We start from the raw sequence: 57,228 nt of genomic DNA, 5'->3' as shown, positions 1-57,228 counted from the left end.
ACGCCTACTCCGTGATCTACTCCCGGGCGCTGCCCGATGCGCGAGACGGCCTCAAGCCCGTCCAGCGCCGCATCCTCTACATGATGGCGGAGATGGGCCTGCGCCCCGAGAAGGGGCACGTCAAGAGCCAGCGCGTGGTCGGCGAGGTGATGGGCAAGCTCCACCCCCACGGCGACACCGCGATCTACGACGCGCTGGTGCGCATGGCGCAGGGCTTCAACATGCGCCTGCCGCTGGTGGACGGGCACGGCAACTTCGGCTCCCTGGACAACGGCCCGGCCGCGGCCCGGTACACCGAGGCGCGCCTGGCGAAGGCCGCGCTGCTCATGACGGACTCGCTGGACGAGGACGTCGTGGACATGGTCCCGAATTACGACAACCAGCTCACCCAGCCCGAGGTGCTCCCCGCGCGGTACCCGAACCTCCTGGTCAACGGTGCTTCCGGCATCGCCGTCGGCATGGCCACGAACATGGCGCCGCACAACCTGGTCGAGACGATCGCCGCGGCCCGCCATCTCATCGAGAACCCGGAGGCGGATCTCGAGGAGCTGATGCGCTTCGTGCCCGGCCCGGATCTGCCCACGGGCGGTCGGATCGTGGGGCTGGACGGGATCCGGGACGCCTACCGCACCGGTCGCGGCTCCTTCAAGATGCGAGCCACCACCCGGATCGAGAACGTCACCTCGCGCCGCAAGGGCATCGTCGTGACCGAGCTGCCCTACCAGGTCGGCCCCGAGCGCCTCGCCGAGAAGCTGCGCGATGCGGTGCAGGCCAAGAAGGTCACCGGCATCACCGACTACCAGGACCTCACCGACCGCCACCACGGCATGCGCCTCGTGCTCACGGTGAAGTCCGGCTTCGAGCCCGAGGCGGTGCTCGAGCAGCTCTACCGCTTCACCCCGCTGGAGGAGTCCTTCGGCATCAACAACGTCGCCCTGGTCGACGGGCAGCCCCGCACGATGGGCCTCAAGCAGCTGCTGGAGGTGTTCGTCGCCCACCGCCTGGCCGTGGTGCGGCGCCGCACCGAGCACCGCCTCGGCAAGCGCAGGGCGCGCCTGCACCTGGTCGAGGGCCTGCTGCTGGCGATCCTCGACATCGACGAGGTCATCCAGATCGTGCGCCAGAGCGACGACGCGGAGACCGCCCGCTCCCGCCTGATGCAGGTCTTCGACCTCACCCAGGTGCAGGCCGAGTACATCCTCGAGCTGCGCCTGCGCCGCCTGACGAAGTTCTCGCAGATCGATCTCGAGGCGGAGCGGGACGAGCTGCGGGCCGAGATCGAGCATCTCGAAGAAATTCTGCGATCCGAAGACGTCCTGCGCCGCCTGGTCTCGGACGAGCTGGCCGCCGTCGCGGCCGAGCACGGGGACGCGCGACGCACGGTGCTGCTCGAGTCCGCCTCCGCCCCGGCGCTGAAGGCGGGCGCCTCCCTCGAGGTCGCCGACGAGCCCTGCGGCGTGCACCTGACCGGCACGGGGCTGATCGCCCGGGTCTCCGGGGAGGGGCCGCTGCTGCGGGAGGGCCCGCGGGGCGCGCACGACGTGATCGTCTCCTCGGTGCGCAGCACCACCCGCGCCGAGGTGGGCGTCGTGACCGATCGCGGCCGGGTGCTGCGGCTGTCCGTCGTGGACCTGCCGAACCTCGCCCCGACCGCCTCGGCGCCCTCCCTCGCCGGCGGCACGCGCCTGGTCGACCTGCTGGAGCTCGAACGGGACGAGCGTCCGCTGGGCCTGATCCGCCTGGCCGAGGCGGACATCGCCCGCGGCGGCGCGATCGCGCTGGGCACCCGCCAGGGCGTGGTCAAGCGGGTCCAGCTCGACTTCCCCCGCACCGACGGCTTCGAGATCATCTCGCTGAAGGACGGCGACGCCGTCGTCGGCGTCGTGGACCTCGAGGACGACGCGGACCTCGACCTCGTCTTCGTCACGACCGACGCGCAGCTGCTGCACTTCCCCTCCTCCGGCGTGCGCCCCCAGGGCCGCGGGGCGGGCGGCGTGGCCGGGATCAAGCTCGCGGGTGATGCGCAGGTGCTGTCCTTCGGCGTGATCGACGTGACCGCGCCCGCGGACGTCGTCACCGTCGCGGGCAGCTCGGCGACGCTGCCGCTGCTGCAGACCGGCTCGCTCAAGGTCTCCTCGCTGACGGAGTTCCCGGCGAAGGGCCGCTCCACCGCCGGCATGCGCTGCCATCGCTTCCTGCGCGGCGAGGACTCCCTCATCGGCGCGTGGGTGGTGCCGCATCCGGCCCGCGCCTCCTCCGAGGCGGGCCAGCCGATCGACCTTCCCGAACCCACCGGTCGCCGCGACGGCTCCGGCACCCCCGTCCCGGTGCCGATCGCCGCGGTCGGCTGATCCGTGGCCGCCCCCGCCGCGCACCGGGGAACCGGGGCGACCCGCGCCGAGAACGGGCATGTCGCGATCGGCGTCGCCGGCGCGGTCGTCGGCCTCGTGGTGGGTCTGATCGCGCTGCGGGGCACCGCGGCGCTGTCGGGGACCGGATCGATCGGCCAGGTCGCGGCGCTCTCCGTGGCCGGATGCGGGACCGCGACCTCGGTGCTGGTGCTCGTCGCGGACCGGGTGCGCACGATGCCCTGGTTCGGCTCCCGGCCGCGCTGGCGGCGCGCCCTGGACGTGGTGGGGCTCTCTCTCATCCACGGCCTGCTGGGCCTGTTCCTCACCGGCGCGCTGTTCGCGGTGTTCCAGCAGGCCTTCCAGGGCGTGGCGCTGGACCGCTTCGCCGGCACCTTCTGGGTCGCGGCCGCCAGCGGCGGCGCCGCCTACATCGCCTCCTCCTCGGTGATGGCGCTGACCGGCCGCTCGCTCGCGACGCTGCTGGCCGCCTTCGTCACCGTCGGCGTGCTCGCCAGCGCGCTGAGCGCCCCGGACCCGTACTGGTGGGAGCGCTACTTCTCCGAGCTAGGCGAGGGGACCGGAGCCTCCAGCACGATCTTCAATCTCACCCTCCTGCTGACGGGCATCGCCCTGCTGACGGTGGTGGAGTTCATCGCGCACGACCTCGACCGGTGGGCCCGCGCCACGGGCGAGGACCATCGCGCGGTGACCGCGGTGCGGGTGATGCTCACCCTCGTCGGCGTGCTCGTCGCGCTCGTCGCGCTGGTCTCGCGGAGCGTGAGCGTCCTCTGGCACGACATCGTCGCCCAGTCGCTGGTGGTGGTGTTCGCGCTGACGCTGCTGGTGCTGCCGGTGCTGCTGCGCCGCCTGCCCGGGGCCCTGATCGGCTTCACCGCCGGCGCCTTCGCCCTGCTGATGATGGTGGTCGTGCTCTACGCCGGGGTGGGCTACCTGAACTTCACGGCCTTCGAGATGGGAGCGGCGGTGATCGTGTTCGTCTGGCTGCTGCTTCTCATCCGCACGGTCTCGGCCGCCGCGGAGGGCCTTCCCGAGGACGGCACCGGGGCCGGAGCCGCGGGTCCCCCGCAGGAGGGTCCTGCCGTGACGGCCGGCCCCGAGGACGAGGAGCCCGGCGTCTCCTCCTGAGGGCGTGGGACGATAAGCCCATGAGCACCGATCCCCAGTCCCCCGCCGTCCGGGACCCCGCGGCCGCCGCCGCCCGCGACGCCGCCGTCCCGCTCCCCGACGGCGTCGCCCTCGGCATCGCGCACGGCGTCGACGCCGTCCTGGTCGACACCCCCGCAGCGACCGGCGTGCTCCTGCTCGACGGCGCGCACCTGACCAGCTGGGTCCCCGCCGGCGGGCAGGACCTGCTGTGGATGAGCCCGAGCTCCGAGTTCGGGCCCGGCGTCGCCGTCCGCGGCGGCGTGCCCCTGATCGGCCCCTGGTTCGGGCCCGGCCGCGATCTCGCCCGCCCGGTCAAGCACGGCTGGCTGCGGAACATCCGCTGGGAGCTCGCCTCCGCCCGCCGCGAGGGCGACGACGTCGAGATCATCCTCTCCACCCCCGAGGACGCGGTCGCGCTGCGCGGCGAGGCCGTCTTCCGCCTCGGCGCGCAGCTGGACGTGGACCTCACCCTGACCGCCGGCTCGCGGCCGGTCGAGCTCGAGGCGGCGCTGCACACCTATCTCGCCGTCGGCGACGTGCGCGAGATCGAGATCCTCGGCCTCGAGGGCGCCGCCTACCTCGACAACACGCGGGACCTCGCCGCGGACGTGCTGCCGGAGGAGCCGCTGCGCCTGACCTCCTCCACCGACCGGATCACCGAGGCGACCGGCGAGGTGACGGTCGTGGACCCGGTGCTCGGCCGACGCCTCGTCTCCGCCCCGCGCGGCACCTCCCGCACGGTGGTGTGGAACCCCTGGGACACCCTGGTGACGGGGATGGCGGACATCCCCGATGCGGACTGGCCCCGCTTCGTCTGCCTCGAGCCCGCCGTCGCCAAGGACGGCTTCGTCGCGCTCGAGCCCGGCGCCTCCCACCGCATCGGCGTCACCTACCGCATCGAGGACTGAGCACGGCTCCTTCCCTCGTCGGGAGCCCTTCAGGGCCCGGTCGTCCCCTGCGGGCGGCCGGGCCCTGGCCTGTCCGGAGGACCGCCGCCGTCCCCGCGAACAATTCGCTGGTCCCGTCCGGCGCGGGATGGTGGACTGTGGTCATGGAGATGCACACGACCTCGACCCCGGCCCCGACAAGCCGGCGCGCGTCGACGCTCGGCACCACGGCATCCCTCCTCCGCCCAGGCGGAGCGGTCACGGCGTCCGCCGCGTCCGACGGGGGCCGTGCCCTCGTCGTCCTCGCCGCCGGCGCCTGCTGACGCCGGCCCGCCCCTGACCCGCCCTGCCGCTCGCCGCCGCGCGAGCGCGCCCCGGTGCGCCCTGCCGCGCCGCGTGCCGCACACGGCCTGGCCCGCACCCCCACCCCGCCGCTCGGCGGACAGCATCTGTCCGCCCACGGCGGCAGACTCGACCACGTCCTTGTTCCCAGGAGGAACGCCTTGTCCACTCTCCAGCTCCCCACCACCAGGCCCCCGACCGTCCAGGACCTTCCCGTCCAGGATCTCCCCCAGCTCGTCGACGCCGCCGTCGCCGATCCCGTCCGGGACCGGCAGCTCGACCGGCAGCTGCGCCGCGTGCTCGCCGAGCTCCGCGCCCGGCGGCGGAGGCGCCGGGCGCTCGAGGCCGAGCGCGCCCGTCGCGAGCACGAGCGCACCGCCGAGCACGCGCTGCTCCTGTTCGGCCAGCTCCACGTGCGCTGACCCGCGGCCCCTCCGGGGCCCCGCCGCGCGGCCCGCCCGGCTCCCCTGCCGGGCGGGCCGCTGCGCGTCCCGGGGTCTCGCGATCCAGGACGGGCGCGGCCCCGTGCATCAGCCCTGCGGGGACTCCTGCACGAGATCGACGACGACGAGCTCGCGCGGGTTGTTCACCCGCACGCCGACGACGCTGTTGCCGAGCCCGCGGCTGATCACCATGGCGGTGTCCCCCTGGCGGTGCACGCCCTCGGTGAGCGCCGGGAACCATCCCTGGTGCGGGGCGAAGAGCGGACCGATCAGCGGAAGCCGCACCTGCCCGCCGTGCGCATGCCCCGACAGGACGACGTCCGCGCCGCGATCGGCGTACTGGACGAGGAACTCCGGGCGATGGGCGAGCAGCACCGTCGGGCCCGGTGCGGACTCGAGCGCGAGCCGGTCCAGCACCGCGGCGGGCTGGGCCGGGGTGCGTCCGTCGACCACGGCGACCCGTCGGTCCTCGAGCCCCGCGACCGTCACCTCGGTGCCGCGGATCTCGAGGCTCGTCACCTCGTCGCGCAGGACCGTGACCCCCGCGTCCTCGAGCCCCGCCAGCAGCTCGCCGCGCAGGGCGGAGTCGCCCTCGTGGTTGCCGAGCACGAAGAAGGTGGGAGCGATCCCGCTGAGGTGCTCCGCGAGCTCCAGGACGGGGCCGAGGTCGGTGGTGCGCATGTCGATCATGTCGCCGGTGAGCGCGACGAGATCGACGTCCCGCTGCTCGATCTCGGCGGCGAGTCGGTCCTGGAAGTCACCGTGGTCGGCGGCGTGCAGGTCGGAGACGTGCGCGATGCGCAGCCCGCCCTCCGGGGTCGCGGCGACCTCGACCGCCTGCTCGGTGACCACGAGGCGACGGTTGTCCCAGAGCAGCCAGCCGGCCCCGAGCAGCAGCACGAGCGCCGCGACGAGCGCGCCGACGACCAGGCGCTGACCCCGCGCGCGGCCGGTCCCGGCGCGCCTCGGGGCGACGGACAGCGGGGCGCTCACCGCACGGTGATGCCGTCGGCGGCCATCGCGGCCTTCGCCTCGCCGATCGTCATCTCCTGGAAGTGGAACACGCTCGCGGCGAGCACGGCGTCCGCCCCGGCGCGGACGGCGGGGGCGAAGTGCTCGGGCCGTCCGGCGCCGCCGGAGGCGATCAGCGGCAGGCTCGTCGCCTCGCGGGCGACGGTGATCAGCTCGAGGTCGAAGCCGTCCTTGGTGCCGTCGGCGTCCATCGAGTTCAGCAGGATCTCCCCCGCCCCGCGCTCGGTGACCTCGCGGATCCACTCGATCGCGTCGATGCCGGTGCCGCGACGGCCGCCGTGAGTGGTGACCTCGATGCCGGAGCCGGTGCGGGCGGTGCCCTCGGGGGTCTCGTCGGTGACGCGGCGGGCGTCGATCGAGAGGACCAGCACCTGGTTCCCGAACCGGCGGGAGATCTCGGAGATCACGCCTGGACGGGAGATCGCGGCGGTGTTCACGCCGCACTTGTCGGCGCCGGCGCGCAGCAGCTGGTCCACGTCCTCGGCGGAGCGCACCCCGCCGCCGACGGTCAGCGGGATGAACACCTGCTCTGCGGTGCGGCGCACGACCTCGATCATCGTCTCCCGGCCGCCGGAGGAGGCGGTGACGTCGAGGAAGGTGAGCTCGTCGGCGCCCTCGGCACCGTAGCGCGCCGCGAGCTCGACAGGATCCCCGGCGTCGCGCAGGTCCTTGAAGTTCACGCCCTTGACGACGCGGCCCGCGTCGACGTCCAGGCACGGGATCACACGGACGGCGACACTCATGCGTCGATCCTCTCCAGGTCGAGCTCTTCGGCTCCTTCGATGATGAACTGCTTGCGCGGCGCGACCTCGGAGCCCATCAGCAGCTCGAAGACGGCGCTGGCGGCCTCGGCGTCCTCGATCCGCACCCGCCGCAGCATGCGGTGGCGCGGATCCATGGTGGTGTCCGCGAGCTGATCGGCGTCCATCTCGCCCAGGCCCTTGTAGCGCTGGATCGGCTCCTTGTACTTCTTGCCGCGGCGCTCGAGGTTCTTCAGCAGCTTGTTCAGCTCGGCCTCGGAGTAGGTGTAGACCAGCTCGTTCTTCTTCGAGCCGCCGTGGACGATCTCGACCCGGTGCAGGGGCGGGACCGCCGCGTAGACGCGGCCCGCCTCGACCAGGGGGCGCATGTAGCGGTGGAAGAGGGTCAGCAGCAGGGTGCGGATGTGGGCGCCGTCCACGTCGGCGTCGGTCATCATGATGATCTTGCCGTAGCGGGCGGCCTCGAGGTCGAAGGTGCGCCCGGAACCGGCGCCGATCACCTGGATGATGTTCGCGCACTCGGCGTTCTTGAGCATGTCCGTGATGGACGCCTTCTGCACGTTGAGGATCTTGCCGCGGATGGGCAGCAGCGCCTGGAACTCAGAGGAGCGGGCGTTCTTCGCCGTGCCGAGCGCGCTGTCGCCCTCGACGATGAACAGCTCTGAGCGGTCGACGTCGTGGGTGCGGCAGTCCGCGAGCTTCGTCGGCATCGTGGACGACTCCAGCGCGTTCTTGCGCCGTGAGACCTCCTTGTGCATGCGCGCCGCGATGCGGGCCCGCATCTCGGAGACGACCTTGTCGACGACGAGCGCCGCCTGCTCCTTCTCCCCCTTCTTCGTGGAGGTGAGGAAGTCGGTGAGGCGGTCCTCGACGACCTTCGCGACGATCTGGCGGATCGCGGGGGTGCCGAGGACCTCCTTCGTCTGGCCCTCGAACTGCGGCTCGTCGATGCGGACGCTCACCACGGCGGTGAGGCCGGCGAGGGTGTCGTCCTTCTCGATCTTCTCGTTCTTCGCGTTGAACTTCACGCGGCGGGCCTGGTTCTCGACCTGCTTGCGCATCGTCTTGACCAGCGCCTGCTCGAAGCCGGTGACGTGCGTGCCGCCCTTGGGGGTCGCCACGATGTTCACGAAGGAGCGCAGCGTCGAGTCGAAGTCGGAGCCCCAGCGCAGGGCGATGTCGACCTCGCAGGTGCGCGCGACGTCGGTGGAGACCATGTGCCCGTTCTTGTCGAGGACAGGGATCGTCTCGGTGTAGTCGCCCGAGCCCTGGAGGCGGATCACGTCGGTGATCTTCTGGTCCTGGGCGAGGTACTCGACGAACTCGCTGATGCCGCCGTCGTACTTGTAGGTGCGGGTGGCGGGCTGGTCAGGGTTCGCCTCGGGACGGTGGTCGGTGACCGAGAGCTGCAGGCCCGGGACGAGGAAGGCGGTCTGCCGGGAGCGGCGGGTGAGGTCGTCGAGGGAGAAGTGGGAGCCCTTGACGAAGATCTGCGGATCGGCCCAGTAGCGCACGCGGGTGCCGGTCACGCCGCGCTTGGCCTTGCCGACCACGCGCAGCTCACCGGGACCGTCGACCGGGGTGAACCGGGACTCCGGCGAGGGCTCGCCCTCGTCGGCGAAGACGCCGGGCACGCCGCGCTGGAAGCTCATCGCGTAGGTCTTCCCGCCGCGGTCCACCTCCACGTCGAGGCGGCCCGAGAGCGCGTTGACGACGCTCGCGCCGACGCCGTGCAGGCCGCCGGAGGCGGCGTAGGAGCCGCCGCCGAACTTCCCGCCTGCGTGGAGCTTGGTGTAGACGACCTCGACGCCGGTGAGGCCGGTGCGGGGCTCGACGTCCACCGGGACGCCGCGGCCGGTGTCGCGCACCTCGACGGAGTGGTCGGGGTGGAGGATCACCGCGATCGACTCGCCGTATCCGCCGAGCGCCTCGTCGACGGCGTTGTCGAGGATCTCCCAGAGGCAGTGCATGAGGCCCCGGGAGTCGGTGGAGCCGATGTACATGCCGGGACGCTTGCGCACGGCCTCGAGGCCCTCGAGGACCTGGAGGTTGCGGGCGTCGTAGGCGGACTTCTTCGCGGCGGTGGTGGTGGACACCCTCCGGATCCTACGACGAACGACGCCGCGAACAGCGCATCCGCCGCTCGCGGAACGCGGCGGCGCGGTCCGGCTCACAGGGCTTTGCGCCCCTGGCGAACCAGGGCTGTGGACGCTCCCGTCGGCGCCTGGGTCGGTGCTACAAAGGATCCCATGAACCTCACTCTCGAAGCCCCCCGGCTCACTGCCCACGACCGCTGTGACCGCTGCGGCGCCCAGGCGTACGTCAAGGTGCTGCTCGAGGTGGGCGGCGAGCTCATGTTCTGCGCCCACCACGCCCGCGCCCACGAGGACGCCCTGAAGGGCATCGCGTCCGAGGTCATCGACGAGACCGAGCGGCTCCACCTCAAGCCGGAGCCCGTCGAGGACTGATCGACGTGCTGCGAGGAACGAGCGGCAGGAGATCAGTCGAGACGACGCATGACTGATCGACTTCCCCTCACTGCGTCCAGGAAGGGTGCCCGCCATAGGGCGGGCACCCTTCGTCGTGTCCGGAGGCGGCGGGCCGCGCCTCAGCCGCGCAGCAGCTCCTCCGCGCCGAGCACGTACTCGATCCAGGCACTGTCGCGGCCCTCGCGAGGCTCGCGCTCGCCGGTCGCCCGGAAGCCGAGGCGCTCGTAGACGGCCCGTGCGGAGGCGTTGGTCTCGTCGACGTCGAGGCTCAGCTCGGGCCGGCCGATCGAGATCGCGAGCTCCGCGACGCTGCGCAGAAGCCGCGTGGAGATGCCGCGGCCCCGCGCGGCCGGCCGTACCCAGAGCGAGACGATGTGCGAGCGGTCCTCGGGGATCGGATGCTCCGGCGTGTAGCCCTCGGGCAGCAGGGCGATCCCGCCGAGCACCGTCTCGCCGGCTCGGGCCTGGAGGTGGATCCGGGGCCCGGCGATCTCCTCCCGCCACTGCTCCTCGGTGCGGGAGCGCACCTCGGCGAGGTCGGCCCAGAAGGCGTCCGGGTCGGCCTCGAGCATGTCCAGCCGCAGATCGCGGTGAGCATGCCACTGCTCGGGCAGGACGCGGTGCACCTCGACCGGGAGCGGTGCGGCGTCGTCGAGCGCGACGCGAGCGGGCGCAGCGGTGCGCGGCGTTGCGCCGGGGTGCTGCGACATGGCTCCTCCTGCGTGGTCCGACGGAGGGCGGGCCCGGGATCCGGGGAGGATCCCGGGCCCGCCCGGTGATGAGAGGTGCGCCCTGATCAGTCCAGGTAGTCGCGCAGCACCTGGGAGCGCGAGGGGTGGCGCAGCTTGCTCATGGTCTTGGACTCGATCTGACGGATCCGCTCACGGGTGACCCCGTAGACCTTGCCGATCTCGTCGAGCGTCTTGGGCTGGCCGTCCTCGAGGCCGAAGCGCATGGAGACCACGCCGGCCTCGCGCTCGGAGAGGGTGTCCAGCACCGAGTGGAGCTGCTCCTGCAGGAGGGTGAAGCTCACCGCGTCCGCGGGGACGACGGCCTCGGAGTCCTCGATCAGGTCGCCGAACTCGCTGTCGCCGTCCTCGCCCAGCGGGGTGTGCAGGGAGATCGGCTCGCGGCCGTACTTCTGGACCTCGACGACCTTCTCGGGGGTCATGTCGAGCTCCTTGGCGAGCTCCTCCGGGGTGGGCTCGCGGCCCAGGTCCTGGAGCATCTGGCGCTGCACGCGGGCGAGCTTGTTGATGACCTCGACCATGTGCACCGGGATGCGGATGGTGCGGGCCTGATCCGCCATGGCGCGGGTGATCGCCTGGCGGATCCACCAGGTGGCGTAGGTGGAGAACTTGTAGCCCTTGGCGTAGTCGAACTTCTCGACCGCGCGGATCAGGCCCAGGTTGCCCTCCTGGATGAGGTCCAGGAACAGCATGCCGCGGCCGGTGTAGCGCTTGGCGAGGGAGACGACGAGGCGGAGGTTCGCCTCGAGCAGATGGTCCTTCGCGGCGCGGCCGTCGTCCGCGATCATCGTCAGCTCGCGGCCTGCCTTGGTGAGGCGGCCGTTCTTGTCGCGAGAGGACTCGTCGCCCTTGAGCTTCTGCTCGGCGTAGAGGCCGGCCTCGATGCGCTCGGCGAGCTCGACCTCCTGGGCGGCGTTGAGCAGTGCCACCTTGCCGATCTGCTTGAGGTAGTCCTTGACCGGGTCGGCGGTCGCGCCGGCGGTGACGACCTGCTGGGCAGGGGCGTCGTCCTCGGCGGCGTTGTACACGAAGCCACCGGACTCCTCGACCTTTCGGTCGCCGGGGGAGGCCTTGGGCGCCTCGGCCTCCTCGGCGGAGTCCTCGGCCTCGGGGGCCTCGGCCTGATCGGAGGTCTTCGCAGCGGACTTGGCGCTGGTGCGCTTGGCGGAGGCGCCCCGGCTCGAGGGGGCGCCCTTCTTCGCGGCCGTCTTCTTCGCGGCCGTCTTGGTGGTGGTCTTCGCGGCACCGCCCTCGTCGGTCACGGGGGCACCGCCCTCGACGGCCTCGTCGGTCGTCGAGGCCGCGGCGCTGGTGCTGTTCTTCGCCGCGGTGGCGGTCTCAGCAGTCTTGGAGGAGGTCACAGAGTTCCTTCTTCCGGCGGCGGCCCGGTGCGGGCGGTCCGCCGCACTCGGGCGATCGGTCTTCTCGGCGCGGCTCACGGTGTGCGCCGCGTGTCGCGTTCCCGGTCTGTACCGCGGAAGGGGCGCACGAAGGCACGGTGCCGTCAAGCCTGCTCAGTGTAACGCTCTTCAGGGGCAGGTATTCCCGCCCCAGGGTCTTCGGCCGCACGGCACGCGATCGGCGCCTCCGTGCCGTCGCGTCCCGGACGGCGCCCACTGCGATTCAAGCGGGGTCCTGGTCCTTGACGGTGAGCACAGGGCAGGGCGCGCCGAGCACGACCCTGCGGGCGGAGGCGCCGAGGTTCAGCTTGCCGATCGGCGACTTGCGGCGCAGCCCGATCACCACCAGCTCGGCCTGGACGTCCTCGATCGTCGCGAGCAGGAACTCGCCTATCTCGCGGTCGGGGCCTCGGCGGATCGTGACGCCCTCGAGGTCCGCGCCCTGCTCCTCGAGCTCGGCGCGCACCTCCTCCTCGGTCGCGGCGGTCCCTCCGCTGCCGGGCGCGGCGTGCTGATGGGCGGCGACGAGCAGCGGCGAGCCCGTGCGCTCGGCGTAGCGGATGCCGGCGCGCAGCGCGGCCCTCCCCTGCGTGGACGGGGCGTACCCCACGACGATGGTCACGCGACGTCTCCTCCCTGCGCAGCGGCGCTGCGGCGCGACCAGCTTAGTGGTCCAGCAGGTCGCCGATCCACTTCTCCAGTCCCGGATGGGCCAACAGGAAGGCGTCGTGCCCGATCGGCGAGCTCGCCAGCTGCCAGCGGGCGTCCGGGACGTGCTCGGCGATCTCACGCACGAGCTCCGGCGGGAAGAGGCGATCGGAGTCGATCGCGACGACGAGGGTTCGGGCGCGCACGCGCCGCAGGGCCGCGGCGGTGCCCTCGCGGTCGCGGCCCACGTCATGGGTGCTCATCGACTGGGCGAGGGTGGCATAGGAGTTCGCGTCGAAGCGGCGGGAGAGCTTGACCGCGTGATGGTCGAGATAGCTGGTCACCTGGTGCCGGCCGCTGCCGTCGAGGGGGTTCTCGGGGCCCTGGGAGCGGTTGCCGAAGCGTGCCTCGAGCTCGTCGGCGGTGCGGTAGGTGGTGTGGGCGATGCGGCGGGCGATGCCGAGCCCGGCGTGGGGGCCCTCCTCCGGCGGGAGGTGGTAGTAGTCGCCGCCGTGGAAGGCGGGGTCGACGCGGATCGCCGCGACCTGGGCGCTGTTCCAGGCGATCTGGTCGGCGCTCGCGCGGGCCGACGAGGCGATCACGGCGAGGCGCTCGACCTGCTCGGGGTGGGTGACTCCCCATTCGATCGCCCGCATGCCGCCCATCGAGCCGCCGATCACCAGCGCCCAGCGGGGCAGGCCCAGCTCCTCGGCGAGGCGGTGCTCGGCCGCGACCTGGTCGCGGATCGTCACGTGCGGGAAGCGGGAGCCGTAGGGCCGTCCGTCGGGAGCGGCGGAGCTCGGTCCGGTGCTGCCCTGGCAGCCGCCGAGCACGTTCGGGGCGATGACGAAGTACCGGTCGGTGTCGATCGGCCGCCCGGGGCCGACGATCTCCTCCCACCAGCCGGGCGTGGGGTGGGACGGCCCGGCCGCGCCGCGCACATGGGAGTCGCCGGTCAGGGCGTGGAGGACGAGAACGGCGTTGCCGCGGTCTCGGTCGAGGGTCCCCCAGGTCTCGTAAGCCATCGTGACGTCCGCGAGCACCTCGCCGCTCTCGAGCGGCAGGGCGCCGATCGAGGTGAACCGTCGGTCTCCCGCGCCGCGGTCGGGGTGCCACGCCCCGAGCAGGGCGGGGGTCCCCGTGCGGTGCTCCGCCGCGGCGTGGGCGGCGGTCCCTCCGACGCCCTGCGGGTCGGTCGGGACGTCGGGGCCGCGGTGCTCTCCGAGGAGGGTCATCGACAGCGTTCCTTCCTGCCCGGTGCGGTGCTCCCGGGCTCCCCCTCCCCTCAGGTGCTGGGCCACCAGGCGGGGAATACGGGGGTGTCGGTCATTCTCGACAGCAAGGGTGCCAGAGTGGAGTCCGGTTCCCGATGCCGGAGCTCGTCGACGAGACTCCCCGCGGTCGCGAAGCGGTGGTTCCACCAGGCGAGCAGGACCAGCAGAGCGGTCAGCGCCCGCCACGCAGGGCGCGCCGTGCCGCGCGCGGCGGGACCTGCGGCGTCGAGCGCCGCCGAGGCCACGCAGCGCATCTCCTCGAGCAGCACGTACACCCTCCCACCTGCGCAGACGTCCGGGTGCGGGCGTCTGGTGGGATCGGCGACGAGCTCCTGCAGGAGTGTCTCGCGAGCGATCGGAGGCGCCCCGCCGTGCTCGACCAGCTGGGCGAGGAGCTCCCAGTGGAGGCGGTCCACGGCGAGCGCCGCGAGCAGCTGCGCGATGTGTTCACACTTCGTCATCCCATCGGCGTCGACAGTCCCCGGGCGGCCCCGCCGCAGGGTGCGGAGGGCTGCGCCGGCCTCGGCGAGGAGGAGGCCGGGATCGGCGGCGGAGGCGAGGTCCGGGGGCGGCAGGTGCAGGGCGCGCCCGATCTCCTCGAGCAGCGGCTCGCGGCGGGCCTCCTGGGGGATGGCTCGCCCGGCCAGGACCGCGCGGGCCGCGGCCTGCGTCGAGGCGAAGTCGCGCAGCGGCCCGACCGGCACGGCCAGGAGCTCCTCGTCCCCTTCCTTCGACGCGCTGAGCTGCCAGCGGCGTCCATCGGCGGCGCCGCGGAGGCTGAGCAGCTGCGCCCCGCCCGGGCCGAGCGCGGCGGCGGTGGCGGCCACCAGGCCACCGGCGCGGGCGAGAACCTCGCGCACCAGCGGCTCGAGCACGCTCTGCCGGCCGTCGCCGATCACGATCAGGGCATGCATCCCCTCCGCTCCCCGCTCGGCGACGAGGCGGACATGGCGGCGGAGGTTCTCGCCTCCGCACGGAGCGAGGAGGTCGTGCAACGAGGACCGGGTGATCAGGGACGGACGGCCCGGTGCCGCGGTGCCGGACAGGAGCAGGCAGTCCGCGGGGGCCTCGTGCAGGCTGAGCCGCGCCTCGGCGAGGAGCTCGGCGGGGTCGTCGGCCGCACCCAGGTGGCGGCCGGGATCGGCGGGGGTGATGTGCGTCGTCATGCCTCGACCCTGCGCGATCGGCCGGCCGAGCGGGCGGACAGGGGCCGCTCTGGGGACGGAGCCCCGGTGGGGAGGAACGGTCCCGTCCCGCCCGGGCGTGCGCGGGAGGTCCCACGCGGGAGGTCCCAGGCGTGCATGGGAAGATCAGGGGCACCCGTGCGAAAGGACCCCTCGATGACCGCTGCCTCACCGATTCCCCCCACAGGCCGCCTCTCGGAGCTCGACGCGCTGCTCGTCTCCCGGATCGAGGAGGTCACGGCCGCCGAGCTCTCCGAGCGCAGGACGCAGCTGGGGCGGATCTCGACGGAGAGCGCGGCGCTGGTGGACGACCTCGAGGCCTTCCTCGAGGGCGGGAAGCTGCTCCGCCCCCGGTTCTGCTTCTGGGGCGGGGTCGCGGCGCTCCGCCGGGAGCCGACGGCCGAGGAGGTCGAGGCGCTCGCGAGGCTGGGCGCGGCGATCGAGCTCGTGCAGGCGGCGGCGCTGCTCCACGACGACGTGATCGACCACTCCCCCGTGCGGCGGGGACGCCCGGCGCAGCATGTCCGGGCCCAGCGAGCGCACGAGGACGCGAGGCTCTCCGGCTCCGCCGAGGAGTTCGGCGTCGCGGTCGCGATCGTGCTCGGCGACCTCGCCCTGACCTGGGCGGAGCAGATCGCGGCGGCGATCCCGGGCCCTGCCGCCCGCGTCACGGCGGCCCGCGCCGAGTTCGAGGCCATGCGCACCGAGGTGATGTCCGGGCAGCACCTGGACATCCTCCATCAGGCGGGCGGCTTCGCCTCCGCCCCCGATGCGGAGCAGGCAGCGCTCTCGGTGATCCGCTGGAAGACGGTGCCGTACACCGTGCTGCGGCCCGTGCGGATGGGGGCGGCGCTGATGGGCGCCGAGGAGCCGGAGCTCGACGCGCTCTCGAGCTGGGCGATCGAGGTGGGGACCGCGTTCCAGCTGCGCGACGACCTGCTCAGCGTGGTCGGGGACCAGGACGCCACCGGCAAGCCGATCGGCGGCGACATCGTCGAGGGCAAGCGCACCGTGCTCCTGGCCCGCACCGAGGCCGCGGCCGACGCCGAGGGACGGCGCCTGCTCTCGCGCGTGGTCGGCGACGCCGAGGCGGACGAGGCGGCCGTCGATGCCGTGCACCAGCTGATGGTCGTGACGGGAGCGGTCGCCTCGATCGCCGCCGACGTGCGCGCTCGCGCGACCCGGGGCAGGGAGCTCCTGGAGGCCGCCGAGGGGCTGGGAGAGCTGGGCCGCGCTGGGCTCGAGGCCCTCGCAGGTCGTGCGACGGACGTCGACTCGCTGCAGGCCTGAGACCAGCGCCGACCGGGACGGGACGGCCTGGTCGGCCTGCCCGGCGGCGCCTCAGAGGGCGAGGGCGAGCGCCCGGCGGCGCACCTCGCCGCGCTGGCCCCGGCGGAGGTGGTCGATGGGGCGGCCGGGGAGCGAGTCGTCCTCCTCGAACAGCCAGGCCAGCAGCTCCGCGTCCTCGAAGCCGCCGTCGCGCAGCACGGTGATCGTGCCGGGCAGGTGCGGGGCGATCGCGCCGTCCTTCAGCAGCAGCGCCGGCACCATGCGCACCACGGGATCCCCGCGTCGCACGGCGACCAGCTGGCCCTCCTCGATGAGGCGGCGGACGCGCGAGACCTCGACGTCTAGCTGCTCGGCGACGTCGGGGAGGGTGAGCCATTCGGTGATGAGGGTGTCCAGGTCGTTCACGGGACCAGAGTGCCACGGCTCCGGCGGCCCGCGCATCCCGTCGACCTCGTCACTGTGCCGCGCGCCGCGTGTGTCGTTCCCCGTTCCGAGGCCCCTCGCCCCATAGATTCGGACACGTGAGCTCGGCGACGTCGACTTCCCCCGGCATCAGCCTGCTCCTCGACGACCGCTACCGGGTCGAGGAGCCGATCGCGCGCGGCGGAATGGCGACCGTGCACCGCGGGCACGACCAGCGGCTGGACCGCGTCGTGGCCCTGAAGATCATGCATCCCCATCTCGCGATGGACGAGGACTTCCGCCGTCGCTTCGGACGGGAGGCGCGCTCCGCCGCCCGCCTCGCCCACCGCAACGTCGTCGGCGTCTTCGACCAGGGCGAGGACGAGGACCGCATCTACCTCGCCATGGAGCTCATCGAGGGCGAGACGCTGCGCGCCCGGATCGTGGAGCGCGGACGCCTCACCGTCGGCGAGTCCCTCGAGATCACCGCGCAGGTGCTGGAGGCGCTGGTCGCCGCGCACGGGGCCGGGATCGTCCACCGCGACATCAAGCCCGAGAACATCCTGCTGGACGGGCAGGACACCGTGAAGGTCGCCGACTTCGGGCTCGCCCGCGCGATCGGGGCGAACAACTCCTCCACCGGCGCCGCCCTCCTCGGCACCGTCGCATACATCAGCCCGGAGGTGGTCACCCGCGGCGAGGCCGACGAGCGCAGCGACCTCTACTCCCTCGGCGTGGTCCTGTTCGAGATGCTGACCGGACGGCAGCCCTTCCGCGGCGAGCAGCCGGTGCACATCGCCTTCCAGCACGTCCACGAGGACATCCCCGCGCCCTCGACGCTGGTCTCCGGCATCCCCCGCTCGCTGGACTCCCTGATCACCTGGGCCTGCGCGCGCGGGGTCGAGCAGCGCCCCGCCTCCGCCGCGGATCTGCTGAAGGCGGTGCGGGAGCTCCTCCGCACGCTCCCCGCGGCGGTGCTCGCCGCCCGGCCCGAGGAGATCGAGCCGAGCGACACCGGCGACGTCCCCCGCCCCACCTCCTCGCTGGACGAAGTCGCGGCCGACATCTCCCGCGGCCCGCGCGTCTTCGCGCCCGGCGGCGCCGATGCCGAGACCGCCGCGCCCGCCGCCGCCGACGCCGGTGTGGAGGCGGAGGACGAGGACGGGACGGACGCCGAGGAGCCCGAGGTCGCCGCCGAGGAGGACGAGCGGACGCGCAGCCTCGTCGTGCGTGCTCCCCGGGCCCGGCGCGGACGGCACCTGCCCGTCGGCGCGCGCCGTCGCTCCCGGCCGATGGCCGCGCTCGCCGCGCTGAGCCTCGTGGCCGTGCTGGCGGGCGGGGCGTGGACCGGCGCCGACTGGTATCTCGAGACCGGCCCCGGCGCCGACCGGACCGTCCCGCTCGTCACCGGTACCCCGCTGCAGGACGCGGAGGCGGAGCTGACCGCCTCCGATCTCACCGTGCGAACCCAGGAGCGCTTCGACGACACGGTCCCGGCCGGGCACGTGATCTCCGCGGAGCCCTCGACCGGCACCACCCTGAAGAAGGGCAGCGACGTCCACCTCGTGGTCTCCAAGGGGGTGGAGACCTTCCCCGTCCCCGCGCTCGAGGGCACCGGCCTCGAGGAGGCGCGCGAGCAGGTCGAGGCGCTCGGTCTCGAGCTGGTCGAGGACGAGGCGGAGTACTCCGAGACCGTCCCCCAGGGCGTGGTGATCTCCCAGTCGGCCGACGCCGAGGCGCTCCCCGAGGGCGGCGAGGTGCACGTGGTCGTCTCGCAGGGCCGTCAGCCGCTGGCCGTGCCGGACCAGACCGGCGCCCCCGCGGCCTCGGCGCGCTCCACCCTCGAGGCGGCCGGCTTCCGGGTCACCAGTGCGGAGGCGCACTCCCCGTCGGTCCCGAAGGGCTCGGTGATCTCGCAGTCCCCCGCCTCCGGCACCCTGCACCGCGGGGACACCGTCCACATCGTCACCTCCCTCGGCCCGGAGATGGTCACGGTCCCGGACGTCTTCAAGAAGCCCGAGGCCGAGGCCCGCTCCGCCCTCGAGGCGGCCGGGTTCACGGTCGAGGTCGTCCATGACAAGGGCGAGCCGGTCTTCGGCCAGGTCTACGAGCAGACCGCCGCGGCGGGAAGCCAGCAGGCCAAGGGCTCGACGATCACGATCAAGGTCTTCTGAGCCCGCAGCCCGGGTGCCCGGGGTCCGGCGCTCCCGCCTCCCGCGCACGACGACGGCGCCGCCCCGACCGGGGCGGCGCCGTCGTCGTCGGGCTGCCGGGTGCGCGAAGCCGCTCAGCGGCGGGAGAGCATCTCCGCGACGAGGAAGGCGAGCTCGAGGGACTGCTGATGGTTCAGCCGTGGGTCCACGAGGGTCTCGTAGCGGCGGGTGAGGCCCTCCTCGTCGATCTCCCCGGTGCCGCCCAGCACCTCGGTGACGTCGTCGCCGGTGAGCTCCATGTGCAGGCCCGCCGGGATGGTGCCGAGCTCCTGGTGCACCTCGAAGAAGCCCACGACCTCGTCGAGGATGTCCTCGAAGCGGCGGGTCTTGTAGCCGTTGGAGGAGGTGATGGTGTTGCCGTGCATCGGGTCCGTCACCCAGGCGACCTGGGCGCCGGAGTCCCGCACGCCCTCGACCAGCGCCGGGAGCCGGTCACGGATCTTCCCGGCGCCCATGCGGGTGATGAAGGTGAGACGGCCCGGCTCTCGCTCGGGGTCGAGGCGGTCGATCAGGCGCAGCGCGTCGTCGAGGGAGGCGTCGGGGCCGAGCTTCACACCGATCGGGTTGCGCAGACGGGACATGAACTCCACGTGCGCGCCGTCGAGCTGACGGGTGCGCTCGCCGATCCACAGGAAGTGGCCCGAGCAGCCGTAGATCTCGCCGGTGCGGGAGTCGATGCGGGAGAGCGCCTCCTCGTAGTCCAGCAGCAGTGCCTCGTGGGAGGCGTAGAACTCCACGACCTTCAGCGCGTCGAAGTCCGCGCCGATGGCGTCCATGAAGCGCACGGCCTTGTCGATCTGCCCCGCGAGCTCCTCGTAGCGGTCGTAGCCGACGCCCGAGGAGGTGAAGCCGCGGTTCCAGGAGTGGACCTCGCGGAGGTCCGCGAAGCCGCCGTTCGTGAAGGCGCGCAGGAGGTTCAGCGTGGAGGCGCTGGTGGTGTACGTCTTCCACAGGCGGCGCGGATCCGGGATCCGGGCCTCCTCGGTGAAGGCGTGCTCGTTGACCGCGTCGCCGCGGTAGGTGGGCAGGGTCACGCCGTCGCGGGTCTCCTCGTCGGCGGAGCGGGGCTTGGCGAACTGTCCGGCCATCCGGCCCATCTTCACCACCGGCACGGAGGCGCCGTAGGTGAGCACGGCCGCCATCTGCAGGATGGTGCGGATCTTGTTGCGGATGCGATCCGCGGTGGAGTCCGCGAAGGTCTCGGCACAGTCGCCGCCGGCGAGGAGGAAGGCCTCGCCGCGGGCCGCGGCGGCGACGCGCTCGCGCAGCACGTCGACCTCGCCGGCGAAGACCAGCGGCGGCGCGGCGCGCAGGTCGTCGAAGACCAGGGCGCGGGACCGCTCGTCGGGCCACACGGGCTGCTGCACGCGCGGGAGCTCGCGCCAGGCGCCGAGCGCCGCCAGGCCGTCATCGGCCGAGGACAGCGAGAAGTCGTGGGCGCGGGCGGGGGCGTCGGGGCTGAATGGAGTCACGCCGACAGGGTAGCCAGTTCCGCACGGGTGCGTGCGCAGGGACCGATCGCCGGGCAGTGCGCGGCCCGTCGCGGGCACGGCGCGGGCCGGGCGAGAGCCCCCCACGGGCTCAGCGCCGTCGGCGCCGCGTCCCCGCGGGTTTCGCGGCGGCCTGCTCCGCGCGCAGCCGGCGCTTCACGTCGCTCGCGTACTCCGGGGCCCGCTCCTGCCCGGAGAGCGCGGCGATCCGGTCCATGACCTCGTCGGTCACGGCGCGCAGCCGTGTCGCCTCGTCGGCTCCGGGATGGCGGGCGACCACCTCCGCCGGATCGATCGGCGCCCCGACCTCCACATGGATGCGGGGTCGGCGGCGCGGGAAGTACTTCCGTCCCCGCTGCGCCTCGAAGGCGCCGATCATCGCGACCGGCACGATCGGTGCCTCGGCGGCGAGGGCGAAGCGCGCCACCCCGGTCTTCCCGCGATGCAGCCGGCCGTCGGGACTCCGGGTCCCCTCGGGATAGATGCCGAGCACGTCGCCACGGGAGAGCACCTCGAGCCCCGCCTGGATCGCGGTGCGCGCGGCCCCGCCGCCGCTGCGGTCCACGGGCATCACGTGCAGCCCTCGCATCACCGCGCCGGCCAGCCGCGCGATCGGCGAGCGGCCGGAGAAGATGTCGGACTTGCCCAGGAAGTGCACGCTGCGCCGCACCTGTCCGGGAAGGAACACGGTATCGGCGTAGGTGAGATGGTTCGACGCCAGGATCACCGGTCCCTGCTCGGGGATGTTCTCGTGGCCGCTGAGCGTCGGCGCCCACACGGCCCTCACCACCGCCATGACGAAGGGCTTGGCGATCTCGTACAGCACGTCGGCCCTCCTGCGGGCGCTCGAGGACGGGGCGATGATGCCCCGTGCGGAAGCGGATGCGACGATGTCCCCATGGCGTTCAGCGAACTGTCCCGGCCGTGGCGCGCGCGGGGTCACTCTAACCCGCGCGGCGGGCTCCTCCTGTGCCACGGGTTCACCGGCTCGCCGCAGTCGATGCGTCCCTGGGCGGAGCACCACGCCGCTCTCGGCTGGGAGGTCGAGCTGCCCCTTCTGCCCGGCCATGCGCGCACCGAGCAGGACCTCGCGCGCACCAGCTGGCAGGACTGGTACGAGTGCGTGCGCGAGGCGGCGCTGGAGCTGTCCGGCACGCTCGGGCCGATCGCGGTGGGCGGGCTGTCGATGGGCGGGAACCTCGCCCTCGCGCTCGCCGAGGACGAGGAGCTCGCCGAGGCGATCTCCGCCGTGGTCGCGGTGAACCCGGGGATGACGCTGCCCCGGATCGCGGCCGCGGCCGATCTGATCGCCCCGGTGGTGCGCACCCTGCCCGGGATCGGGTCGGACATCGCGCGCGAGGACGCCTCCGAGGAGGCGTACGAGCGGTTGCCGGTGCGCGCCGTCGGCCAGCTGAGCCGGCTGTTCCGCCGCACCCGCGAGGGCCTCGGCGCCGTCGAGGCGCCGCTGCTGCTGGCGACCTCCCGCGTGGACCACACCGTCCCGCCCTCCGACAGCGATCTCGTCGCCGCACGGGTCCGCGGGCCCGTCGAACGGCTCTCGCTCACCCGGAGCCACCATCTCGCGACGCTCGACTACGACGCCCCGCTGCTGTTCGAGACCTCGGCCCGGTTCCTGGACGCCCATGTCCCGTTCCCCGAGGGGTCCCGATGACCGGGGAGGACGGCCGCTCCCCCGAGCCCCGCGACGTCGACGCGGAGTTCGCCCGGATGCTGCGCGACGAGGGGCTCGCGCTCGGCCCCGGCAGGGCGCCGCGCGAGCCGGCCGCGCCGGAGGACGAGGACGGCCCCGGCCGCTTCGCCGCCGAGGAGGACGAGGACGGGCCGCCGACCGAGGAGGCCCTGCAGGAGTCCCGTCGACGTGCCCGCGAGGCGCACCCCTCGAGGGGGCCGCGGGACGCCCCGCCGCGCGAGCTCGACGACGACGAGGTGCTCTACGGCGACTTCGACCCGCCGGACCCGGACCTCCCCCAGCCCTCCTCCGCGGCGCTGTGGTCGTGGACCGCGATGCTCGGCGGCTTCGTGCTCCTGCTCGCCGTGACGCTCTCCGCCTCGCTGCCTTCCGTGCTCGGATGGGCCGGCGGCGTCGCGGCGCTCGGCGGGATGGTCTCGCTGCTGCTGCGACTGCCGCGCCGCCCCCGCGACGAGGGGGACGACGGCGCCGAGGTCTGAGCCGACGCCCCGCCGGCCCGGCGCAGGCCCCCGCCTGCGCGGCTGCGCTCCCCGCCTGCGCGGCTCAGCGGGCGAGGTCCGCGGCGCCGACGATCCCGGCACGGTTCCCCATGCCGGCGAGCACGAAGGGCGCCAGGGGCCGGTGCGCGCGGGCGGTGAGGCTCGCGGAGTACGCCTGCCGGGCGGGATCCAGCAGCAGGTCCCCGGCGGCCGAGACGCCGCCGCCGACGACGATCACGTCGGGGTCCAGCAGCGCGGAGATCGTCGCCGCGCCGCGTCCGAGCCAGGTCCCGATCTCGGCGATCAGCTCCCGCGCGCCCGGGTCTCCCTGCTGGGCCAGTCGCGTGACGAGCGGGCCGTCGATCGCGCGCCGGTCCCCGCCCGCGGCCTGCACCAGCGGACCCAGCAGCGGGTCGCCGCTCGCGGCCCGGCGCTTCGCGGCGCGCACGAGCGCGGTGCCGGCCGTGTACTGCTCGAGGCAGCCGCGCAGCCCGCACCCGCACCACTGCCCGTCGGGCACCGCGGTCATGTGGGCGACCTCGCCGGCGAAGCCCGCGCTGCCGCGCAGCAGGACCCCCTCCATCACGGCCGCGCCGCCGAGCCCCGTCCCGACGGTGAGCATCAGCATGTGGCGCGCCTCCCGGGCCGCGCCGAAGCGGAACTCCGCCCAGCCGGCGGCGTTCGCGTCGTTCTCGACGACGACCGGGAGCCCGGTGAGGCGCTCGAGCTCGTCGGCGAGGGGGTGATCGCGCCAGGCCAGGTTCGCGGCGAAGGTGACGGTGCGCCGGTCCGCGCCGATGAACCCGGCCGCGCCGACGCCGATCCCGCCGACGGCGTGCTCGCCGCGCAGCTCCGCGACCGCATCGGCGACCGCGACCTCGAGCAGCACCGGGTCCGTCGCCGGCGTGCTGCGCGTGGTCGCGGCGATGATCTCGCCGTCCTCGTCCACGACCCCTGCCGCGATCTTCGTGCCGCCGATGTCGACTCCGATGGAGAGCATCCGTCCCTGCCTCGTTCCCCTGCGCGCCGCGCGCATCCGGTCCTCGCGCAGCTGTCGCGCTCATCGTAGCGGCGCTCTGCCGTAGACTCGTCACGACCCCACCAGCGCTTCCGGCCAGGTCGTCCGGTACGCCGGTCACGTGCACCCCGCCGGATCGAAGGAGATTCGATGAAGCAGTACACCACGCCGCCCCAGCATCACAGCAGCCCCGACGAGAACGCGACGGACCTGCTGCTGGGGCGCCTCAGGGCGGATCCCTCCGTGCCGATCTTCGCGCTCGCCCAGGAGGGCGGCGGCTACCGACCGATGCGGACGGCCGACTTCGTCGAGGACGTCAAGGCGGTCGCGAAGGGGCTGATCGCCTCCGAGGTCGCCCCTGGCGACGTCGTCGCGATCCTCTCCCGCACCCGCTACGAGTGGGCGCTGGCGGACTGGGCGATCTGGTGGGCCGGCGGCGTCAGCGTCCCGATCTACGAGTCCTCCTCCCCGAGCCAGATCCAGTGGATCGCCTCGGACTCCGCGGCGAAGTTCGCCCTCGTCGAGTCCACGCGCCACAAGGAGGACATGGAGTCGGTGCGCGGCGAGCTGCCGGCGCTGCAGCGCATCGGCGTGCTGGAGGACGGGATCCTCGAGGACCTCAGGCAGCGCGGCGCAGGGATCAGCGACGAGGAGCTCGAGTCCCGGCGCACCGCGCGCCGTCTCGAGGACGTCGCCACCATCATCTACACCTCCGGCACGACCGGCCGTCCGAAGGGCGCCGAGCTCACGCACGCGAACTTCGTCGACACCACCCGCAGCGCGGTGACGCTGCTGGGCGAGAAGGTGCTGCCCAGCGGCTCGCGCCTGCTGATGTTCCTGCCCATGGCGCACGTCTTCGCCCGTCTGATCACGGTGCTCGCCGCGGCCTGGCCGGTCACCACGGCCTTCACCCCGGACACCAAGAACCTCCTGCCCGACCTCGCCGCCTTCAAGCCCACGTTCCTGCTCGCCGTGCCGCGCGTGTTCGAGAAGGTCTACAACGGCGCCGAGGCCAAGGCGATCGCCAGCGGCAAGGGCAGGATCTTCGGCGCCGCCGCGAAGACCGCGATCGACTACTCCACCGCGCTGGCCGATGGGAAGGTCCCGCTCACCCTCTCGCTCAAGCACAAGCTCTTCGACCGTCTCGTCTACGGCACCCTGCGCGAGGCGATGGGCGGTCAGGTCAAGTGGGCGGTCTCCGGCGGCGCTCCGCTGGGTGCGCGGCTGTCCCACTTCTTCCGCGGCATCGGCGTGACCGTGCTCGAGGGCTACGGCCTCACCGAGACCACGGCGCCGATCTGCGTGAACCTGCCCTGGGACGTCCGCCCCGGCACCGTGGGCCCGCCCCTGCCCGGCTCCTCCGTCGCGATCGACGACAGCGGGGAGCTGCTGGTCAAGGGCGTGATGGTGTTCAAGGGCTATCACAACAACCCCGAGGCCACCGCCGAGTCCCTGAAGGACGGCTGGTTCCACACCGGTGACCTCGGCTCCCTCGCCGACGACGGATCGATCACGATCACCGGACGCCGCAAGGAGGTCATCGTCACCGCGGGCGGCAAGAACGTCTCCCCGGCGCAGCTCGAGGACCAGCTGCGCTCCCACCCCCTGGTCAGCCAGTGCGTGGTGATCGGCGACCAGAAGCCCTTCGTCGCCGCGATCCTCACGCTGGACGCCGAGATGCTCCCGACCTGGCTGAAGAACAACGGCAAGCCGGAGATGAGCCTCACCCAGGCTGCGGAGGACGCGGAGATCCGCGCCGAGCTGCAGAAGGTGGTGGACCGGGCGAACGAGTCGGTCTCCCGGGCCGAGTCGATCCGCTCCTTCGTGGTCATCGACTCCGACTTCACCGAGGAGAACGGCTATCTCACGCCCTCGCTGAAGCTCAAGCGCAACGTGGTCGTGAAGGACCTCGCCCCGATCATCGAGAAGATCTACTCCGCGCCCAAGCCCCAGGGCTGAGCGCGGCCGCGCCTCGCGGCGGCCGACGGGCCCCGGCACCTCGGAGGTGCCGGGGCCCGTCGCGCGTCGTGGGCCCGTCGCGCATCGCGGGCCCGTCGTGCGTCCGGGCTCGTCGCGGACCGGTGCCCGCGCAGCCTCCCGACGTCCGGCTGTCGGGGCCGCGTCGTAGCCTGTCCCCCATGCCCGCACGCCGTCAGCTCAGCTTCGAGGACCTGGGCACCCCGCTCGCGGAGGCGACGCTGGTGGTGGTCGATCTCGAGACCACCGGGACGGACCCCTCCGCGGACGCGATCACCGAGATCGGCGCGGTGAAGGTGCGCGGCGGCGAGGTGCTCGGCGAGTTCCGCACCTTCGTGGACCCGGAGCGTCCGATCCCGGCCTACATCGCCTCCCTCACCGGCATCTCCGACGCGACCGTGCGCGGCGCCCCCTCGATCCGGACCGTGCTGCCGATGTTCCTGGACTTCGTCGGGCCCGAGGCCGCGCTGGTGGCCCACAACGCCCGCTTCGACATCGGCTTCCTGCGCGCTCGCGCCGCCGAGTGCGCGCTGGAGTGGCCCGCGCCGACCGTGCTGGACACCCTCGCGCTCGCCAGGACGGTCTTCCGCCGCGACGAGGTGCGCGATCACAAGCTCTCGACCCTCGCCGCCCATGTCGGGGCGGCGGTCACCCCGGACCACCGTGCCCTCTCCGATGCCCGCGCGACGGTCGACGTGCTCCACGCGATCATCGCCCGGCTGGGCCCGACCGGCGCCTCGACCCTCGAGGATCTCGGCACGGCCCACCGCCGGGCCAAGCCCGTGCAGCTGCGCAAGAAGCACCTCGCGGCCGACGTTCCCTCGGTCCCCGGCGTCTACCAGTTCCTCGACGCGCACGGTTCGGTGCTGTACGTCGGCACCTCCCGGAACCTGCGCTCCCGGGTGCGCACCTACTTCACCGCGAGCGAGACGCGCCGCGCGATCCTGGACATGCTGCCGCGCGCGGAGTCGCTGCGAGTGATCGAGTGCGCCACCGCCACCGAGGCCGCCGTGCGCGAGCTGCGGCTGATCGCGAAGGAGAAGCCGCCCTCGAACCGGCGCGGGCTGCGCCCGGAGGCGGCGCACTGGCTGCGGCTCGGGCCGACTGGCGAGGGGCTGCGCGGGGCGCGGCTGGCCCGCACGGAGGCCGACGGCTCGGCGCACATCGGTCCGCTCTCCTCCCGGCACGACGCCCAGCCGCTGCGCGGACTGCTCACCGACGCGATCATGGGGCGCGGTGCCGCACTGGAGGCCGAAGCCGCGCACGGCGCCGCCCCGTCGAGCGGGCATCACCAGCGTCTGCGCCGCGCCATGGTCGCCGACCCGCGCGAGGTGCTCGACCATGCCGCTTCCCGGCTGCGCGCCCACGTCGACGCGGGACGCTACGAGGACGCGGAGAAGCTGCGCCGACTGGCTCTCGCCTATCTCGACGCCGCCCGTCGCGCCTCACGCCTGCGCGCCCTCGCGGAGGTGCCGCTGCTCATCGCGGCCCGGCCCAGCACCGAGGCCGTGATCGGCGGACGCGGCTGGGAGCTGCTGGCCGTACGTCATGGACGCTTCTCCGGCACCACGCTGGTTCCGGCGGCGAAGGATCCCCTGCCCTTCGCCCGCTCCCTGGCGATGACGGGGACCGGCGAGGCCGAGCTCGCCGCGCCCCTGTGCCAGGGGTATCACCAGGAGGCCGAGATCCTGCTGGGGTGGCTCGAGGGCGAGGGCGTGCGCACGGTGCTGTGCGAGGGATCATGGCAGGTGCCGGCCCGGGCCCGGTTCGATGCGGAGCACCTCGCCCGGCGCTTCGCCATGACCTCGACCGCCCAGGGGGAATAGGCTCACGGGAGAAGCCGCCCGGCGCCCCCGCGCCCGTCGAAGGAGAATTCATGATCACCGCCATCGTCTCGATCGTCGTCGACCCCCAGCGCATCCAGGAGGTCGCCGAGGCGATCGTCGACATCGACGGGATCGAGCAGGTCTACTCCGTCACCGGCGACGTGGACCTGATCGCGGTCGCCCGTGTGCGGAACCACGAGGACCTCGCCGGCGTGATCGCCGGCTCCCTCAGCCGGGTCGAGGGCGTCCGCGACACCACCACCAACATCGCCTTCAAGACCTACTCCAAGCGTGACCTCGACGCCGCGTTCGACCTGGGTCTCGAGGGCTGAGAGCCCCTGCCGCCCTGGGCGATCGCACCTCGCCCCCGGGCGGAGGCCGTCCCGGGACGGCGTCGGCCGATCGTCCCGGTCCGCTCAGCCGTTCGCGGCGAGCGACTCCTGGGACGCCGCCGCCCAGCGCGCGAGCAGCGTCGCCGGCGCCCCGCTGTCGAGCGTGGAGATCGCCTCTGCGTGGGCGGCGCGGAAGCGGTCCTCGAAGCCGTCGGCGGCCGGCTGCCCGATGCCGTCGTGGGCGAGTATGCCCGCCGCGGCGTTCAGCAGCACCGCATCCCGGATCGGGCCCATCCGCCCGTCCTTCGCCCCCGCATAGAGGTCACGGGCGACCTGTGCGTTCTCCTCGGCCGTGCCGCCGCGGAGCGCGTCGTGGGGGCTGCGGGGGATGCCCATCAGCGCCGTCGGGTCCAGCAGGCGCGAGCGCACCTCCCCGCCCCGGACCTCCCAGACGTCCGAGGCGGCGCTCACCGTCAGCTCGTCCAGGCCGTCCTGACCGCGGAAGACGAGGGCGCTGGTGCCGCGCGAGGCGAACACGCCGGCGACGGTCGGCGCGATGGCAGGATCGGCGACCCCGACCGCGCTCGCGAGCGGCCGCGCGGGGTTCGTGATCGGTCCCAGGATGTTCATCACGGTGGGGATGCCCAGGCCCTTGCGAGCCTCGGCGGCGAAGCGCATGGAGGGATGGAACACCTGCGCGAAGAGGAAGGTCATGCCGACCTCGCCGACCAGGCGCTCGACCTCGGGCACGGGGAGGTCCAGGCGCACGCCGAGCGCCTCGAGCACGTCGGCCGAGCCCGAGCGCGAGGTCGAGGCGCGGTTGCCGTGCTTGACGACGGTGCGGCCGGACGCGGCGATCACGATCGAGGCCATCGTGGAGATGTTCACAGTCTGCGCGAGGTCGCCCCCGGTGCCGACGATGTCGATCGCATGCCGCTCCACCGCGACGGGACAGGCATGGGCGACCATCGAATCGGCCAGAGCCTCGAGCTCCGTGCTGCTGACGCCCTTGGCCTGGAGCGCCACGAGGAAGCCCGCCAGCGGGACGGGACCCGCCTCTCCGGTCATGATCTCGTCCATCGCCCAGCTCGCCTCGGCGTGCTCGAGATGCTCGCCGCGCACCAGGCGCGCGGTGAGCCGGGACCAGGTCGGGGTCTGCTCGCTCATGCCTCGATCATCGCACCTGCGAGCGGGTGCACCGTCGCCCTGGTCACGGATCGGATCACGGAACGGTCACGACGCACGCACATGGTCGATCACCTGGGCGTATCGACGCGTGTCCTGGTTCGTGACAGGCCGTCAGGAGGGCTATGCTGGCACGGTCCGCCCGGGGCGCAGGCCCCGCGATGTGCTCGGTCGTCGTGAACCGACACACCGAATCTGACGACACGACATAATGGTGACGTGACTACTGCGACTCTGCCTGTGCGCTCCTCCCCCGCTGCCGCCCCAGCGGTCGGCCGCCCGAACCCGACGCAGATCGGCACCCTCGTCTGGCTCGCCAGCGAGCTCATGTTCTTCGGCGGCCTGTTCGCGATGTACTTCACGCTGCGGTCGTTGGCACCGGAGACCTTCGCCGAGGGCCAGTCGAACTTCACCCATGGCTTCGCGCTGCTGAACACCTCGATCCTGGTCTTCAGCTCCGTCACCTGCCAGATCGGCGTCTTCGTCGCCGAGGGCCGCTTCCCCTGGGGGCAGTCCTTCTCGCCGCGCAAGCGCCGCGAGGGCTCGATCTTCAACATCGCCGGCTGGGGGATGATCGAGTGGTACACGCTCACCTTCATCCTCGGCGCGATCTTCGTCTCGGGCCAGGCCTACGAGTACGCCGAGCTCATCCACAGTGGCGTCACGATGTCGTCCTCGCCGTTCAGCTCGGTCTTCTACCTCGCCACCGGCTTCCACGGCATCCACGTCGTCGGCGGCCTGATCGCCTTCCTGATGGTGCTGATGCGGGCCTACGTCGCGGAGAAGTTCACAGCGCACGAGCAAATCTCCGCGATCTGCGTCTCCTATTACTGGCACTTCGTCGACGTGGTCTGGATCGTGCTCTTCTTCGTCGTGTACATGCTCGACCCGATCCTGACCGGCACCTCCTCCGGCCACGTGGTCCCGGTCGACTTCGACTGGACGATCTTCTGATCCGCGCAGCGGCCCCCGGGCCCCAACGCACCCCCGAACTCCTGTCCCTCCCCGCCCGCCCCCTCCACGAATCGAGGTCCGAACCGTGAAGGCTCTCGCCGCACGTCGTCATCACCCGATGGCGCTACTCGTGATCCTGCTGCTCGCGCTCGTCGCGACCGGCGGGCTGTACGCGGCCCTGCAGCCGCAGGCGGCCCAGGCCGAGGCCTACACCGACAGCGAAGTCGAGCAAGGTCGTGCCCTCTTCCTCGCCAACTGCGCGACCTGCCATGGACTTGATGCCGCGGGTCTCAGCGACCCCGACGGTCAGACCCTCGGCCCCTCGCTGATCGGCGTGGGCGCCGCCGCCGTCGACTTCCAGGTCGGCACGGGCCGCATGCCCATGCAGGCCTCCGGCGCCCAGGCCCGCCAGAAGCCGCAGCAGATGAACGAGGAGCAGACCCGTCAGCTCGCCGCGTACGTGGCCTCGCTCGGCCCCGGCCCGTCGGTGCCGGACGAGGAGTGGCTGGACACCAGCAAGGGCAACGCCGAGCGCGGCGGCGAGATCTTCCGCATGAACTGCGCCATGTGCCACAACGCCGCCGGTGCCGGCGGTGCGCTGACCCGAGGCAAGTACGCCCCGCCGGTCGTGGGCGTCGAGGGCAAGCACGTCTACGAGGCCATGGACACCGGTCCCCAGAACATGCCGGTCTTCAACGAGACCAACCTCTCGCCCGAGGACAAGCGGGACGTCATCACCTACCTCGAGACCCTCGAGGAGACCGGCTCCCCCGGCGGCATCTCCCTGGGCTCCCTCGGCCCCGTGACCGAGGGCCTGTACGCCTGGACGATCATCCTGTCCCTGCTCCTCGGCGCCGCCGTGTGGCTGGGGGCGAAGGCCAAGTGAATGCGAGCATGAACACCAACACCGACGGCAGCTCCCCCACCCGGGTCAGCACCCTCGCCCCCAAGGAGGGCGGCGGGTTCCCGAACCCGGGTCTGCCTCCCCACTCCCCCCGTCAGACCGACATCTCCAAGCCCGCGGAGAAGCGCGCCGAGCGACTCGTCGCCTTCATGTTCCTCCTCAGCGTGGTCGGGACGGTCATCTTCATCGCGGCGTACTTCCTCGTCACGCCGCTGGACACCAACATCTTCGCGGAGGAGGGCACTCCCCGCGCGCTGTGGTGGTCCAACCTCGTCACGGGCCTCGGTCTCGCGATCGCGGTGTTCTTCATCGGCGCCGCAGCGGTGCACTGGGCCAAGACGCTCATGCCCGACGAGGAGTGGGTCGAGGAGCGCCATGACGTCCGCGGCTCCGACGAGACGCGCAAGGCCGCTGCCGAGATGATCACCAGCGGTCTGGCGGAGACCGGCATCGGCCGTCGTCCCGTCATGGTCACCGCGATGGTGGCGGCTCTCGCGGCCCTGCCCATCGCCGTGCTCGCCCCGCTGTCGACGCTGGGCCCGCTCCCGGGCAACAAGCTCCACCACACCTTCTGGGGCCAGAACCCGGGCCAGCGCCTCGCCCGGGACCACGACGGCACGCCGATCAAGCTCTCCGACGTCGCGATGAACTCGATCTTCCACGTCATGCCCGAGGGCCTCACCGACGAGACCCCGCACCACCTCGAGGAGCGCGCGAAGGCCGCGGCCGTGATCGTGCGCATCGACCCCAAGCTCGCGAAGAACGACGAGTCGATGTCGATGGGCGTGGAGGGCGTGCTCGCGTTCTCGAAGATCTGCACGCACGTCGGCTGCCCGGTCGCGCTGTTCGAGCAGCAGACGCACCACATGCTCTGCCCGTGCCACCAGTCCACCTTCGACGTCACCGACGGCGCCAAGGTGATCTTCGGCCCGGCCCACCGTCCGCTGCCGCAGCTGCCGATCGAGGTCGACGCCGAGGGGTATCTCGTGGCCCCCGGCGACTTCACCGAGCCGATCGGTCCCAGCTTCTGGAACATCCACAAGGACAAGTGATCACATGACGACCACGACTCCCAGCACCCGGAAGCAGTCTTCCGACGGCGACTCCCGCATCCTCAAGCTCGGTGCGGTGGGCGGCGACTTCCTCGACCAGCGCCTCTCCGGCGCCGGCTTCGTGAAGTTCTTCGCGCGCAAGGTCTTCCCGGACCACTGGTCCTTCATGTTCGGCGAGATGGCGCTGTACAGCTTCGTCATCCTCCTGATCTCCGGCGTCTTCCTGACGATGTTCTTCGACCCCTCCATGGAAGAGGTCATCTACAACGGCCCGTACGAGGCGCTCCAGGGCGCCACGGTCTCCCGCGCCTTCGAGTCGACGATGGAGATCGCGTTCGAGGTCAAGGGCGGTCTGCTGTTCCGGCAGATGCACCACTGGGCAGCGCTCGTGTTCATGGTCGCGATCTTCGTGCACATGTTCCGCGTGTTCTTCACCGGCGCGTTCCGCAAGCCCCGCGAGCTCAACTGGCTCATCGGCTTCTCCCTCATGGTGCTCGGCATGGTCGCCGGCTTCTCCGGCTACTCCCTCCCGGACGACGTCCTCTCCGGCAACGGCCTGCGCGTTGTCGACGGCCTGATGAAGGCGATCCCGATCGTCGGCACCTACCTGTCGATGCTGCTCTTCGGCGGAGAGTTCCCGGGCACCGACATCATCCCGCGACTGTTCACGATCCACATCCTGCTCGTGCCCGCGGCGATCCTGGGCCTCATCGCGATCCACCTCGTGCTCGTGGTCGTGCACAAGCACACCCACTACGCGGGCCCGGGCCGCACCAACCGCAACGTCGTGGGACACCCGGTGCTGCCGGTGTTCGGCGCGAAGGCAGGCGGCTTCTTCTTCCTCGTCTTCGGCATCATCACGCTGATCTCGGCGACCACCCAGATCAACGCGGTGTGGGTCTACGGCCCCTACGATCCCTCCCCCGTCTCAGCCGGCACGCAGCCCGACTGGTACATGCTCTGGACCGACGGCGGCCTGCGCCTCATCCCGGGCTGGGAGTTCACGATCTTCGGCTACGTGATCTCGCTGAACATGCTGATCCCGATGGCGGTCTACGGCGCGATGCTGGCGTTCCTCGCCCTGTTCCCCTTCATCGAGGCCTGGGTCACCGGTGACGATCGCGAGCACCACCTCGCGGACAAGCCGTACAACGCGCCGGTGCGCACCGGCATCGGCGTCGCCTGGATCGTCTCGTACCTGATCCTCGCGCTGGCGGCGACCAACGACCTGATCGCGATCGCCCTGCAGCTCTCGATCAACGACCTCACCTGGCTGTTCCGTGTGTCGTTCTTCGTGGCCCCGGTGCTCGCCTTCTACATCACGAAGCGCCTGTGCCTCTCGATCCAGCGTCAGAAGCGCGATCTCGTGCTGCACGGCCGGGAGACCTCCCGCATCGTCCGCACCGGCTCCGGTGACATGATCGAGATCCACGAGCCGCTGGACGAGTACGAGCGCTGGGAGCTCGTCGCCCACGACGACTACCGTCCGCTCAAGGCGGGCAAGGGAGTCTCCTCCCTGCGTGCCAAGGCCACCAGCTTCTTCTTCAAGGACCGCATCGAGCCGGTCACCCCGGCGTCGCTCCGCGAGGCGCTCGAGCATGCCGGCCACGAGAAGCACGTCATCGACGAGGCCACGGGCGGCGACTACCGCACCCCGGCCGAGAAGGTCGTGCACTGACCGTTCACTGACCACCGCAGCGGAGTACGCGAGAAGGGCCCCGAAGATCGATCTTCGGGGCTCTTCCCTGTGTGCTGCGGGAGGAGTCGCTCGGCGGAGCGCGTACGCACGTCGGCGGGCACGGGCTCGGACCGTCCTAATCTGCCGAGCCCCCGTCGGCGGTGGGTGCACCGTCAGTGCATCAGGCGACTGCGCCGCATTCCCCCATCGCCCCGCTCCCCGCGACCTGCGACGGCGTCGACGAGATAGCGGGCGGTGATCAGACCGAGGCGCCGCTCGGCACGGCGGAGGGCGCGCAGCGAGCGCAACGGGCTCCGGGCGGCGTCCAGTCTGTCCTTGGTGAGCACGTCACGAGCCCAGGCGACGGCATGCTCCTCCCCCTCGGCGCTGTGGAAGAGCTGCGCTAGCTGCGCTCATCCCGGTCAAGTCCCGTTGTGTGGTGGCTTTTGGGTCAGGCGGTCATGAGGAGCCGGCTGGTGGTCTCGGGGGTGTCGTTGGTGAGCATGTCGGCGAGTCGGCGTAGGGAGATGTCGCTGATGTAGCGGCGTTCGCCGTATTGCCATTCCTCGTGCTGGTCCTGGAGGACTGCGCCGACGAGTCTGGTCGCAGAGTCCCGGTTCGGGAAGATCTGGACGACGTCTGCTCGGCGCTTGATCTCCCTGTTCACCCGCTCGATGGGGTTGTTCGACCAGATCTTTCGCCAGTGCTCGATGGGGAACGCCGCGAATGCGGTCAGGTCTGCCTCGGCGTCCTTGAGCATGGCCGCGATCTTCGGGAAGGAGGCCTCGAGCGAGGCCGTGACCTGCTGATAGGTCTCGCGGACCGTTTCCGGGCTGGTCTGGGCGAAGATCGTGGAGACCAGGGCGTTGACGGGCTTGGAGCGCGCCGAGCCGAGCGCCTGGGTGATGTTGCGTGCGAAGTGGACCCGGCAGCGCTGCCATGACGCTCCCGGAAGCACTGCCTTGATCGCATGCTTCAGCCCCGCGTGCGCGTCACTGGTCACCAGCAGCACGCCTTCCGGTGCGGCGGGGGTGGAGACCCTCAACCCGCGTTCGCGCAGGCTGCGGAGGAACTCGGTCCAGAAGCCGGTGGTCTCCGCGTCACCGATCGCCATCCCGAGCACTTCTCGGTGACCGGTCGCGGCCACGCCCGTGGCGACGACGACGGCTTGGGAGACGACCCGGCCGCCCTGGCGGATGTCGAGATAGGTCGCGTCCAGGAACAAGTAGGGGAACCAAGTGTGGTCCAGGCGGCGGTGGAGGAACTCCGCGACGACCTCGTCGATCTCGCCGCAGATCCTCGAGACCTGGGACTTGCTGATCCCGGACTCGTTGCCCAGCGCCCGCACGAGGTCCTCGACCTTCCTGGTGGAGACGCCGTCGATCCAGGCCGTGCAGATCACCGCCCAGAGCGCTTTGTCGACCCGGCGACGAGGATGCAGCAGCGCGGGATAAAACGAGCCGGCCCTTAGCTTCGGGATCGCCAGATCCAGCTCTCCCGCCGGGGTAGCCAGGCGCTTTGCCCTGGTGCCATTGCGACGGGTCGAGCGGGACGGGGAACGTTCGTAACGCTCCGCACCGATCTTGACGGACGCTTCGGCATCGATGAGGTCCTGGAGTCCGGCCTGGAGAAGCCGGCGGAACAGCTCCTCATGAGCGAGGTCGGGGTCCTGGAGCAGTTCACTGACGAGGGTCGAGAGTGCAGACTGGTGGTGGGTCATCGCGGGTCCCTATTTCTTGGTCGATTTGGGAGGTCCCGCGATGACCCTTCATCGCCTACCAGCAGCTCCACGCCACCCCGGGATTGCCACCACGCTAAGGGACACACCCATGGAATCCTTCTTCGCACTGCTCCAGAAGAACGTCTTGGATCGAAAGCGCTGGAGGACCAGAGAGGAACTGCGGATCGCGATCATCACCTGGATCGAGCGGACCTACCACCGTCGTCGCCGACAGGCCCGCCTCAGCCGATTGACCCCTATCGAGTACGAGACCATCATGAACCCGACCGTCAGACTGGCGGCCTAACCCCAGCTGACACCTGATCGCGCATCAGTCCCGGTACTCCTGGAGGTGCTCCCTGACGAGCCGAACGCACCTCGCGCGCAGCTGGGGATCGATCTTCCACGGGTGCCTGTCCATCCTTCCGGACTCAAACAGCAGCGGCACCAGACCTGGGCCGATTCACTGTGAGATCCCCTCAGACTGCGGATGGGGCTTGCGGACTACGTCCTAACGCGCCGGGAGCGAGCTCATGCGGACTCATTCTTTCTCGCGCTGTCCATTCCCGGGACGATCCTTCGGGTGAGGTCGAGCGCGATGAAGGCGAGGAGCGTGACTCCGAGGAGGGGGAGGGCGAGGCCGACGACCGCAGCGATCGCGATGAGGATGCCGTAGGCCGCCGCGGTGTCGACGCGACGACCGAGAGGGCGAGGGAGGCCTGTGCGTGGCGGCTTGGGGCGGCGTCGCCACCACATGCGGTACCCGATCACGATGAGCGCGATTACCGCACCGGCGATGGCGATGAGCAGGAGCTGGTTGGGCCAGCCGAAAAGGATGCCCATGTGGAAGGAAATCCCAGCTTCGGCGAGCTTCCCGGCAACGGGCCAGTCGGCGAAGCGCACGCTCCCGACGACAGCTTCGGAGGTGGGGTCGATCGCCATGGAGTCCTGCTTCAGGGGCCATGATCGCTGCACCTGGGAGACGAGCCACGCTCCTCCGTCGGTGCTGGGGGTGATCGCTACCGGGTCGGTCAGGCCCTCTTGGCGGGCCGCCTCGAGCACGCTCTGCGCGGTGGCAGGCACTTCGGTTTCTGCGATCGGGGTGGTGGTTGCCGCCTCGGAGGAGAGGTAGGGCGTTGACCAGCTCAGGCTCTGGCGCAGTGCGCTGACGTTGCCGCCCGCGAATTGGGACCAGGTCAGTCCGGTGGCGGAGAGGAAGAACGTTCCGATAGCGGCCCAGACGCCGATGGTGGCGTGGAGGCTTATGGAGCGTTGGCGCTGCGGTCCCTTACGCTGGGGCAGGAGGTAGGCGCGTGCAGAGCGAGTGCGGACTTTACGTGTGACCCAGAGGGTGAGTCCGCTGAGGGCGAGGACCCACAGCCAGCTGGCCGCGACTTCGCTGTACCAGCGGCCGGCGTCCCCGAGGTGGAGATTGCGGTGGAGATCGTCGAACCAGGTCCGCAGCGGCAGCCACTCCCCGAAGGTGTTCAGCACGCCGGTCACCTCCCCGGTATAGGGGTCGACGAACGCGGTGAGCTGGCGATCCTCGCGAGCCGAGGGGGAATCGAACGTGACGCGCGTGGTGGACTCGGCATCCTTGGGCGGACGGATCTGCGTGATCGTGCCGTCTGTGACCTCGCTCCGCGCCGCCTCGACCTGCTGCGCCAGCGGCACCATCTCCGCGCCGGCCGGGGCACTGGCGTGGAGTTCCTTGTCGTAGACGACCTGTTCGATCTGCGGGGTCAGCGCGTACAGGATCCCGGTCGCCGCGGCGACCAGGAGGAACGGCGCAATGAACAGCCCCACGTAGAAGTGCAGGCGGAGCGTGAGCTCTCGCAGCTCATCGCGCAGTCGGCGCGGGCGAGAGGTGTTGCCACCGGTGGGGCGGGGCGAGGCTCGGGTGGCCATCGGGTCGAGCCTTTCGCTGTGACGGAGAGGTGGCGTGGGCCGGGTTCACATGAGGGCGAGCATGAGCGCCATTCCTGCGGCCATCAGGAGGTGGCAGGCCGAGTGGGCGCGGTGCCCCGGATCGCGGAGCAAGCGCACGAGCCACCACGCGGTGATCACGGCGCTGAGCACGACGGCCCCCCAGTTGACTGCCTCCGCCCAGGCAGGGGCCGGCGCCATCTCCATCGCCATCTCGTCCCCGGTCCCGCCGCCGTGGTGTCCGGCGTGCGCATCGGCGGAGCCGCCCATGGCGTGGCCCATCAGCAGGGGCATCGCCAGCAGCATCCAGATCGTCACGGAGTTGAGCACCACGTGGTTAACCACCCCCACGCGCTCACTCACCCCGTGGACAGTGGGGAGGCCGAGCAGCATCACGACGGTGAAGAGCGCGAAGAGGGCGACCTGGATCCAGGTCCCGGCCGTGCCGACCGGCCGCCACACCATCAGCAGCATCGCCAGGCTCATCACGAGATGGTTGACGTGCACCGCCGTCGCCACCGGCCCATGATGGGAGGAATGCACTGACCCAGTGATCACTGCGGCGGAAGCGCCGCGGCTCTGTGCGAGGTGAACTGCGCAGAACACGGCCGTTGCGAGGAAGATGGCGGTCAGCACGAATGACCAGGGAGACTCGATCACAGCACTGGACTCTACAGGAAGTAGAATTAGAGATGTACGGCGACACCCGTGCGCGGTACGGTACTCGGACTGAGGCGTTACACGGGGAGGGAGTGGTGACGAGATGGCGGGAGTGAGGTCTCGATCCTCCGGCGCACTGGAGGCACTGGTGATGCGAGCTTTATGGACTTCCACCGGCTCCCTTAGCGCGAGAGCGATCCAGGCATCTTTTGAGGATCCCGCGCCAGCGCAGACCACGGTTCTGACAGTGCTCTCCCGGCTCGAGGCGAAGGGGATGGTTTCTCGCCGAGCCCGGTCACCTCGGCGCGTGACCTTCGAAGCGGTCGTGAGCAGTGCGCAGGCGCATGCCGCGGACATGGTTGAGGTCCTCGATGACGCTCACGATCGTGAGGATGCGCTGATGGCGTTCACCGACAACCTCTCTGAGTCCGACCTTGATCTGGTGATGGATGCGATCACGTCACGGCGGTCTCGCCGAGGTCGCTGATGGTCTGGACCGTGGTCGGGCCGTTGCTGGCTGGCCTGATTGCATGCCCGCTCTCCGCGTACCTCGTATCCCGTGGGAGGTGGCAGATCCGCCATCCCCGGCGGGCGCTGATGGTGTGGGCCTCGGTTGGTGTTGTTGGGCTGGTCATCGCGATCGCGTCAATTCTCCTGGCGGCCGCGCTCTCCCTGTCGGCGAGCTCCGCGAGCGCTGCGGCCGAGGGGCTTGCTCTCACGTTCATCGCCTGGGCCGGTCTCGGGGGGCTAGGGATCGTGGGATCGCTCGCCCACCTGGGCAGGGTCGATCCCGGCAAGGATGATGACGAGCGGCCGAGCGTCGCGGAAATGCTCTCGCGCCGCCGAACGGACTCCTGGCAGGTCGGCGCTGTTGCCGTGGTCGAGATCGAGGATTCTCGCTATGTCGCGGTGGCCGTCCCGGGCGCGACGCCGTCGATCTTCGTCTCGCGCGCCGTTCGGCACGCGCTTCCGCCCTCCTACCTGTCCGCGGTTCTCGCCCACGAAGCAGCACATCTCGATCAGCTTCACGCGCTGGTGAGGGGGGTCGGAGCGTGGCACGTAGCGTGCCTGCCCAAGAGGTCCCGGCTGCGACGAGAGCTTGCTTCACGGATCATGCTGCTCACCGAGCTGGCGGCCGACGATGTCGCTGCCGAGAAGGTCGGCCCCGCCCATCTGCACGACGCCCTCGTCGCACTCCATCACCTCGCCCCCTCCCGCGAGCTGGAAGTTCGTGCCGCTCGCGTTCGAGCGCTCCACAGGACTTACCCTCTGCCGCAGGGGAGGGTACTGGTGGCTTCCCTTCCGGGGCAGAGACTGCAGCGAAAGCAGCGTTGAGATGCGTGCGGGAGACGTCAGCAACAGCATGAGCGGCCATCTCGTGCTGCGTACTCGACATCTTGTAGATTCGGTGAGGTGAAGCAGAGAGTAGTACTCCTGGCGGTGGGCTCGCTCCTCCTAGCGGCGCTACCCGCGGTGGCAGCGAACCTGCTCAGCGGCCCGGCCGTCTATGAGGACATACACCGGGAGTTCCCCGGGCTCGGGACAGCCGTGGTAGCTGCAGGTCTGCGTGGCGCCGCCGATCTCGCAGCACTGGTCTCCCTGGGCGCCGTCGTCGCGGTGCTGTTTCTGCATCCGCGCTCTATCCGCTCGGCAAGCAGTGTGCGGTTCGGCCCCGACCTGACCCTCCTTACCTGGGCTTCGGGCGCGTGGGTCGTACTGGCGGCGGCGAACGTGATCGTCTCGGCGCCCGAGTCCAACGGCCTCGGGATGGGCCGTCTCTTGGAGCCGGGATCGTTTGGGCCGCTCTACATGTTCGGCTACATGCCCCGGGCATGGACCGTCACACTGGTCGGGGCCCTGGTCCTGTGGCTGTGCTCCTACTGGGGTACACGCTGGACAACGCTGCTGCCGGGTCTGTGGGCGGGAATCGTCGGCGCATTGGCGCCGGTGGTGGTGGGGCAGATCCTCGTCGGCCCGGACCACGACATCGGTGGAGATGCTGGTGCACTTCAGGTCATCGCGGGTGGGGTGTTGCTGGGCCCGATCCTCGTCACTGCGGCATTGCAGGTCATCCGTCATGACGAGGGTGGACGGCTGCCCCTGTTAGTGGGACGCGTTTCCCGCATGGGCTTGGTGGGGGCGGCTGTCGTGCTTGTGACGGAGCTGGTGGTGACGTGGTTCAAGCTCGCCGGCACCACCCCTTGGGGCTCAGTGACCGGTGTCCTCGCTCTAGTGCGTTTGGCGCTGCTGGTCGCGCTCATAGTGGCGCTCGTGGTCATGCAGCGCCGGAGCGTGCACAGGATGGCGGTCCCGGCCCTGCTGATCATCATGTGGGTGGCGATCGGTGCGGCGATGACTCGCATTCCGCCGCCGCAGTACTTCGTGCCCACGAGCATCCCGCAGGTGTTCATGGGGTTCGAAGTCCCGGATGCGCCAACCCTTGGGACGCTGATGAGCACGTGGCGGCTCAACCTGCTGTTCGCCGTCCTCGCGGTCGCCGGTATCGCGTTCTATCTCGCGATGGTGATCGCCCTGCGCCGGCGCGGCACGAGCTGGCCGATCAGCCGCGTGCTGTTGTGGTGCGGCGGCTGGCTGGTCGTCCTCGCGGCCACGAGCTCCGGGTTCGGGAAGTACTCCGCCCCGGACTTCGGCGTGCACATGGTGGTGCATATGAGCCTGTCCATGCTCGCTCCGATCCTCCTGGTCCAGGGCGGGGTGATCACTCTGGTCCTGCGTACCGCGCGCGTGGATCGACGGCGGGCGGGCGTGCACTCCTGGGTGACGCAGATCCTGCACTGGCGACTGCTGCGCGTCCTGTACCACCCGGCGTTCGTGTTCATTATCTTCATCGGCTCCTACTACGGCCTGTACTTCACCCCCCTGTTCGAGACGATGATGAGTGTTCACTGGGCACACCAGCTGATGAACCTCCACTTCCTGGCCACGGGGTACGCGTACTACAGCCTGATCATCGGCGTGGACCGTCCCCCGCGGCCCCTGCCGCACATCGGGAAGCTCGGCTACACCTTCGCTGCGATGCCCTTCCACGCCTTCTTCGGCGTCGCGATCATCTCGGCCCCTTCGTTGTTCGCAGAGAACTACTACCGATCTCTGGCTCTGCCCTGGGCGGACCTCGAGCGCTCCCAGCAGACAGCAGGCGCGGTGGCCTGGGCAGGCGGGGAGATCCCTCTGATCATCGCAATCGTCGCACTGTGCATCCAATGGGCGCGTCAGGACGACAAGGAGGCCCGCCGACGGGATCGGCACCTCGACCGCGGCCTGGACACCGAGTTCGACGCCTACAACGACATGCTCAAGAAACTCTCGGACAGGGAGCGCACACGATGAACCACACCCCCACCGCCCTGGCCGCCCCGCCAGCCCTCTCCCTGGAGGAGCGGTACACCTTCGACATCTCCGGGATGACCTGCGCGGCGTGCGCGAACCGCATCGAGCGGAAGCTCAACAAGCTCGACGGCGTCAGCGCCACCGTCAACTACGCCACCGAGCGCGCCGTCGTCACGGGCATCGCCTCCCCGGCTCAGGCGGTCGAGGTCATCCGCGGCGCCGGCTACGACGCGGCCGAGCACGACGACCAGGACGACGAGTGGTCGCGCCGCGCCAACGAGAATCGCATCGTGACCCTGCGGCGCAGGCTCATCACCGCAGCTTTGCTCACCGTTCCGCTGATGGACCTCACCATCGCCCTCGCACTCGTGGAGCAGTGGCGGTTCCCCGGCTGGGAGCTGCTGTGCGTCCTCCTCGCGGTCCCCGTGGTCACGTGGGCGGCCTGGCCCTTCCACCGGGCCGCCTGGCGGAACCTGCAGAACCGCTCCGTCAGCATGGACACCCTGGTCTCCCTCGGCATCGTCACCTCGTTCGGCTGGGCCCTCGTCGCGATGATCGCCGGGATCGAGCCCAGCGACGGCGTGTGGCTCGGCATCGGAGAGGTCCCCGACGGCGCCAACGCCCTGTACCTCGACGTCGCCGCGGGACTGACGACCTTCCAGCTCGCAGGCCGCTACTTCGAGACCCGCAGCCGGCGCCGCGCCGGCGACGTGCTCAGCGCGCTGTCCGCCCTCGGGGCACGAGAGGCCCGCCGCCGACGAGACGGGGTCGAGACGATGGTGCCGGTCGAGGAGCTCCGCACCGGCGACATCGTGCTCGTACGCCCCGGCGAGACGATCGCCGCCGACGGCCGGGTCATCGAGGGCACCGCCTCCCTCGACACGGGCGCCATGACCGGAGAATCCCTCCACCGCACGGTCGGTCCGGGCGACGAGGTCATCGGCGGCTCCGTCTCCACGGACGGGATCCTCGCCCTCGAGGCGACTCGAGTGGGTGCCCACACACAGCTCGCGCAGATGGCCGCGATCGCAGAGCAAGCGCAGATCCGCAAGGCCCAGGTCCAGCACCTCGTCGACGCGGTGGTGCGCGTGTTCGTCCCCGTCGTCCTCATCCTCACCGTGCTCGTCGCACTCGCCTGGCTCCTCGCCGGCGCTGACGTGTCCACTGCGGTGACCAACGGGATCAGCGTGCTGATCATCGCCTGTCCCTGCGCCCTCGGCCTCGCCACCCCTACCGCGCTCATGGTCGGCGTCGGGCGCGGCGCGCTGCTTGGGGTCCTGGTCAAGGGACAGGACGCGCTGGAAGCCAGCGGCAAGGTCACCACCGTCGTCCTGGACAAGACCGGAACCCTCACGCTCGGCGCCCCGCGCGTCGTCAGCATCCATGCAGACGGGGTCACCGCAGAGCAGCTCATGCGCCTGGCTGCCGGCGTCGAAGCGGCTTCCGAACATGCCGTCGCCGAAGCACTCCGCACCCGCGCCGCGACCATGGTCGCCGACATCCCGACAGCTACCGATCACATCGTTTCCCCCGGCCACGGGATTAGCGCCACGATCGACGGGGAGAGCATCGCTGTCGGCAGCCGGGCCTTCCTGCGCGAGCTCGGCGCCCACGTCGGCGAAGCGCTGGCGCAGACCGTCGCAGATGCCGAAAGGGCAGGGCACTCCACCGCGCTGGTCGCACGGGGCACGGAGGCGATCGGGGTGATCACGCTCTCCGACGTGATGAAGGAGGACGCCGCGGAGGCCGTCGCCGCGCTGCACGAGCTCGGGCTGCGAACTGTACTGCTGACGGGAGACACTCCGGCAGCCGCCGAGCGGGTCGCCGACTCTCTCGGGATCCCGGAAGTCCGTGCCGGCGTCCTCCCCACGGAGAAGGTCGCCGTGATCGAGCAGCTCCAGGGCGAGGGGCACCGGGTCGCCATGGTCGGCGACGGCATCAACGACGCTCCCGCCCTCGCGGCCGCCGACCTCGGGCTCGGGATCGTCACCGGCACCGACGTCGCCCTGAAGTCGGCCGACATCATCCTCGTCCGGGATGATCTCTACTCGATCGCCGACGCCATCACCCTCGCCCGCGCCACCCACCGCACCATCCGCACCAACCTGATCTGGGCCTTCGCCTACAACATCGCGGCCATCCCGATCGCCGCCGCCGGTCTGCTGAACCCCCTGATCGCTGCCGCTGCAATGTCCCTCTCCTCCGTCTTCGTGGTCCACAACAGCCTCCGACTCCAGAACGTCACCTCACTCCGGCCGACACGAAGGTAAGGAAGGGCACTAGACCACTCCACCAGATCCGATCATTCATGCGAGTAACCCGCCGCGGTGTACCGTGCTCATCCTGAGAATCGCCCGGCCAAGCTAGAGGGCTGCAGCAACACGGCCATCTACATGAGAACTGCGGCGGCGGGGAGAGAGGTCGCCAATACTGGTCATCGCTTGCTGACTGGTCACTGCACACTGTATGGTCACCGCATGCTGACTATAGCTACGCAGCTCGATGTGATGAATCGGCTTGGCCGCGCCATGGCCGACCCCACGAGATCGCGCATCCTGCTCTCTCTTCTCGATCGTCCGAGCTATCCAGCAGCCCTCGCCGATGAGCTGTCGCTGAGCCGCACGAACGTCTCCAATCACCTCTCCTGCCTGCGTGGATGCGGGATCGTGGTGGCGACACCTGAGGGTCGGCGCACCCGCTACGAGATCGCCGATGGGCACCTCTCCCGGGCGCTTTCCGCGCTGGTCGAGACCGTGCTCGCCGTCGACGACGGCGCCCCTTGCACCGACTCGGACTGTGACGTCCCTCTGTGCTGCAACTCCCCTATCCCCGCCGCTGAGGAGATCGCCAGATGAGCGATGAGTGCTGCGGCCCCGCCCGTCCCGGTCAAGTCCCTGGAAGTGGTGTAGCGATCCTTCGCTGATTGGTCAGGCGGTGAGGGCGGGCAGGGAGCTTGTGGTGACCTCCTCGGTGCTGGTGTCGGGGACGAGGCTGAGGCGGCAGCGGGCGAGGACGTCGAGGCCGAGGTAACGGCGTCCCTCAAGCCACTCGTCGGTCTGTTCGGCTAGGACCGCGCCGACGAGGCGGACGATCGCTTCGCGGGTCGGGAAGATCCCCACGGAGTCGGTGCGGCGGCGGATCTCCTTGTTCAGCCGTTCGGTGGGGTTGTTCGACCAGATCTGGACCCACACGTCTTTCGGGAACGCCGTGAACGCGAGGAGATCGGCGCGGGCCGCGTCGAGGTGGTCGGCCACGGCCGGGAGCTTCTCGCTGACGTAGTCCAGCAGCCGCTCGAACTGGCCGTTCACCGCTGCTGCGTCGGGCTGGTCATAGACGCTGTGCAGCATCGCCTTGACCGCCGGCCACATGCTCTTCGGCGTCACGGCCATGAGGTTCGCGGCGTAGTGGGTGCGGCACCGCTGCCAGGCCGCGCCAGGCAGGTGCGCAGCGATCGCCTCGACTAGGCCGGCGTGCGCGTCGCTGGTGACCAGGCGGACTCCGGCGAGGCCGCGAGCGACGAGGTCAGCGAAGAAGCTGTTCCAGGCCGCTCCGGTCTCGCTGGTCGCGACCCTCATTCCCAGGACCTCGCGGTGCCCGTCTCCGTTGACGCCGGTGGCGAGCAGGAGACAGCGTTGGTCACGCGCCCGCCCTCACGCACTTTCATGGTCAGGGCGTCGGCGGAGACGAACGTGAACGGCCCGGCCTCGTCCAGGGGGCGGTGGCGGAACTGCTCGACGTGCTCGTCCAACGACTCCGCCATCCTGCTGACCTGCGACTTCGAGAGCGAGTTGATGCCGAGAGTCTTCACGAGCTTGTCCATGCGGCGGGTGGAGACGCCGGCGAGGTAGCAGTCTGCAACGACCGTGATCAGCGCGGACTCGGCGCGCTTGCGCCGCTCGAGCAGCCACTCGGGGAAGTAGGTGCCGGTGCGGAGCTTGGGGACTGCGACGTCGATCGTGCCAACTCGGGTGTCGAGGTCGCGGTGGCGGTAGCCGTTGCGCTGCGCGACCCGGCCGTTGCTGGGGCGGCCGTACTCCGCGCCGGCAACGGCATCAGCGTCCGCGGAGAGCAGGGTATTGATCACGTCCTGGAGCAGGCTGCGCATCAGATCCGGGGACGCCTCGGCCAGGGCTTCACCAAGCAGGCCGGAAGGGTCGACAATATGGGGTGCGGTCATCGTGATGACTCCGTTCGAGAGTGCTGTGGAAGGTTCACTCGAAGGATCACACGGTGGCCGCGCCCACGTCCGAGACGATCACGGGGCCACCGCGTTACACCACTATGCGGGACTCAACTCCCGTCCCGCTGCTACTACCCGGACTCCGCTTGCTTTCTCACCACCTCCGGCCCCCGATGGGGAACCCTGCTGCGGCCCCGCAACGGCGTCGCAACCAGCGGAGGACGGGGATGCGTGCTGTGGGAGCACTGCCCCGGCACCAATCGGCGAGCCGCTTGAGGTAGAGCGTTCGACGCCTTGGTGGCGCGACCGCTCCCTTCTGCTTCCCGTTACTGCCGGGGTCCTGTGGGTCGCCGGTCTGCTAATCGACTGGGCGAACTTCGAGCTGGCGGCCCTGGTCGTGCATGTCCTGGCCCTCCTTGCCGGGGCCTGGACGTTCGTGCCCGGCACGTTGCGGCGCCTTGTGCAGGGTCGCGGCCGGGGCCGGCTTGGTGTGGGTCTGCTGATGGCGATCGCTGCAAGCGGGGCTGTGCTGCTCGGTCACGTCGGTGAGGCGGCGGCTCTCGCGTTCCTGTTCTCCCTGGCCGAGGCGCTCGAGGACCGTTCGATGGACCGTGCGAAGCAGGGTCTCCGCGCGTTGCTCGCCCTGATGCCGGAGACCGCCCGGGTCCGGCGGCCCGACGGGCCTCGGACCGTTCCCGCCGCAGAGGTCAGCGCCGGGGATGTGCTCCTGCTGGGTGCCGGCGATCGCGTGGCCACTGACGGCGTTGTCGAGACCGGTCGCTCATGGGTGGACACCTCGGCGATCACTGGGGAATCCATCCCCGTCGAGGTGGGGCCCGGGGATGAAGTTCATGCCGGCTCCGTGAACGGCTCCGGCTCGATCTCGCTACGGGCCACGGCAGACGGACGCGACAACTCCCTCACCCAGATCGTGCGCCTGGTCGACCAGGCCCACGCCGCCAAGGGCGAGCGGGCACGCCTCGCCGACCGCATCGCTCGGCCCCTGGTTCCCACGGTGCTCGTGGTCGCCGTGCTCGTCGCCCTCGTCGGCGTCGTCACAGGTGATCCGATGACCTGGGTCGAACGCGCTCTGGTGGTGCTGGTGGCCGCTTCTCCCTGCGCTCTCGCGATCGCCGTCCCGGTGACCGTCATTTCCTCGATCGGCTCTGCCAGCAAGCTCGGTGTGGTCATCAAGTCCGGCGCCGCTTTCGAGCAGCTCGGCACGATCCGCACCGTGGCCCTGGACAAGACAGGCACCCTCACCCGCAACCAGCCGTGCGTAGTGGATGTCGCCGTCACCGAGGGGCACAGCGATCTTGATGTTCTCGCAATCGCCGCGGCACTTGAGTCCGTCAGCACCCACCCGCTGGCCACCGCAATCCTCACTGCCGCTTCCGGTTCGTCGGTGCAGGCCGACGACGTCCAGGAGATTCCCGGTCACGGCATCACCGGCACGATCCGGGGAGGCGTGGTGCGCGCGGGAAGTCCTCGCTGGATCACCCCAGGTGCTCTCGGGGACCAGACTCGAGACATGGCCTCCCAGGGCATGAGCGTGGTCATGGTCGAGGAGGACTCCCAGGTGATCGGCGCGATCGGGATCCGCGACGAGTTGCGCGCTGATGCGGCCGAGGCCGTTGCCGCCCTGCACGCCCAGGGGATCCGCACCGTGATGCTCACCGGCGACAATGAGCTGACGGCCCGGGCGATCGCCGCAGAAGCCGGGATCGACGAGGTCCACGCAGAGCAGCTGCCCACCGATAAGGCCTCCCATATCCGCCATCTGACCGCACAGAGCCCAACCGCGATGATCGGCGACGGCATCAACGATGCTCCCGCGCTCGCTTCAGCAAGCGTCGGCATCGCCATGGGAGTGACCGGGACGGCCGCTGCGGTGGAGTCGGCCGACGTCGCGTTCACCGGCACGGACCTGCGCCAGCTCCCCGCAGCCTTGGCCCATGCTCGTCGGGGACGTCGCATCATGACGGGGAACATCGGCCTCGCGCTGGCGATCATCGTGGTGCTGTTCCCGCTGGCCCTCTTCGGAGTGCTGGGACTCGCTGCCGTGGTGCTTGTGCACGAGGTGGCCGAGGTGGTCGTCATCGCGAACGGCATGCGCGCCGCGCGGGCCGAGGGAGTGCACTCGCAGGGGACACCCAGCCGCGCCGGGCAGGATAACCGCGAGACGCCCCCCACCCGAGAGGCCGCCGAATGCGCCGCAGCACAAAACTGACCATCGGACTGCTTGCCGTCGCGGCGCTGATGCTCGCGGGATTCCTCATCGTCCCCGACACCGGGCGCGACACGACAGCGGATGAAGACGCGTCGGATGCACCGACCTCTCAGCTCGTTCGAGAGGACAGCCCCCGACTCTCGGAGGGAAGCAGCGACGTCGTCTTCGTGGAGTACCTCGATTTCGAGTGCGAAGCATGCCTTTCCCTGTACCCCACCGTCGAGGAGCTCCGCGCCGAGTATGGAGACCGTGTCACCTTTGTGGTGCGGTACCTGCCACTGCATGGAAACTCTGTCGAGGCTGCCCAGGCCGCGGAGGCTGCGAAGGAGCAGGGCGAGTTCGAGGCGATGTACAAGGCCCTGTTCGACAATGCTACCGAGTGGGGACACCAGGAGACGTCCCAGCGTGAACTCTTCTTCTCCTACGCGGAGGAGATCGGGCTGGACATGGAGCGGTTCGAGCAGGTCTACGACGACCCCGCCACGACCCAGCGCATTGAACAGAGCGCCGCGGACGCCGAGGCTCTCGGCGTGACCGGCACCCCCACGTTCTTCGTCGACGGGAAGCCGCTGGAGCCCACCCGTGTCGAGGACCTCACGAACCCTCTCGATACCGCTCTCGAGGGCTGAGGCGGTGTCGACCGCGTCTGGCGCCGGAGAGGCGTCACGGGGGGACATCGTGACCGATGCAGAAACTCGGCCGCGCCTCGGTCTCGGCCTGTTGTTCACGATCACCGGGGGAATAGGCCTGGTGATGGCCGTCGTGCTGCTGGTCGAGAAGATCGCGCTGATCGAGGACCCCGCCTACGTCCCCTCCTGCAGCCTCAACCCGGTCCTGTCCTGCGGATCAGTGATGTCCACCCCTCAGGCCTCGGCCTTCGGCATTCCCAATCCGATCCTCGGCATCGCCGGATTCTCCGCCGTCTTGGCCCTAGGCACAGCTTTCCTGGCTGGTGCCCGCATGGCGCGCTGGATGAGCGTGGTCATTCAGGTCGGTGTCACGTTCGCGATGCTGTTCGTGCATTGGCTGATCGGCCAGAGCCTGTACGAGATCGGGGCGCTATGCCCCTACTGCATGGTCGTGTGGGCGGTGACGATCCCCCTGTTCTGGTTCACCACCCTCCACCACCTGCGCCGCTGGACCCGCGGGGCCGCACCCGTCACGCGTCGAACCGTTTCGCTACTGATCGAGTTCCGGCTCCCGGTGCTCGTGGCCTGGTACCTCGTGATCTTGTCTCTCATCGCAATGAGATTCTGGGACTACTGGTCCACGGTGCTCTGACCCCTCCCCACTCATCTGTCCGTCCCCCTCGACCGGAAGGAGTACGTCCATGCGCTCCCGCTCTCGGCGGCAGCTGCTCCATGCCACAGGGCTCGCTGCAGCCATCGGCCTGGCCACGGCCTGCAGCAGCGAGGACACCAGCGACCGCTACGACTCCGAGAACTCCGGATACGTCTCCGGCAACGGTGTCACCACAGAGATCGCTCCCGCCGACCGTACGGAGCCAGTGGAGTTCTCCGGGACCACCTACGACGGCGACGAGTTCGACTCGATCGAGCACCTCGGCAACGTGCTCGTGGTGAACGTATGGTATGCCTCCTGCCCACCGTGCCGGGCCGAGGCACCTGACCTCCAAGCCATCCATGAGGAGTACACCGACCAGGGCGTCGTATTCATCGGCATCAACCTCCGCGACGAGGCGGGGCCCGCCCAGGCCTTCGAGGAGAACTACGGCATCACCTACCCCTCAATCCCCGATCAGCAGTCCGAGATCCTGTACCAGCTTCGTGGACATGTCGCACCCAATGCCGTCCCCACGACCCTCGTCCTCGATCACGATGGACGGGTCGCTGGCCGGATCTCCGGAGCGATCGATCCCTCGATCCTGCGTGCGATGCTCGACGGCGTTCTCGAAGAGGCTGCCGAGTGAGCGGGGGCGGACTCGCTGAGACCTTCCAGTCGATCGCCCTGTCGGGCTCTCTCATGCTGGCAGTCGCGGTGGCGGCGATCGCGGGACTGATCGCGTTCCTCTCACCGTGCGTGCTGCCGATCGTGCCCGGCTACCTCGGCTACGTCTCCGGGCTCGCGGGCCAGAACACGGGGATATCTGCATCACCCCGCAAGGATCCAGGTACTGGCCGGAAAACCGCTCGAGGTGAGGCTTACCGAGCGGGAACTGGACGAATGCTGGGAGGCAGCGCTCTATTTGTTGCGGGATTCACAGTAGTTTTCATGGCTCTCGGCGGATTCGCCGGGGCGATGGGATACCTGCTTCAAGCTCACGCCGAATGGATCAACCGCATCGCCGGCCTCATCGTCATCTTCATGGGAATCATTTTCATGGGTGCCCTGCCTCGGTTTTCAGGGAACATCCGGGTCACGAAGAGACGGCCCGACGCAGGCCTCCTGGGCGCCCCGCTGCTCGGGTTCGTCTTCGGGCTCAGCTGGACCCCGTGCATCGGCCCCACGTACGCCGCGATCATCGCCCTCTCCCTCGACTCAGGAGCAGAGGGCTCCGGAGCGACACGCGGTGCCGTCCTAGCTCTCGCGTACTCCCTTGGCCTAGGCATCCCCTTCGTGATCAGCGCCCTCCTTCTCGACAAGGCGATGGGCGTGAGCAGGGCCCTTTCGCGACACCGACGACTCCTCGGGATTCTCTCCGGCGCGCTGTTGATCACCATCGGACTCCTTCTTCTCACCGGGACGTGGGCCACCTGGATGGATCACCTGCAAGGCTCCATCGCCACGTTCCAGCCAGCCGTGTGAACCCCGCGGAGCCTTTGGCGCCACCTGCCGAGAACGTTTCGCAGTACAGAGCCCGGGCGTCGGACGACCGACGTGACACACACACCACCGAGACGCCGGACTCAAGTAAAGAGAACGTATGGAGACTCGGGCCGATGCGTCCTCGGTTCAAGAACTGGTGAAGTCATCAGCCAAGGTCTCCCTCGAGTGTTCCCCAAGCCCGCGCCCGTCGGTATGTTGGTCTTACCGGTTACGAGGTACGAGAGTTTCTTCCCGATACTTGCACTGCTTTTGCGTTGCCGCGACCCAATGCCCGAATCTCCCCGAACACTTCGGGGATCATCACGGAGAACATTCATGGCCACGAGCAATTCCCACCGCGCGCCTGGCCGCGCAATCACCCCCCTCCGCCACAGCGGACGCGCCCTGCGTGGCACCGGAGGCGCGGCCGTCCTCGGCACCGTGCTGCTCGGCTCCGCCTTCGCTGGCGGCACCGCCCAGGCAGCCCCTGCTGTCCCCGCGTCCACCCCCGCCGTGGCCTCGCCGGCTGCTGCGCCCGCCGCCCCGACCCCGGCCAAGGCGCTCCATTCCTCGAAGAAGCTCCGCTGGGGCTCCCAGGGATCTTCGGTCGAGAAGCTCCAGTCCGCGCTGAACAAGGAGGGCGCCTCGCTTGCTGTGGACGGCAAGTTCGGGAAGCTCACCCACGGCGCGGTGAAGGACTACCAGCGAGACAACGGCCTCCAGGTCGACGGCGTCGTAGGCCCCGAAACCCGCGGCTCACTCAATGGCGGCGCGTCCGTCGGCGGCGCAGGCACCTCCGTCCCGACCCAGGGCGCATCCTCGTCCTCCAGCAGTGGTGAGGCGATCGTCGACGCCGCGCGCACCCAGATCGGCGCCTCCTACTCCTGGGGCTCGAGCAAGCCGGGCGTGAGCTTCGACTGCTCCGGCCTGACCCAGTACGCCTACAAGCAGGTCGGCATCGACCTCCCCCGCACCTCCGGCCAGCAGGTCGCCGCGGCGACCCAGATCTCCAAGTCCGAGGCCCAGCCAGGCGACATCGTCGTGTGGCCCGGCCACATGGGAATCTACGCAGGCGGCGACAAGGTCGTCGATGCGGGTCGATCCCCCGGCGCCGTCACCGAGCGCACGATCTGGGGCAACCCCACCTTCATCACCTTCCGCTGACCCCAACAGCGCTGAGCGACGTGCAGTCCCCTTCGACGACGGGCTGCACGTCGCTCGTGGTTCTGCGGGTGGTGAAGACGCGGAAGTCCAGCGCCTCCATCGCGGCTGTTCATGGCGCGGGCAACGCAACGGGAAGCATGCAGCGAAGACGCCTCCGGCGATCGCGGCGCGGCGTTCGATCCAGCGAAGGCGCAGCCAATGGGCTCTTGCCCTGATGAAGGTGGCGGTGCCGACCAGCGCACACCTGGTGTCCTCAGCGCGGACGAGCGCGTCCAACTCCGTGCAACTATGGACCCGCCGGGTCAAGTCCCTGGAAGTGGTGTAGCGATCCTTTGCTGAGAGGGCAGGCGGTCAGTGCGGGCAGGGGGTTAGTGGTGACCTCCTCGGTGCTGGTGTCAGGGACGAGAGTGAGGCGGCAGCGAGTGAGAACGTCGAGGCCGAGATAGCGGGGTCCTTCGGCCCACTCGTCGGCCTGTTCGGCCAGGACCGCGCCGACAAGACGGACGATCGCCTCGCGGGTGGGGAAGATGCCGACAGAGTCCGTGCGGCGGCGGATCTCCTTGTTCAGCCGTTCGGTGGGGTTGTTCGACCAGATCTGGCCCCACACGTCCTTGGGGAACACTGTGAACGCGAGGAGGTCCGCGCGGGCCGCGTCGAGGCGCTCTGCCACGGCCGAAAGCTTCTCGCTGACATAGTCCAGCAGTCGGTCGAACTGGGCGTTCACCATTGCGGCGTCGGGCTGGTCATAGACGCCGTGCAGCATCGCTTTCACCGCCGACCACATGCTCTTCGGCGCCACGGCCACGAGGTTCGCGGCGTAGTGCCTGCGGCACCGCTGCAAGCCCGTTACCTTGTGAGCACCCCGATGGACGGGGTCTGGTCGCTCGGCCGGGTATGGCTATGTTGCCCTGCCATCAATGGTCCGGGGGGTGTTGCCGCCCGGTCGAGAGACACGCGTTGACCGCTGATAGGGACACGGCCCAGCACTGCTGAGGTCTCTTTGTAACGTGGGTGCCGGCATCGGGTGTCAGGACTGCGACCAGCGATGATGCTCCAAGGAAGGACAGCATCATGAACACACGATTCGCGGTCGTCGTCGGCCTGGACGTCGGGAAGACCGCTCACCACGCGTGCGCGCTCGACCCGGAGGGGAACAAGCTGTTCGATAAGCCCCTCCCGCAGGACGAGACCAAGCTCCGCGAGCTGTTCACTCAGCTGCAGAACCACGGCGAAGTGTTGATGGTGGTCGATCAGCCCAACACCATCGGGACGCTACCGATCGCCGTCGCCCGAGACACTGGCTGCACCGTCGCCTACCTCGCCGGGTTGGCGATGAGGAAAGCCGCGGATCTGTATCCCGGCAGGTCAAAGACCGATGCACGCGACGCGTTCATCATCGCCGACACCGCTCGGACTATGCCTCACACGTTGCGGCAGGTCGATCGAGACAACGAGATCCTCTCCGCCCTGAAAGTCCTGGCCGGCTTCGATGAAGACCTCGCGCACGAGACCACGAGGGCGCTGAATCGGATCCGGTCGCTGCTCACGCAGATCCATCCCGCACTCGAGCGCGTCTTCGTCGGTGGCAGCTTTTCCACGACACTGGTGCTGGATCTGCTGGAGAAGTTCGGCGGCCCCACCGGGCTCAAGACTGCTGGCCGTGGCAAGGTTCTCCGGTTCGCCCGGTCCCATTCCCGCCGGAGTCCCGAAGCACTGGTCGATCAGATCTTCACGGCGCTCGGAGAGCAGACCGTCATCGTTCCTGCGACCGCAGCAGTGGAGCTCGTGATCCCCAGAGTCGCTGGTCAGGTCAAGGAACTCAAGGAACAGCGAGCGACCGTGGCCAGGGAGGTCGAGGGCATGTTGGAGGACTTCCCTCTCGCCTCGGTCTTGATGAGTATGCCGGGGATCGGCATCAAGACCGCCGCTCAGATCCTCTTGAACATTGGCGACGGTTCCGCGTTCGAGACCCCGGGCCACCTCGCGGCCTATGCCGGCATCGCGCCGGTCACGCGAAGATCCGGAACCTCGATCCGCGGGGAGTTTCCCGCTCGATCAGGCAACAAACGACTGAAGAACGCACTGTTCTACTCCGCCTGGGTCGCCTCGAACCACGACCCGATCTCCAAGGCTTACTACGATCGGAAACGAGCCCAGGGCAAGCGCCACAACGCCGCCGTGATCTGCCTGGCACGCCGCCGCTGCAACGTCATCTTCGCCATGCTCCGCGACGGCACCTACTACCAGCCACCCACCAACGCCCCGACACCCGAGCCAGCCGCCCTCGCGGCTTGACTCGGAACATAGGGACACCCCCCATCGAGTACGAGACCATCATGAACCCGACCGTCAGCCTGGCGACCTAACCCCAGCTGACATCAGTCCCGTCCCAACGGGTCTACTCTCACTGGCACGAGCATCGCTGCGGGCGCGGAGAGCGCCGAACGTGACGGCCGCCGCGACGAGAGCGGGGCTGCGCCCGACTATGCGCAGTCCCACGACGTCGCCTCGGCGCCGGGCGCCTCCGATCGCCTTTCGAAGAGCGCCACATGGTCGCCGCCTCCACTTCATGCCGTGGTTCTCCCACTTCGGCCCGGGGATGCCGAAAGGCCATGCCGACAGCAGGGGTCTCGTCGGCTTGGCAGATCGCGTGCGTACCGACTACGAGCGCGGCGAAACGATATCCGAGCCGTGTAGCGTGCACAGAATCACGCCGTCGCCGGTGAGTCCGAGAAGCCTCTCGGCCGCGGAGAGCAGATCGATCAGCGCCTCCGAGTGCGCGAGGGAATAGACCGAGGCGCGCCCCTCGGGGCGGACGGTGACCATACCGGTGTCGCGTAGACATATCAGATGCTTCGAGACCGTGCTCTGCGACAGACCCAAGTGCTGGGTGAGGTCAACCACGCGGTGCTCACCGAGCTGCAAATGATGGAGGATGATCAGCCGGTTCGGGTCGCTGAAGCTATGGAAAAGGCTCGCCGCCGGCATCATCGCATCCGCCGTGACGGCTCCGGGGTCGATGCCGTGCATCCGCACCTGGTCCTCCAGGGATGTCATCGCCATTCGGCAATAATAGTCACGACTGTTCACCAAGTCGAGCACGTTGCGCATGGTTGGGTTGTCTATGTAACATCGCTGTATGACGATGACATCGAGCAGCATGACAATCATTCTCGCCTTCACTCCGGGAGTGGGTGCCAGATGAGTACTGGACACAGTCACGGGCCCGCAGTCGAGGAGGTGGGAGGACACCCCGGCGACTTCCGTGCGCGACTGTGGATCGCCTTCGGCATCACCGCGACTATCGTCGTGGCCCAGGCTGCGGGTTCGATCCTCACCGGGAGCCTCGCACTGCTGACGGACACCGCGCATGCGATCACTGACGCCTCGGGCCTGCTCGTCGCGCTCATCGCCGCCACGTTGATGCTCAAGCCCACCACCTCACGGCGCACGTGGGGCTTCCGCCGGATCGAGGTCATCGCCGCACTGGGGCAGGCGACCCTGCTGCTCGTGGTCGGCACCTACGCCGCGATCGAAGGCATCCGCCGCTTGTTCGAGCCGCCGGAGGTGCCCGCCACCGAGCTGCTGATCTTCGGCATCGTCGGCCTGCTCGCGAACATCGTCGCCATCGCCGTCCTGTCCTCCAGTAGGGGCGCGAACTTCAACATGCGCGCGGCGTTCCTCGAAGTCCTCAACGACGCTTTGGGGTCTCTCGGTGTGATCGTCGCGGCGATCGTGATCGCCACCACAGGCTTTCAGCAGGCCGACGCCATCGCAGGATTGTTCATCGCCGCCCTCATCGTCCCGCGTGCCTTCACTCTCATGCGCGAGACCACGGCTGTGCTCATGGAGTTCACCCCGAAAGGGCTCGACCTTGACCAGGTCCGCCAGCACATCCTGGAGCTGGAGCACGTCACCGACGTCCACGACGTGCACGCCTCCACGGTCGCCACGGGGCTACCCACGATCACCGCGCACATCGTCGTGGAGGACGAATGCTTCACCGACGGCCATGCCGCCGACGTGCTCCACGACATCAAGGAATGCGTCGCCAGCCACTTCGACATCGCCGTGCACCACTCGACCTTCCAAGTCGAGACCGCTCACATCAGTGATCACGAGCAGGCCGCGGTGAGACATCCGTAGCTGAAGCGCCCTGGGTTTCGTTCCGTGGTTAGACGGTCGCGGGCGCGGTCGCCGCGGGGTGAGTGTAGGTCGCTTCGACCTCGGCCGGGGTGCGGTAGCCGAGAACTTCGTGGATCCGGCGTGTGCTCCACCAGTGGGCCCAGGCCATCGTCGCGATCTCCACGTCCGAGACTGAGCCCCAGACGCGCCTTGAGTAGATGAGCTCGGTCTTGTAGAGACCATCCACCGCGTCAGCCAGCGCATTATCGTAGCTACCTCTCGCGGTTCCGACTGACGCCTTCACGCCAGCAGTCGTGAGAGCGTCGGAGTAGGCGAGAGAAAAATATTGGGTGGATTCAACTGGTGGACGCAACACCTCAGGTCGAGGAGGGTGTTGATGGGACGACCAGCTGGATGGCTGAAGGGTGGATTCAATCGGTGGATGCAACACCCTCTTGCTCGAGTGACTGTAGCTGCTCGGCGAACACCTCAGCTGGAGACTTCCAGCCGAGGACCTTCCGGGGACGATTGTTGACTGCCAGCGCGACCGCTTCGAGGTCCTGCACAGTCCAGCGTGAGAGATCGGTACCCTTCGGGAAGTACTGACGTAGCAGCCCGTTCGTGTTCTCGTTCGTGGGCCTCTGCCACGGCGAGTGGGGATCGGCGAAGAACACCTTCGTGCCCGTCTCCACAGTGAACTGCGCATGCCCAGACAGCTCCTTGCCGCGGTCCCAGGTCAGCGTCTTGCGCAACTGCTGCGGCAGGGTCGTCATCGAGGCAGTCAAAGCAGCGTTCATCGCCACAGCGCCGTAGCCGGCCAGGGCGGGACCGTTCTTGACCCGCGGTGTCTGCCCGTAGCCGTCCAGCCGAGGCAGGTGCACCAGCAACGTGGCTCGGCTCTTGCGCTCAATGACGGTACCGATCGCGGACCGGTTCGTGCCGATGATCCGGTCACCTTCCCAGTGTCCTGGCACGGCGCGGTCAGCGGCTTCGGCGGGGCGTTCACTGAGGACCACATCCTCGGTCACGTGCCCTTGAGGCTTGTTCTTCGACCGGGCTCGGGGCGCCCGCAGAGATCGGCCGGTGCGCAGGCAGGCGACCAGTTCTCGCTTGAGCGCGCCCCGGCCCTCGATGAACAGGGACTGGTAGATCGCCTCGTGACTGATACGCATGGACTCATCCTCGGGGTAGTCGATCTCAAGCCGGTGTGAGATCTGCTCCGGACTCCACGCCGTGACCCACCGCCGGTCGGCCCGGCGTGGCTTCGACCTGCCCTTCCACGCCGGTACGTCCGGCCCGGCCACGATCGACCCATCTGGATGGCACACATCGCCGCTGAGCCGGTCCTGCACGTAGTTCCGTAGTTTCGGGTTCGCGACCAGCTTCGCGGTCTTCGGCCTCCGCGCCATCAGCTCCGCCTTCCACTGCGCGACCGAGGCCCGGTACTCCAGCTTCCCGCCGCGGGTAGCGGCGTTTCGACGCAGCTCGCGCGAGATCGTGGCCGGGTCGCGGTTGATCCTGCGCGCGATCTCGCGCACGCCCACCTGCTGAGCGTGCAGGACAGCGATCTCCTCCCGCTCAGGAAACGACAGATAACGTCCGCCAGGCTCGGTGAGTTCGATCGTCCTCATGCCGCCACCTTGTCGGAACCAGCGTGCCCCGACGGCTGCAGACACGCCCACCTTCCCGGCTGCGTCCTCCGAGGAGCGTCCCGTCGCTATCTCTTTCCAGAACCTGCGTTCGATGCTGCGGCGCGTCTTCGGGGCGCCTGGCGAGATCATCGCCGACCGGCCCGTGAGTTCCTTCAGCCATCCAGCTGGTCGTCCCATCAACGGGGCCTACCCCCGGTTCGTGGACACGGGGGTTGTTTA

49 protein-coding genes and 3 pseudogenes (1 of these 52 only partly in view) are annotated in these 57,228 nt (G+C 70.1%); 30 read left to right on the top strand and 22 right to left on the bottom strand.

From position 1 onward, the window contains the following. The 4 genes from Y09_RS08015 to Y09_RS08000 form a co-directional block, all read left to right on the top strand. Nucleotides 1–2,351: the 3' portion of a DNA topoisomerase (ATP-hydrolyzing) subunit A gene (locus Y09_RS08015; RefSeq protein ID WP_053917250.1), read on the top strand. 106 nt of this gene lie to the left of the window's left edge; the window shows 2,351 of its 2,457 coding nt (coding positions 107–2,457); its start codon lies beyond the left edge, outside the window; the stop codon is at nt 2,349–2,351. Between the two features lie 3 nt (nt 2,352–2,354). After that, a complete protein-coding gene (locus Y09_RS08010) occupies nt 2,355–3,497 on the top strand; it encodes a DUF998 domain-containing protein (RefSeq protein ID WP_053917249.1) in 1,143 nt (380 codons plus the stop codon). Between the two features lie 20 nt (nt 3,498–3,517). Continuing rightward, nucleotides 3,518–4,426, top strand: a complete 909-nt coding sequence (locus tag Y09_RS08005; protein ID WP_053917248.1) for a D-hexose-6-phosphate mutarotase — start codon at nt 3,518–3,520, stop codon at nt 4,424–4,426. Nucleotides 4,427–4,908: 482 nt separating this feature from the next. Further along, on the top strand, nt 4,909–5,169 hold the full coding sequence (locus Y09_RS08000) for a hypothetical protein (protein ID WP_010550610.1): 261 nt from the start codon (nt 4,909–4,911) through the stop codon (nt 5,167–5,169). 108 nt (nt 5,170–5,277) lie between these two features. Here Y09_RS08000 and Y09_RS07995 read toward each other — a convergent pair whose 3' ends face one another. From Y09_RS07995 to Y09_RS07985, 3 genes are read right to left on the bottom strand one after another with little or no spacing between them, the layout of a single operon-like run. Then, nucleotides 5,278–6,183, bottom strand: coding sequence for a metallophosphoesterase (locus tag Y09_RS07995; RefSeq protein WP_053917247.1), 906 nt, complete (start codon nt 6,181–6,183; stop codon nt 5,278–5,280). Continuing rightward, nucleotides 6,180–6,965: an imidazole glycerol phosphate synthase subunit HisF gene (hisF, locus tag Y09_RS07990; RefSeq protein ID WP_053917246.1), complete on the bottom strand. Its 786-nt coding sequence runs from the start codon at nt 6,963–6,965 to the stop codon at nt 6,180–6,182. The genes Y09_RS07995 and hisF overlap by 4 nt, the downstream gene beginning before the upstream one ends. Further along, the gene (locus tag Y09_RS07985) at nt 6,962–9,079 is read right to left on the bottom strand and encodes a type IIA DNA topoisomerase subunit B (RefSeq protein ID WP_053917245.1); all 2,118 of its coding nucleotides are present in this window, start codon (nt 9,077–9,079) and stop codon (nt 6,962–6,964) included. Before Y09_RS07985 ends, hisF begins: the two co-directional genes overlap by 4 nt. A 153-nt stretch (nt 9,080–9,232) precedes the next feature. On the opposite strand from Y09_RS07985, the gene Y09_RS07980 reads away from it, so the two are divergent. Continuing rightward, the gene (locus Y09_RS07980) at nt 9,233–9,451 is read left to right on the top strand and encodes a hypothetical protein (RefSeq protein WP_053917244.1); all 219 of its coding nucleotides are present in this window, start codon (nt 9,233–9,235) and stop codon (nt 9,449–9,451) included. 140 nt (nt 9,452–9,591) lie between these two features. Here Y09_RS07980 and Y09_RS07975 read toward each other — a convergent pair whose 3' ends face one another. From Y09_RS07975 to Y09_RS07955, 5 genes are all read right to left on the bottom strand, one after another. Beyond that, complete coding sequence (locus tag Y09_RS07975; RefSeq protein WP_053917243.1) at nt 9,592–10,182, bottom strand: GNAT family N-acetyltransferase; 591 nt, start codon at nt 10,180–10,182, stop codon at nt 9,592–9,594. Between the two features lie 86 nt (nt 10,183–10,268). Beyond that, entirely contained in the window at nt 10,269–11,660 is a 1,392-nt protein-coding gene (locus Y09_RS07970; protein ID WP_082358697.1) for an RNA polymerase sigma factor, read from the bottom strand. Nucleotides 11,661–11,844: 184 nt separating this feature from the next. Continuing rightward, nucleotides 11,845–12,243 carry a universal stress protein gene (locus Y09_RS07965; protein WP_053917241.1) on the bottom strand — a complete coding sequence of 133 codons (399 nt, stop codon included), beginning with the start codon at nt 12,241–12,243 and terminating at the stop codon, nt 11,845–11,847. A 43-nt stretch (nt 12,244–12,286) separates the two neighbouring features. Beyond that, entirely contained in the window at nt 12,287–13,504 is a 1,218-nt protein-coding gene (locus Y09_RS07960) for a homoserine O-acetyltransferase (RefSeq protein WP_053917240.1), read from the bottom strand. A 50-nt stretch (nt 13,505–13,554) separates the two neighbouring features. Continuing rightward, on the bottom strand, nt 13,555–14,709 hold the full coding sequence (locus Y09_RS07955) for a hypothetical protein (RefSeq protein ID WP_053917239.1): 1,155 nt from the start codon (nt 14,707–14,709) through the stop codon (nt 13,555–13,557). Nucleotides 14,710–14,883: 174 nt separating this feature from the next. Between Y09_RS07955 and Y09_RS07950 the strand changes: the two genes are divergently transcribed. Further along, the gene (locus tag Y09_RS07950) at nt 14,884–16,017 is read left to right on the top strand and encodes a polyprenyl synthetase family protein (protein WP_053917238.1); all 1,134 of its coding nucleotides are present in this window, start codon (nt 14,884–14,886) and stop codon (nt 16,015–16,017) included. A 51-nt stretch (nt 16,018–16,068) separates the two neighbouring features. Here the strand turns inward: Y09_RS07950 and Y09_RS07945 are convergent, their stop codons facing one another. Continuing rightward, a complete protein-coding gene (locus Y09_RS07945) occupies nt 16,069–16,422 on the bottom strand; it encodes an Rv2175c family DNA-binding protein (RefSeq protein ID WP_148639580.1) in 354 nt (117 codons plus the stop codon). 116 nt (nt 16,423–16,538) lie between these two features. On the opposite strand from Y09_RS07945, the gene pknB reads away from it, so the two are divergent. After that, on the top strand, nt 16,539–18,593 hold the full coding sequence (gene pknB / locus Y09_RS07940) for a Stk1 family PASTA domain-containing Ser/Thr kinase (protein ID WP_053917236.1): 2,055 nt from the start codon (nt 16,539–16,541) through the stop codon (nt 18,591–18,593). A 113-nt stretch (nt 18,594–18,706) separates the two neighbouring features. Here pknB and Y09_RS07935 read toward each other — a convergent pair whose 3' ends face one another. Together Y09_RS07935 and Y09_RS07930 are read right to left on the bottom strand one after the other, a co-directional pair. After that, the gene (locus Y09_RS07935) at nt 18,707–20,104 is read right to left on the bottom strand and encodes a class II 3-deoxy-7-phosphoheptulonate synthase (protein ID WP_200716774.1); all 1,398 of its coding nucleotides are present in this window, start codon (nt 20,102–20,104) and stop codon (nt 18,707–18,709) included. Between the two features lie 109 nt (nt 20,105–20,213). Then, complete coding sequence (locus Y09_RS07930) at nt 20,214–20,948, bottom strand: 1-acyl-sn-glycerol-3-phosphate acyltransferase (protein ID WP_053917235.1); 735 nt, start codon at nt 20,946–20,948, stop codon at nt 20,214–20,216. Nucleotides 20,949–21,020: 72 nt separating this feature from the next. On the opposite strand from Y09_RS07930, the gene Y09_RS07925 reads away from it, so the two are divergent. Both Y09_RS07925 and Y09_RS07920 read left to right on the top strand, forming a co-directional pair. Next, nucleotides 21,021–21,794, top strand: a complete 774-nt coding sequence (locus Y09_RS07925; protein ID WP_053917234.1) for a carboxylesterase — start codon at nt 21,021–21,023, stop codon at nt 21,792–21,794. Further along, nucleotides 21,791–22,312, top strand: a complete 522-nt coding sequence (locus Y09_RS07920) for a hypothetical protein (RefSeq protein WP_053917233.1) — start codon at nt 21,791–21,793, stop codon at nt 22,310–22,312. The genes Y09_RS07925 and Y09_RS07920 overlap by 4 nt, the downstream gene beginning before the upstream one ends. A 64-nt stretch (nt 22,313–22,376) precedes the next feature. On the opposite strand, the gene Y09_RS07915 is transcribed toward Y09_RS07920, so the two are convergent. Beyond that, nucleotides 22,377–23,312, bottom strand: a complete 936-nt coding sequence (locus Y09_RS07915; protein ID WP_053917232.1) for an ROK family protein — start codon at nt 23,310–23,312, stop codon at nt 22,377–22,379. A 168-nt stretch (nt 23,313–23,480) separates the two neighbouring features. Between Y09_RS07915 and Y09_RS07910 the strand changes: the two genes are divergently transcribed. The 3 genes from Y09_RS07910 (at nt 23,481) to Y09_RS07900 (ending at nt 27,465) form a co-directional block, all read left to right on the top strand. Then, nucleotides 23,481–25,289, top strand: a complete 1,809-nt coding sequence (locus Y09_RS07910) for a long-chain fatty acid--CoA ligase (RefSeq protein WP_053917231.1) — start codon at nt 23,481–23,483, stop codon at nt 25,287–25,289. Between the two features lie 179 nt (nt 25,290–25,468). Further along, on the top strand, nt 25,469–27,133 hold the full coding sequence (locus Y09_RS07905; RefSeq protein ID WP_053917230.1) for a DEDD exonuclease domain-containing protein: 1,665 nt from the start codon (nt 25,469–25,471) through the stop codon (nt 27,131–27,133). A 50-nt stretch (nt 27,134–27,183) separates the two neighbouring features. Next, nucleotides 27,184–27,465: an Lrp/AsnC family transcriptional regulator gene (locus Y09_RS07900; RefSeq protein ID WP_053917229.1), complete on the top strand. Its 282-nt coding sequence runs from the start codon at nt 27,184–27,186 to the stop codon at nt 27,463–27,465. An 84-nt stretch (nt 27,466–27,549) separates the two neighbouring features. Here Y09_RS07900 and trpD read toward each other — a convergent pair whose 3' ends face one another. Further along, complete coding sequence (gene trpD / locus Y09_RS07895) at nt 27,550–28,632, bottom strand: anthranilate phosphoribosyltransferase (RefSeq protein ID WP_053917228.1); 1,083 nt, start codon at nt 28,630–28,632, stop codon at nt 27,550–27,552. Between the two features lie 237 nt (nt 28,633–28,869). Here trpD and Y09_RS07890 point away from each other — a divergent pair, with 237 nt between their 5' ends. The 4 genes from Y09_RS07890 (at nt 28,870) to Y09_RS07875 (ending at nt 33,238) form a co-directional block, all read left to right on the top strand. Next, the gene (locus tag Y09_RS07890) at nt 28,870–29,604 is read left to right on the top strand and encodes a heme-copper oxidase subunit III (protein ID WP_100199694.1); all 735 of its coding nucleotides are present in this window, start codon (nt 28,870–28,872) and stop codon (nt 29,602–29,604) included. 85 nt (nt 29,605–29,689) lie between these two features. Further along, entirely contained in the window at nt 29,690–30,490 is an 801-nt protein-coding gene (locus tag Y09_RS07885; RefSeq protein WP_029360453.1) for a c-type cytochrome, read from the top strand. A gap of 8 nt (nt 30,491–30,498) precedes the next feature. Beyond that, nucleotides 30,499–31,560 carry a ubiquinol-cytochrome c reductase iron-sulfur subunit gene (locus tag Y09_RS07880; protein ID WP_053917227.1) on the top strand — a complete coding sequence of 354 codons (1,062 nt, stop codon included), beginning with the start codon at nt 30,499–30,501 and terminating at the stop codon, nt 31,558–31,560. Between the two features lie 4 nt (nt 31,561–31,564). Next, on the top strand, nt 31,565–33,238 hold the full coding sequence (locus Y09_RS07875; RefSeq protein WP_053917226.1) for a cytochrome bc complex cytochrome b subunit: 1,674 nt from the start codon (nt 31,565–31,567) through the stop codon (nt 33,236–33,238). Nucleotides 33,239–33,411: 173 nt separating this feature from the next. On the opposite strand, the gene Y09_RS07870 is transcribed toward Y09_RS07875, so the two are convergent. Both Y09_RS07870 and Y09_RS07865 read right to left on the bottom strand, forming a co-directional pair. Continuing rightward, nucleotides 33,412–33,585: a hypothetical protein gene (locus tag Y09_RS07870; protein WP_192808033.1), complete on the bottom strand. Its 174-nt coding sequence runs from the start codon at nt 33,583–33,585 to the stop codon at nt 33,412–33,414. A gap of 104 nt (nt 33,586–33,689) precedes the next feature. Further along, nucleotides 33,690–34,958: an IS256 family transposase gene (locus Y09_RS07865; RefSeq protein ID WP_053917225.1), complete on the bottom strand. Its 1,269-nt coding sequence runs from the start codon at nt 34,956–34,958 to the stop codon at nt 33,690–33,692. Between the two features lie 109 nt (nt 34,959–35,067). On the opposite strand from Y09_RS07865, the pseudogene Y09_RS07860 reads away from it, so the two are divergent. After that, a pseudogene (locus tag Y09_RS07860) lies at nt 35,068–35,265 on the top strand (IS3 family transposase); the annotation flags it as partial. 224 nt (nt 35,266–35,489) lie between these two features. On the opposite strand, the gene Y09_RS07855 reads toward Y09_RS07860, so the two are convergent. Together Y09_RS07855 and Y09_RS07850 are read right to left on the bottom strand one after the other, a co-directional pair. Continuing rightward, nucleotides 35,490–36,866 (bottom strand): PepSY domain-containing protein, encoded by a 1,377-nt coding sequence (locus tag Y09_RS07855; protein ID WP_053917223.1) that lies wholly within the window; start codon nt 36,864–36,866, stop codon nt 35,490–35,492. 45 nt (nt 36,867–36,911) lie between these two features. Next, entirely contained in the window at nt 36,912–37,403 is a 492-nt protein-coding gene (locus Y09_RS07850; protein ID WP_053917222.1) for a DUF5134 domain-containing protein, read from the bottom strand. Nucleotides 37,404–37,647: 244 nt separating this feature from the next. On the opposite strand from Y09_RS07850, the gene Y09_RS16830 reads away from it, so the two are divergent. From Y09_RS16830 to Y09_RS07825, 5 genes are all read left to right on the top strand, one after another. Then, the gene (locus Y09_RS16830) at nt 37,648–38,031 is read left to right on the top strand and encodes a BlaI/MecI/CopY family transcriptional regulator (protein ID WP_029361023.1); all 384 of its coding nucleotides are present in this window, start codon (nt 37,648–37,650) and stop codon (nt 38,029–38,031) included. After that, nucleotides 38,031–38,879, top strand: a complete 849-nt coding sequence (locus Y09_RS07840) for a hypothetical protein (protein WP_053917221.1) — start codon at nt 38,031–38,033, stop codon at nt 38,877–38,879. The genes Y09_RS16830 and Y09_RS07840 overlap by 1 nt, the downstream gene beginning before the upstream one ends. A 138-nt stretch (nt 38,880–39,017) precedes the next feature. Continuing rightward, complete coding sequence (locus tag Y09_RS07835; protein WP_234695668.1) at nt 39,018–40,892, top strand: cytochrome c oxidase assembly protein; 1,875 nt, start codon at nt 39,018–39,020, stop codon at nt 40,890–40,892. Continuing rightward, entirely contained in the window at nt 40,889–43,162 is a 2,274-nt protein-coding gene (locus tag Y09_RS07830) for a cation-translocating P-type ATPase (protein ID WP_082358694.1), read from the top strand. The genes Y09_RS07835 and Y09_RS07830 overlap by 4 nt, the downstream gene beginning before the upstream one ends. A gap of 207 nt (nt 43,163–43,369) precedes the next feature. Beyond that, entirely contained in the window at nt 43,370–43,747 is a 378-nt protein-coding gene (locus tag Y09_RS07825; protein WP_053917220.1) for a helix-turn-helix transcriptional regulator, read from the top strand. Nucleotides 43,748–43,819: 72 nt separating this feature from the next. Here the strand turns inward: Y09_RS07825 and Y09_RS07820 are convergent. Continuing rightward, nucleotides 43,820–45,069, bottom strand: a pseudogene (locus Y09_RS07820) (IS256 family transposase). A gap of 400 nt (nt 45,070–45,469) precedes the next feature. Between Y09_RS07820 and Y09_RS07815 the strand changes: the two are divergent. From Y09_RS07815 to Y09_RS07790, 6 genes are all read left to right on the top strand, one after another. Next, a complete protein-coding gene (locus Y09_RS07815) occupies nt 45,470–47,302 on the top strand; it encodes a cation-translocating P-type ATPase (protein ID WP_053917219.1) in 1,833 nt (610 codons plus the stop codon). Further along, on the top strand, nt 47,281–47,931 hold the full coding sequence (locus tag Y09_RS07810) for a thioredoxin domain-containing protein (protein ID WP_010552338.1): 651 nt from the start codon (nt 47,281–47,283) through the stop codon (nt 47,929–47,931). The genes Y09_RS07815 and Y09_RS07810 overlap by 22 nt, the downstream gene beginning before the upstream one ends. 49 nt (nt 47,932–47,980) lie before the next feature. Next, complete coding sequence (locus tag Y09_RS07805) at nt 47,981–48,583, top strand: vitamin K epoxide reductase family protein (RefSeq protein WP_234695667.1); 603 nt, start codon at nt 47,981–47,983, stop codon at nt 48,581–48,583. A 49-nt stretch (nt 48,584–48,632) separates the two neighbouring features. Further along, nucleotides 48,633–49,232, top strand: coding sequence for a TlpA disulfide reductase family protein (locus Y09_RS07800; protein WP_053917218.1), 600 nt, complete (start codon nt 48,633–48,635; stop codon nt 49,230–49,232). Beyond that, nucleotides 49,229–50,068 carry a cytochrome c biogenesis CcdA family protein gene (locus Y09_RS07795; protein ID WP_029361016.1) on the top strand — a complete coding sequence of 280 codons (840 nt, stop codon included), beginning with the start codon at nt 49,229–49,231 and terminating at the stop codon, nt 50,066–50,068. Before Y09_RS07800 ends, Y09_RS07795 begins: the two co-directional genes overlap by 4 nt. 336 nt (nt 50,069–50,404) lie before the next feature. Next, on the top strand, nt 50,405–51,232 hold the full coding sequence (locus tag Y09_RS07790; protein WP_010552334.1) for a C40 family peptidase: 828 nt from the start codon (nt 50,405–50,407) through the stop codon (nt 51,230–51,232). Between the two features lie 286 nt (nt 51,233–51,518). On the opposite strand, the pseudogene Y09_RS07785 reads toward Y09_RS07790, so the two are convergent. Then, nucleotides 51,519–52,070 (bottom strand): annotated as a pseudogene (locus tag Y09_RS07785) (transposase); the annotation flags it as partial. A 233-nt stretch (nt 52,071–52,303) separates the two neighbouring features. On the opposite strand from Y09_RS07785, the gene Y09_RS07780 reads away from it, so the two are divergent. Continuing rightward, nucleotides 52,304–53,527 (top strand): IS110 family transposase, encoded by a 1,224-nt coding sequence (locus tag Y09_RS07780; RefSeq protein WP_053917217.1) that lies wholly within the window; start codon nt 52,304–52,306, stop codon nt 53,525–53,527. A gap of 366 nt (nt 53,528–53,893) precedes the next feature. Here Y09_RS07780 and Y09_RS07775 read toward each other — a convergent pair whose 3' ends face one another. Further along, on the bottom strand, nt 53,894–54,394 hold the full coding sequence (locus Y09_RS07775) for a metalloregulator ArsR/SmtB family transcription factor (protein ID WP_306609787.1): 501 nt from the start codon (nt 54,392–54,394) through the stop codon (nt 53,894–53,896). Between the two features lie 39 nt (nt 54,395–54,433). Here Y09_RS07775 and Y09_RS07770 point away from each other — a divergent pair, with 39 nt between their 5' ends. Further along, nucleotides 54,434–55,378 carry a cation diffusion facilitator family transporter gene (locus Y09_RS07770; RefSeq protein WP_010552432.1) on the top strand — a complete coding sequence of 315 codons (945 nt, stop codon included), beginning with the start codon at nt 54,434–54,436 and terminating at the stop codon, nt 55,376–55,378. A 28-nt stretch (nt 55,379–55,406) separates the two neighbouring features. On the opposite strand, the gene Y09_RS17505 is transcribed toward Y09_RS07770, so the two are convergent. Further along, nucleotides 55,407–55,661 (bottom strand): integrase core domain-containing protein, encoded by a 255-nt coding sequence (locus Y09_RS17505; RefSeq protein WP_159419646.1) that lies wholly within the window; start codon nt 55,659–55,661, stop codon nt 55,407–55,409. A 127-nt stretch (nt 55,662–55,788) separates the two neighbouring features. Beyond that, on the bottom strand, nt 55,789–57,186 hold the full coding sequence (locus Y09_RS07760) for an IS30 family transposase (protein ID WP_053917215.1): 1,398 nt from the start codon (nt 57,184–57,186) through the stop codon (nt 55,789–55,791). Nucleotides 57,187–57,228: the final 42 nt, after the last annotated feature.

Origin of the sequence: Brachybacterium sp. SW0106-09, assembly GCF_001293905.1 — a bacterium.
Classification (GTDB): domain Bacteria; phylum Actinomycetota; class Actinomycetes; order Actinomycetales; family Dermabacteraceae; genus Brachybacterium; species Brachybacterium conglomeratum.
The sequence above is the reverse complement of the archived record's forward strand: the minus strand, read 5'-3'. Positions and strand labels throughout refer to the sequence as shown.

Coding starts and splice junctions, on each gene's coding strand:
- Y09_RS07780 (WP_053917217.1), top strand. CDS start 52,304: ATGAACACACGATTCGCGGTCGTCGTCGGCCTGGACGTCGGGAAGACC.
- Y09_RS07955 (WP_053917239.1), bottom strand. CDS start 14,709: ATGACGACGCACATCACCCCCGCCGATCCCGGCCGCCACCTGGGTGCG.
- hisF (WP_053917246.1), bottom strand. CDS start 6,965: ATGAGTGTCGCCGTCCGTGTGATCCCGTGCCTGGACGTCGACGCGGGC.
- Y09_RS07760 (WP_053917215.1), bottom strand. CDS start 57,186: ATGGGACGACCAGCTGGATGGCTGAAGGAACTCACGGGCCGGTCGGCG.
- Y09_RS07855 (WP_053917223.1), bottom strand. CDS start 36,866: ATGGCCACCCGAGCCTCGCCCCGCCCCACCGGTGGCAACACCTCTCGC.
- trpD (WP_053917228.1), bottom strand. CDS start 28,632: ATGAGCGAGCAGACCCCGACCTGGTCCCGGCTCACCGCGCGCCTGGTG.
- Y09_RS07875 (WP_053917226.1), top strand. CDS start 31,565: ATGACGACCACGACTCCCAGCACCCGGAAGCAGTCTTCCGACGGCGAC.
- Y09_RS16830 (WP_029361023.1), top strand. CDS start 37,648: ATGGCGGGAGTGAGGTCTCGATCCTCCGGCGCACTGGAGGCACTGGTG.
- Y09_RS07960 (WP_053917240.1), bottom strand. CDS start 13,504: ATGACCCTCCTCGGAGAGCACCGCGGCCCCGACGTCCCGACCGACCCG.
- Y09_RS07925 (WP_053917234.1), top strand. CDS start 21,021: ATGGCGTTCAGCGAACTGTCCCGGCCGTGGCGCGCGCGGGGTCACTCT.
- Y09_RS07790 (WP_010552334.1), top strand. CDS start 50,405: ATGGCCACGAGCAATTCCCACCGCGCGCCTGGCCGCGCAATCACCCCC.
- Y09_RS07810 (WP_010552338.1), top strand. CDS start 47,281: ATGCGCCGCAGCACAAAACTGACCATCGGACTGCTTGCCGTCGCGGCG.
- Y09_RS07770 (WP_010552432.1), top strand. CDS start 54,434: ATGAGTACTGGACACAGTCACGGGCCCGCAGTCGAGGAGGTGGGAGGA.
- Y09_RS07910 (WP_053917231.1), top strand. CDS start 23,481: ATGAAGCAGTACACCACGCCGCCCCAGCATCACAGCAGCCCCGACGAG.
- Y09_RS07950 (WP_053917238.1), top strand. CDS start 14,884: ATGACCGCTGCCTCACCGATTCCCCCCACAGGCCGCCTCTCGGAGCTC.
- Y09_RS07900 (WP_053917229.1), top strand. CDS start 27,184: ATGATCACCGCCATCGTCTCGATCGTCGTCGACCCCCAGCGCATCCAG.
- Y09_RS07840 (WP_053917221.1), top strand. CDS start 38,031: ATGGTCTGGACCGTGGTCGGGCCGTTGCTGGCTGGCCTGATTGCATGC.
- Y09_RS07980 (WP_053917244.1), top strand. CDS start 9,233: ATGAACCTCACTCTCGAAGCCCCCCGGCTCACTGCCCACGACCGCTGT.
- Y09_RS07800 (WP_053917218.1), top strand. CDS start 48,633: ATGCGCTCCCGCTCTCGGCGGCAGCTGCTCCATGCCACAGGGCTCGCT.
- Y09_RS07825 (WP_053917220.1), top strand. CDS start 43,370: ATGCTGACTATAGCTACGCAGCTCGATGTGATGAATCGGCTTGGCCGC.
- Y09_RS07865 (WP_053917225.1), bottom strand. CDS start 34,958: ATGACCCACCACCAGTCTGCACTCTCGACCCTCGTCAGTGAACTGCTC.
- Y09_RS07830 (WP_082358694.1), top strand. CDS start 40,889: ATGAACCACACCCCCACCGCCCTGGCCGCCCCGCCAGCCCTCTCCCTG.
- Y09_RS08005 (WP_053917248.1), top strand. CDS start 3,518: ATGAGCACCGATCCCCAGTCCCCCGCCGTCCGGGACCCCGCGGCCGCC.
- Y09_RS07905 (WP_053917230.1), top strand. CDS start 25,469: ATGCCCGCACGCCGTCAGCTCAGCTTCGAGGACCTGGGCACCCCGCTC.
- Y09_RS07975 (WP_053917243.1), bottom strand. CDS start 10,182: ATGTCGCAGCACCCCGGCGCAACGCCGCGCACCGCTGCGCCCGCTCGC.
- Y09_RS07880 (WP_053917227.1), top strand. CDS start 30,499: ATGAACACCAACACCGACGGCAGCTCCCCCACCCGGGTCAGCACCCTC.
- Y09_RS07775 (WP_306609787.1), bottom strand. CDS start 54,394: ATGCTGCTCGATGTCATCGTCATACAGCGATGTTACATAGACAACCCA.
- Y09_RS07915 (WP_053917232.1), bottom strand. CDS start 23,312: ATGCTCTCCATCGGAGTCGACATCGGCGGCACGAAGATCGCGGCAGGG.
- Y09_RS07920 (WP_053917233.1), top strand. CDS start 21,791: ATGACCGGGGAGGACGGCCGCTCCCCCGAGCCCCGCGACGTCGACGCG.